This is a genomic window from Arthrobacter sp. MYb221 (assembly GCF_002979835.1).
GTDB lineage: Bacteria > Actinomycetota > Actinomycetes > Actinomycetales > Micrococcaceae > Glutamicibacter.
Window position 1 is genome coordinate 112,898 of sequence record NZ_PCPW01000001.1, and the last position, 57,671, is coordinate 170,568.

The window sequence follows — 57,671 nt, forward strand, 5'->3', positions numbered from 1 at the left end:
TGGCCGAGGTGGTCCAGGCGCGTTCGGCGGACGCCACCCTGCCCGGGTTGATCGTTGGCTTCGCCGCCGAGACGGGCGATGAGCACGGCAGCGTGCTGGACTACGGCCGTTCCAAGCTCGAACGCAAGGGCTGCGAAATGCTGGTGGTCAACGAGGTCGGCGCGCAGCTGACCTTCGGGGAGGACACCAATAGCGTTCAGGTGCTTTTCGCCTCGCAGGCGCCCAGCGTGCAGGCCCAGGGAAGCAAGCTGGACGTGGCACGGGTCGTCATAGAGCAGATCGCCGACGCAATAATCGGACATTCACGCGTCACAAAGTGAGCCGCGCCATATAGCGCTTGGTCACGTAACGTCGCAACTAAAAGCAATCGGTCGGTCAGACCAGATAGAGTAAAAAGGTGACTTCAACTAGCCCCGAACTTCGTCTTTTCACCTCGGAATCCGTCACCGAGGGACACCCGGACAAGATTTGCGACCAGATCTCGGATGCAATCCTCGACGCCATGCTGGCGCAGGATCCGAACTCCAAGGTTGCGGTCGAAACGCTGACCACCACCGGACTGGTGCATGTGGCCGGTGAGGTAACCACCAACGGTTATGTCGAGATCCCCGAGATCGTGCGCAGCACCATCCTGGATATCGGCTATGACTCCTCGGCCAACGGCTTCGACGGCGCCCGCTGCGGCGTGTCGGTCTCCATCGGCCAGCAGTCCCAGGAAATCCACGACGGCGTGTTCAACTCGCTGGAATCCCGCGAGGGTACCGCCGAGGGGCCGCGCGACCTGCAGGGCGCCGGCGACCAGGGCCTGATGTTCGGCTACGCCTCGGATGAAACCGATTCGCTGATGCCCACCCCGATCTTCCTCGCTCACCGCCTCTCCGAGCGGTTGACCCAGGTGCGCAAGAACGGACGCATGCCGTTGCTGCGCCCGGACGGCAAAACCCAGGTGACCATCGGCTACGACGGGGACACCCCGGTCTCGGTGGATACCGTGGTGGTTTCCAGCCAGCACGCCGCCGAGTACGAGCTGGAGACGCTGAAGGCCGATCTCGCCGAAGAGGTGGTTGCGCCGATTCTGGAGCGCGTGGACCTGGATACCTCGAACGTGAAAATCATTCTGAACCCTTCGGGCCCGTTCGTCATCGGCGGTCCGGTGGGTGATGCCGGGTTGACCGGCCGCAAGATCATCGTGGACACCTACGGTGGTTTCGCCCGCCACGGCGGTGGCGCGTTCTCCGGCAAGGACCCTTCGAAGGTTGACCGTTCGGCGGCCTACGCGATGCGCTGGGTAGCCAAGAACGTCGTCGCAGCAGGCCTGGCCCGCCGCGCCGAGGTGCAGGTGGCCTACGCCATCGGCGTGGCGCGTCCGGTGGGACTCTATGTGGAGACCTTCGGCAGCGAAACGGTTGACCCGGCCAAGATAACCCACGCCATCAACGAGATCTTCGACCTGCGCCCGCTGGGCATTATCGAAGACCTGGACCTCTTGCGTCCGATCTACCGCAAGACCGCCGCGCACGGCCACTTCGGCCGCGACGACAACGATTTCACCTGGGAGCGTCTGGACCGCGTGGACGCGTTGCGCAACTGGTTCAACGCCTAGGAACCAGGTGCAGCAGGATGCCCTGATCTCAGCACCCGAGCCGGCCCGTATCAAACGGGTTGCCCGGGTGCTGATTGATTCTTCGGTCCCGCACCTGGACCGGCTCTTCGACTATGAGGTGCCGCCCTCGATGGTTCAAGGCGCGAGAGTGGGTGCGCGCGTCAAGGTGCCCTTCGGCCCGCAGCAGCTGCCTGGGTTCATCACCGAAATCCTCGAAGACCATCCCTCGCCGATCAAGCTGAAGGCGCTGGCGAAACTAGTCAGCGACCAGGTTGTATTGCACCGTCCGGTCTTCGAGGTCGCCGAGCTGGTGGCCAACCGCTATGCCGGCACCGTGTGGGATGTGGTGCGCCTTGCGGTGCCGCCGCGCGCGGCGAAGGTGGAGAAAGAAGAGCTGCTCGACCAGCTGCCCACCCTGCCCGAATCACCGAATCAGCTAGAGCACTACGAGCAGGGCGCCCAAGCGCTGCAAGCCTGGGCCAATGGGGACACGTTGCGGGCGGTGGCCACCTGGGTGCCGAACTTCTTTGGCTCCTGGCCAGGATTCCTGCTGGATGCCTGCCGCCCGGTGCTGTCGCGCAAGGAACGGGTCCTGCTCCTGGTGCCCGATGCCAGCGATCTGGAACGCCTAGCCGAGCATCTGGACGAGCACTATGGCAAGGATTGCTATGCGCGCTTGCAGGCCGATGACGGGCCGACTCCGCGCTACCGGAATTTCTTGCGCGCCATCGGCGGCCACGTGCACATCGTGATCGGCACGCGTTCGGCGGCCCAATGCCACGTGCCGGATCTTGGGCTGATCGTGCTGTGGCAGGATTCGGACCAATCCCATCGCGAGCAACGCGCGCCCTACCAGCATGCGCGCGAGGTGGCGCTGCTGCGCAGCACACACGGAAACTGCTCGTTGCTGATCGCCTCGCCATCACGTTCGGTGGAGGCCCAACGCCTGGTCGCTACCGGCTGGGCCATCGAGTTGAAGACGCCGCGTGAGATTTTACGCGCACACACCGCCCGCGTGGTGGCGACCACCAACGATTTTGAACTGGAACGAGATCCGGTGCTGGCCCGGGCCCGAATCCCGTCCCTTGCCTGGCGGGAGGCCACCAAGGCCCTGGAAACCGGCCCGGTGCTGGTCCAGGTGGCCCGCACCGGGTTCATGCCCGCCCTGGCCTGCCAGGACTGCCGCACGCTCGCGCGCTGCCCGCAATGCCAAGGTCCGCTGCAGCTGGGCGGCTCCGGTCATCATGTGGCCTGCAAATGGTGCGGAGAGCAGTATCGCGAGTACCGGTGCGCAGAGTGCAGCTCTCCGCGCATCCGCGCCGCCAGCATCGGCGCCGACCGCACCGCCGACGAGTTGGGCCTCGCCTTCCCGAAGGTGCCGGTGATTTCCTCCACCGGTGCGAAGCCGGTGCGCCGGCTCAGCGGCAAGCCGGCGCTTGTCGTCGCCACTCCGGGGGTCGAACCCTTCGCGGAAGCCGGATACCGTGCGGTGCTCCTCTTGGACGCCGACAAGATGATGGCCCATGACTCCTTGCGCAACACCGAAGAGGTGCTCAGCCGGTGGTTCACCGCAGCCTCTCTGGCCAGCAGCTCCGGGGTCGTGGTGCTCACCGGAACGCCCAGCCCGGCCGGGGCCGCGCTGGTCAGGTACGACCCGGCGAGCTTTGCCGAACGGGAGCTGGGGGAGCGGCGTGAACTTGGCCTGCCCCCAGCGGTGCGCAGCGCCGTGATCTCCGGCCCCGGGGCCGAACGGTTGATCGCCGCACTGGACCCGGCAATGCGCGAACGGCTTCAAATCCATGGGCCGACCATTATCGACGGGCCACCGATCGAACACCGTTATGTGGTCTTCTACTCCTACGCCGAGGGAGCGGCAGTGACCTCGGCGCTGCGCGCCCTGCGCGCGCGGATGTCCGCGGCCAAGGACCCGGTGGTCAATATCGCTGTGGATCCCGACGAGGTGCTCTGATCCCCGTTTAGGCGTCGATCCGATCCAGGAATGTGGTGATCGCCGCGGCGGTCTCGGGTGCTTTTTCGTAGTGGATCAGGTGGCCGACGTCTTCGAGCATCACCAGTTCGGCGTGCGCGAAGCTCGCCCGCAGGGTTTCCTGGGTTTGCGCGGTGCCCAGCTCATCGAGCATGCCGCCAACCAGCAAGGCCGGGATGCCGATTGTCCCGGCGTACCCGCCCACCGTGCAGCTGATCGATGCTTGGTAGGACTGGGCCAGGGTGTCGCGTGAATGGAAACCGCCGAAGTAGGCGCGGTGTTGCTCGCGCACGTACGCACGCATTGCCGGATCCTTGCTTTTGGTCATGACCAGGCTCATCGCGTCGGAGAAGAGCTTCGAGCGGAGCACCGCCTCGCCAAGGGCCGCGGGGAGTTTGGCGCACAGCGTGTAGTAGCAGCCGGTGAGCTTGGCGATGAAGGCTTGGGAGGATTCGAGGGCCAACTCGGAAATGGGATTGAGCAGCAGCAGGGCGGAGAAGCCGCGCTGCGTGGCGAGTTTGGCGGCGACCAGCGAGCCGAAGGAATGCCCGAGCAAGATGCTGTGCGCCGGCAGGTGAAGTTCGTCGGCCAGGTCGTTGAGCGCCAGGGCATAGCCGTCGACGTCGTGAGCCAGCTGCATCGAGGTGGATGCGCCGAACCCCGGCAGGTCCGGCACGATGATCGTATATTGCGGCAGCTGCTCGATGATCCGGGTCAGTCCGTGATGATCCCCGCGGAATCCATGGATCGCAAAGATGACCCCGGCGCTGCTTGCGGTGCTGGCCGGATAGCTGAAGACCCTGGTGCTCGAGCCGTGCAGGGCGTGGGTGGTAACCAATTCGGTGCGTGGGCTCATAGCTTAAAGCCTACCCGTCCAAGAGGGCCATCGCGGTGCCCTCGTCTATGACCAGTTCGGTGATCAGCCCGCCATTGAGTGCGCCGCGAACGGCGTTGATCTTGCCTCGGCCGGCCACCACGCAGAAGCGCCGTGGCACCTGGCGCAGCGCGGCGAGGGTGGGGCCGGTAGCGCGGGCATTGATCTCGATTTTTGCGTCATTTCCATGCTTGTCGAAGAACACGGTGGCCACGTCGCCCACCACACCCTTCTCTCGCAATTGCCGTGTTTCGGCCTCGCTCAGGTAGCCACCGCGGTACACCTGGGAGGCGAGTTTTGAGTCGGCCGCGCCGAGCGAGAAGACCGCCAGGTTCATTTCCTCCTGAATATTCAGCACGCGTCGCACGGAAGTTTCCTGCCACATCGCTTCCCGCGTGCTGGCCTTGTCGAAGAAGGCCGGGACCGGGAACTGTTCGGTGCGCGCGGTGAAGGCCTGGCCGAAGCGGGTGAGGATTTCGCTTGCATAGCGCACACCGCTGGATACCGGGTTGGCGGCCCCATTCAATTGGACGACCACCGAATCATGGGTGGGATGGCTGTTCAAGGCGGCGGAAACCGCTTGCATGGTTTGCCCCCATGCCACGCCAATGGTCATCGATGAGGAGACCATGGTGCCCAAGTGGTAGGCGGCATGCGCCGACACGCGTTGGAGGAGTTCGGTATCGTCCATCGAGCCGTCGGTAGGCACCAAATGCACGCTGATCCCGTATTGCTCGGCGAGCTGGTTGCCGAGCAGCGCGGACATATTTGCGGAAGGGTTGATCTTCACCGACACCATACCGGTGCGTTTGGCATGAGCGAGCAGGCGGGAGACCGTGGAGCGTGAAACCCCGAGTTCACGGGCGATTACCTCCATCTTGATGTCCTGCAGGTAATACAGCTGGGCCGCCCGCAACGCATCCTTCGCTTTGGGGCTGGCTTGCACGGATGTGCCAGGATTTGGCAGTTTGTACGGACCGGAGCTGGGGGATATCTGCATCAATGGGACCTTTTCTGCACGTTTGTGCATTTCGTTTGACCGTTTCGTTCCATGGTGACCAGACTAACTGTTGACACGTACCAATCGTCAATAAAGGGGCATGTAATCGTGAATCGGGACCAGCTAGAGCAACTTCGTGCACGGCCAAAGGCGCGCGTGCTCGTTGTCGGCGGCGGCATCAATGGCGTAGCAACTTTCCGCTACCTGGCGATGCAGGGAATCGATGTGGCGCTGGTGGAACGCGGGGACTACTGCCAAGGCGCCTCGGGTGCCAGCTCGCATATGATCCACGGTGGCATCCGCTACCTGGAGAACGGAGAGTTCCGTCTGGTCCACGAATCGGTCCAGGAACGCAACTCCCTGTTGGAGATCGCCCCGCACTATGTGAAACCGCTGCAGACCACGATTCCGATCTTCTCCACCTTCTCCGGCATGCTCAGCGCTCCAATGCGCTTCTTGAGCCACAAGTCGGGAAAGCCCACCGAACGAGGTGCGGCGCTGATCAAGGCCGGCCTGATCATGTATGACGTCTTCGCCGGCATCGGCGGACGCAATACCCCATGGCATAACTTCAAGGGAGCCAAGGCCGCCCGCAAGGACCTGCCCGCATTGCGCGACGATGTGAAGTACACCGCCACCTACTTCGACGCCTCGGTGCATAACCCCGAGCGGCTCACCCTGGACGTCTTGCGCGACGGACTGAAGGCCAGCGACCAAGCGCGCGCCTCGAACTACGTGGAGCTTGCCGGCGTTGAATCGGGAACCGCGAAATTGCGCGATGTGCTCAGCGGCGCGGAATTTGATTTCGACGCCGAGGTCATCATCAATGCCACCGGCGCCTGGGTTGACCTGACCAACGCGGAGCTTGGCAAGGAAACCAAATGGACCGGCGGCACCAAGGGCTCGCACATCGTGCTGGACCACCCGGAACTGCTTGCCGCCACCGGCGGGCGTGAGATCTTCTTCGAAAACGAAGACGGCCGCATCGTGCTGATTTACCCGATGCTCGGCCGCGTCCTGGTGGGCACCACCGACCTGGAACACGATATGCGTGATCCTGCGGTGTGCACCGAGGCGGAAGTGGACTACTTCTTCGACCTGATCCAACAGGTCTTCCCGCGGATCGAGGTGGCCAAGGAAGATATCGTCTACAAGTTCTCCGGCGTGCGTCCGCTGCCAAACCACGACGATACCGCTCCGGGCTTCGTTTCGCGCGATTACCAGGTGAAGGAAACCCGCCTGACCGATAGCACTACGATGCTTTCGCTGATCGGCGGCAAATGGACCACCTTCCGCGCGCTGGCCGAGAACCTCGGGGGCAAGGCGTTGGATTTCCTGGGCGAAAGCGCGAAGGTCAGCACCGAAGGTGTGGCCATCGGCGGAGGCAAGAACTTCCCGAAGAACGACGGCGAACTTGCCGCCTGGTATGCCGCCCGCGAGCAGCGTGCGCCGCATTCACGCCTGCGCGTGTTGCTCGAGCGCTACGGCACCGGGGCCGACAGCGTGCTGGAGCAGCTCGGCCAGCACGAGCAGCTCCTGGAGCACAGCAGCGAACTGTCCGTTGAAGAACTTGCCTACTTAGCCGAGCATGAGCAGGTCGGTCGCCTGATTGACGTGTTCATCCGGCGCACCAACCTCGCCTTCCGCGGGCTGGTCACCAAAAGTTTGGTCATCGAGGTCGCCTCGCACCTCGTGACGCCAATGGGCTGGGATCAGTCCCAGACCGAAGCCGAGATCGACCATTCGCTCTCGGTACTTGCAGATAGCCATGGGGTCATCCTCGCGTAACCTGCACCGGCCGGCGGCAGGTTGCCGTCGGCCTACGAAATCACTAAGAGGTCAATGTTGTCCACTCACGTGTTTCTTGCCGAATTAGCCGGCACATTCATTCTCCTACTCATGGGCGGCGGTGTCTGCGCCAACGTCGCGTTGAAAGGCACCCTCGGTAGCGCCGCCGGATGGCTTGCCATCAGCTTCGGCTGGGGTCTAGGCGTCTATTGCGGTGTCTGGATCGCCGGTATTTCAGGTGCTCACCTGAACCCTGCGGTGACCCTGGGCTTGATGATCAACCCAGATATCACCGAATACGCACCGGGCGTCGCCATCACCTTCGCCAACACCATGCTCTATTTCCTGGCGCAGCTCGTTGGTGCCTTCCTTGGCGCCGTTGGCGTCTGGCTGGCCTACAAAAAGCACCTCGATGACAAGCAGAACGCCGGCAGCCAGCTTGGCGTCTTCGCCACCGGTCCGGCGATCCGCTCCTATGGCTGGAACGTCGTCACCGAGGTATTCGGCACGTTTGTGCTCGTCTTCGTCATCGCCGGTCTGGGAAAGACCCCGCACCAGCTCGGCCCGCTAGCGGTCGCACTGCTCGTGGTGGCCATCGGCCTGTCCCTCGGCGGAGCTACCGGCTACGCCATCAACCCGACCCGTGACCTCGGTCCGCGACTGGCACACGCTATCCTTCCTATCAAGGGCAAGGGTTCTTCCGACTGGGCCTACTCCTGGGTGCCCATCACCGGTCCGGTCATTGGTGGTCTACTTGGCGGCGTCGCTGCCGGCTTCCTGTTCTAGAAAGAGAGATGTGAATCATGAGTGAAAAATATGTCATCGCCATTGACCAGGGAACGACCAGTTCCCGAGCCATCGTCTTCGATCATGCAGGCGAGGTTGTCTCGGTAGGCCAGCTGGAGCACGAACAGATTTTCCCGGCCGCTGGTTGGGTTGAGCACGACGCAGCGGAAATCTGGAACAACACCCGAGAAGTCATCGGCCAAGCCCTGTCCAAGCAAAACCTGACCCGCCACGACATCGAAGTTGTCGGCATCACCAACCAGCGCGAAACCGCCGTGGTCTGGGACAAGAACACCGGCAAGCCGGTGTACAACGCGATCGTCTGGCAAGACACCCGCACCCAGGACATCGTCGACGAGTTGGCCAAGGACGGGGGAGTCGACCGCTACAAGGACCGCGTCGGCCTGCCACTGGCCACGTATTTCTCCGGAACCAAGATCAAGTGGATCCTGGACAACGTCGAAGGCGCTCGGGAGCGTGCCGAAGCCGGCGACCTGATCTTCGGCACCACTGATACGTGGGTGCTGTGGAACCTGACCGGCGGCGTGGACGGCGGCGTGCACGTCACCGACGTGACCAACGCTTCGCGCACCCTGTTCATGGATCTGAAGACGCTGACCTGGGATGAGCAGATCCTGGCGGACTTCGGTGTGCCAGCTTCGATGATGCCCGAGATTCGCTCTTCCTCAGAGGTGTATGGCACCGTGGCCGGCAATCAGCTGCTGCGCGAAGTACCCGTGGCCGGCATCCTGGGCGACCAGCAGGCAGCCACCTTCGGCCAGGCCGCTTTCACCGCCGGTACCGCGAAGAACACTTACGGCACCGGTTGCTTCTTGATCTTCAACACCGGCACCGAGATCGTGCATTCCTCTAACGGTTTGCTCACCACCATGGCCTACAAGCTGGGCGATGCCGCTCCGGTCTATGCCTTGGAAGGCTCGATCGCCGTGGCCGGTTCGCTGGTGCAGTGGTTGCGTGACAATATCGGCATGATCGCCACGGCTCCCGAGATTGAAGAGCTGGCGGCCAAGGTGGAGGACAACGGCGGGGTCTACATCGTCCCGGCGTTCTCGGGCCTGTTCGCCCCGTATTGGCGTGCCGAGGCTCGTGGCGCCATTGTGGGCCTGACCCGCTTCGCGAACAAGAACCATATTGCCCGCGCGGCGCTGGAGGCCACCGCCTTCCAGACCCGCGAGGTGCTTGATGCGGTCAACGCCGACGCCGAGGTGCCTCTGACCGAGCTGAAGGTTGACGGTGGCATGGTTGCCAACGAGAGCCTGATGCAGTTCCAGGCGGACATCCTAGGTGTCCCGGTGGTCCGTCCAAAGGTTACCGAAACCACTGCATTGGGCGCCGCATATGCCGCAGGCCTGGCCGTGGGCTTCTGGAAGGGCCTGGGCGAGCTGGAAACCAACTGGTCCGAGGACAAGCGTTGGGAACCGGCCATGGGTGAAGAAGAGCGCGAGCGCAGCCTGCGCCTTTGGAAGAAGGCAGTGACTCGCACCTTCGATTGGGTGGATGAGGACACGAAGGCCTAACTCGGCCTCGCCGCCCTCGACCTTGTCGATGAGCCGATAGCAGCGGACCCCGAATCAACTGATAATCGTTGATTCGGGGTCCCGCTGTCGTTAACCCTCAACGCCGGGACATCACTCGTCGTTCTCCGGTGGCTCCGGACCAGCTACATCGGGGTCGGGAGCATCACCGAGCTGCAGCGCATCCCAATAGGTGTTGCGCCGCGGTTTCTGCTCCGGGTCCAGATGCGGAGGCAGGATGACGTGCGGCAGGCCGTTGACGTCCACGATCTTAAGCTGTCCGAGATGGCGGCTATGGTGGCCATCGGGGCAGACCGCCGCCCCGGATTTAACACTTGTGGTGCCACCCTCGGCCCAGGGCAGCTTATAGTGATCGATCTCCACGTGATCGGGAGCCGTGGTGCAGCCGGGCACAATGCATCCGCGATCACGCGCCAGCACACCCGCCCGCACGTAGCCCTCGTGGTAGCGTCTGGATCTTCCCATGTCCAGGGGTTGGCTGTTGCCGCCGAGCACCACGGGGATCACATTGGCTTTGGCAAGAGCCCGTCTGAGCTCGCCGGGCGGGAGCCGAACGCCGTTGGAAGTAGTCCCATAAGCGCGGTCCAGATTCTGCAGATCGCTGAGCCACATGTAGACAATGAATCGCGGGATGACCGCCTTGGCCTTGCCTCCTGCGGGGGTGGCGAGAATCGCCATGAGCGCGTTGAGCCTGCGCAGTGCGACGCTGACCTCCTCGCGGTCCGAGGCAACTTCTGCGTTGGCCGGGATGCTCTTCCCGGGCGTTGCTTCAGCATCGTCCGCTGGCAGCTCGGGTTTGGCTCCGGAGGGTTCTTCCGCTGCGCGGGCCCAGTCGGGCATGGGATTTTCGGTGCGCAGCCATGTTGGTGCTCCGGCTGTTGGTTCCTCGGCGGTGCCGGACCGGTCGATAGATTCGGCGGATTCCGCCGCCCGGGCAGCCGTTGGCTCGGTGGCGGGCTGATCGGCTGCTTCGGTGCTGCCATCGGGCTGCACGGGGGTCCGGGCTGCCTGGCCGGCCTTGGTGCGCGGGGCGCTGGCCTGCACGGCGATCGAACGGATCAGCTGGGCCTGCGTGGCTAGGGTGCGAAGGGTGAATTCGTGCACGCCTTGGACCACCGGGCCGATGAACAGCCCGAGCTTCGGTGGGAGCTTGTCGCCTTTGAGCTGCTTGTAGAGACTGATCCGGGAGCTGATGTCTTTGCGTGCTTCATCTGGCCCCAGGCTCCGCAGTGACTCGGCGGCATGCTCCTCCAGGAAGCGGCCGTCGGTGTCGCGCGCCTTCAGCTCGGTGGGCACGCCGTCGAAGGTGGTGTCGGTGGCTTCGAGCTTCTCCAGGCGACGTGCGGTGGCTGCGATGCTGCGGCGGTCGGCGCCGCCCTTGGCATAGACCTCGGCCAGCTGGGCGAAGCGCGGCTCGCAGATCGTGCCTTGCGGCGTACGGCGGCCGATGAGCAGGTGGGCATCGTCGATACGGCGTTGGGCCTCGAAGTAATTCAGTCCAAGCCAGGCGGCGAGCAGATCGCCGGTGCTCTGATAGCAGGTGCGGCCGGCGGCTAGTTCGGGCTGCGCCTCGAAGCTGCAGGTGCCGTCGCGCAGCCCGTCGTAGGTTTCCAGACTGAGCGCGTGCGCGCCGCTGGCCTCTGCATCCAGTGCGGTGGTGAGCTGGGCGAGGTGGACCTGTTGGGAGAACTTCTCGACCAGATCCGCATGGGCCAGGACCAGGCGCGGGTCGCGGGTCTGGTGGACCAGCTGGCCGATGGCGGTGAACAAGGCCAGACAGAGGATCCCCAGGCGCACGAGCATGGCACCGGTGAGGTGCGCCCCGAGCTGAAGCGGGGCCCTGCACAGGGTGTGCAGCGCTGAGATGAGTGCTGGCGTGTTCATGCCTCCATGATTACGCCGGGGCGGCCCTGCGCCGCGGCTTCGTCCGCGGGTTGTGGATAGCGTGGCGGAATATTTCTTGCGCCGGCCTTGGGCGCGATGGAAACCCCCGGCATTTCGTATCCAGCGGGGAGCCCCTGGGCTGGATGCATGCGGCAGAATGGTCCGCGTTGGGCGAGGACTTCGACAGCCCGATCTGGCCCCGTGGAATCTGGCCAGGGGAGCGCTGGGTGTTCATCGACTGGGATGCTAGCGAGCCGAGTACCAGATTGGGGGACTTGGCCTATGCCGCGCAGGCTTTTCGGGCAATGACCCGGCGGATCTCAGCGCGTTCCTCGACGGCTACCAGGCCGCTGCCCGCCATGATCGAACGGATCGGCCCCATGCACGGGCTGCTGGATTCGCCGAGTATCCGCGGCGTCGAAGCGTAGGGATCCATGTTTGCCGACGGGTAGGGGGTTCATTGGGCTGCGGTGCCAGCCGGCGGCCGGGGAAGCGATCGTGGGCATGCCGTTTTTGCCGTGGCGCAGCGCGCACTTCATCGATGCACCTCTGCGGCGGGAACTGCGATAGAATCGCTGTATGCATTTTCAGCGCGACCTAGTCTAAGAGCGGCCTGCGGCCGTACCCCCGAGTGGATATTTGGGGGCTTTTGTTGTGTCTGGAGACAATACCAAGTTTTTCCGTCAGGAAATTTTTCCGCAAGTTTGTGAGACGAGCTCAGTGACATCATCGACGAACGAGACCAGAACCTACGACTTCAAGGACCTCGAGTCCAAGTGGCTACCGGTTTGGGATGAACTAGAAGTGTTCAAGCCGGCCGACGATGGCACCCGTGAACGTCGCTACGTGCTGGATATGTTCCCCTACCCCTCCGGTGACCTGCACATGGGCCACGCGGAGGCCTTTGCCATGGGCGATGTCGTCGCACGCTACTGGCGCCTGCGTGGCTTTGACGTCATGCACCCCATCGGCTGGGATTCCTTCGGCCTGCCGGCGGAGAACGCCGCGATCAAGCGCAATGCGCACCCGGCCGAGTGGACCTATAAGAACATCGACACCCAGGCCGAGAGCTTCAAGCGCTACGCCATCTCCGCGGATTGGGATCGCCGGCTGCACACCTCGGATCCGGAGTACTACCGCTGGACGCAGTGGCTGTTCAACAAGTTCTACGAAAAGGGCCTGGCCTACCGCAAGGACCACCCGGTCAACTGGTGCCCGAAGGACCAGACCGTGCTGGCCAACGAGCAGGTAGTCAACGGCGCCTGCGAACGCTGCGGCACCGCCGTGACCAAGAAGTCGCTGAACCAGTGGTACTTCAAGATCACCGAGTACGCCGACCGCCTGCTCGAGGACATGGATGCGCTCAAGGGCCACTGGCCCGAGCGCGTGCTGCTGATGCAGAAGAACTGGATCGGCCGTTCCGAAGGCGCCCAGGTCACCTTCCAGATCGAAGCCCACGAGCAACTGGCCGAGGTGCAGATCCCGGTCTTCACCACCCGCCCGGACACCCTCTACGGGGCGACCTTCATGGTGGTCGCCGCGGATGCCGCGCTGGCCAACGAGCTGGTCACCGAGCAGCACCGCGAAGCGCTGGAAGCCTACCAGGAGCAGGTCAAGACGCTCTCGGAAATCGAACGCCAGTCCAGCGAGCGCGAGAAGACCGGCGTGTTCACCGGCCGCTACGCGATCAACCCGCTCTCGGGCGAGAAGCTCCCGGTCTGGGCGGCGGACTACGTGCTGGCCGACTACGGCACCGGCGCGATCATGGCCGTGCCCGCGCACGACCAGCGCGACCTGGACTTCGCCCGCACCTTCGACCTGCCGGTGCGCGTGGTCGTGGAGACCGGCGAAGAGGACCCGGCCGTGTCGGGAACCGCCACCGCCGGCGAGGGCAAGCTGGTCAACTCCGGTGAGCTGACCGGGCTGGACAAGACCGAAGCGGTCGCCAAGGCGATCGAAATCGTGGAAGCCGCCGGCACCGGCGAACACACGGTCAACTACCGGCTGCGCGACTGGCTGCTGAGCCGCCAGCGCTTCTGGGGCACCCCGATCCCGATCATCCACTGTGCCGAATGCGGCGAGGTCCCGGTACCCGATGACCAGCTGCCGGTGCGCCTGCCCGATAACCTGCGCGGTGAGCAGCTGGCGCCGAAGGGCACCAGCCCGCTGGCCGCCGTGGCGGAGTGGGTCAACGTGCCCTGCCCGAAGTGCGGGGCGGACGCCAAGCGCGACACCGACACCATGGACACCTTTGTGGACTCCTCCTGGTACTTCCTGCGCTTCGTCTCCCCGAACTACACCGAGGGCCCCTTCGACCCGCAGGCGGTCCGCGACTGGATGCCGGTAGGCCAGTATGTCGGCGGCGTCGAGCACGCGATCCTGCACCTGCTCTACTCGCGCTTCTTCACCAAGGTCATCCACGACCTGGGCCTGATCGACGCGACCGAGCCGTTCAGCGCGCTGCTGAACCAGGGCCAGGTGCTCAACGGCGGCAAGGCCATGAGCAAGTCCCTGGGCAACGGCGTGGACCTCGGCGAGCAGCTGGACAAGTTCGGCGTCGACGCGGTGCGGCTGACCATGATCTTCGCCTCCCCTCCGGAGGACGACGTGGACTGGGCCGATGTGTCCCCAAGCGGTTCGCAGAAGTTCCTGGCCCGCGCCTGGCGCATCGCCCAGGACGTCACCAGCGCACAGGACGTGAACTACACCACCGGTGAGAAGGCGCTGCGCCAGGTCACCCACCGCACCGTGCACGAGGCAGCCCAGCTGCTGGATTCGGGCAAGTTCAACGTGGTGATCGCCAAGACCATGGAATTGGTCAACGCGGCCCGCAAGACCATCGATTCGGGAGCCGGCGCCGCCGACCCGGCCGTCCGCGAGGCGGCCACCGTCACCGCCCAGCTGCTGAGCATGTTCGCCCCCTACACCGCCGAGGACATGTGGGCCGAGCTCGGCTACGCCCCGAGCGTCGTGAACAGCGCCTGGCCGGAGGTCGATGAGTCGCTGCTGGTTGACGATACCGTCACCGCCGTGGTCCAGATCAAGGGCAAGGTCCGCGCACGCCTGGAAGTTCCGATCGACATTTCCGAGGATGACCTGCGCGAGCAGGCCTTGGCCCATGAGACGGTGATTCGCATGCTCGACGGCAAGGAGCCGTTGAAGGTCATCGTCCGTGCGCCGAAGCTCGTGAATGTGGTTCCGGCACCGTAAGCTCAAGGCATGAACGAACGCACCAAGGGCCCACGCGCGGGCTGGCTGCCTAAATGGCTGGCCCCGCGTGGGCTTGCGCGTACCCGAATCGGCGTGGTCACCGACTCCGCCGCCTGCCTGCCAGCACAATTGCTGGACAGCGAAGACTTCGCCTGCCTGGGAATCCCGATCATCGTGGACAACCACGTGCACGGCGAAGATCTGAACGCCCTGATGATGGGCCTGGCCATGGGAAAATCAGTCAAGACCTCGCGTCCGGCGCCCGGAGAATTCGCCCGGGCCTACCGGGAGCTGGCCGCCGCCGGTTGCGAGTCGATCATCTCCATTCACCTCTCCGGGCAGCTTTCCGGGACGGTGGAGGCCGCGCGCCTGGCCGCCGCCGACATCAAAATCCCGGTGCAGGTCATCGATTCGCGCACCGTCGCGATGCCCCAGGGCTTTGCGGTCACCGACGTGCTGGCCGCGCGCGATGCCGGAGCCCCGCTGGAAATGCTCGAGCAGATCGCCCGCGGCGCGGCGCGGAATTCCGTCTACTTCGCCGTGCCGAGCCTGGAGCAGCTGCGCCGCGGGGGACGGATCAGCACCATCTCTTCGGTGCTGGGCAACCTGCTGAACGTCAAACCGATCCTGAGCATCGACGCGGGTGTGATCCAGCCCATCGAAAAGCCGCGCTCCTTCGCCCGGGCCCAGGCGCGGCTGGTGGCGCTTGGCGCCCAGGCTGCTACCGCGGCCCAAGGGCCGGTACGCATCGGCGTCATGCACTTCGGCGCGGCCGAACTTGCCACCGAGATCGCCAACGAGCTCGCGCCGCTCAGCGCGCAGCAGGTGCTGATCGAATCCCTGCCGGCGGTGCTCGCGGCGCATACCGGCATCGGGGTGCTCGCCGTGGCCGTGGGACCGCTGAATCCACAATCCGAGCCGGAGGACACCCTCCCTTCGTAGTAGTGGCGCAAACTATCGGCCATGGGGCGCCACGACTTCTTCAGTAAATTTGCGCCACGGCCGACCAGGTTGCGCTTCGCCGTGTCGCGGGTCGCTGCCCTCGTGCTGGTCCTCGTGGTCCTGGCCTGGGTGGCCTTCTCGATCATCTTCTCGCCTCCGCCGGCGGCCGAAGAGCTGGATTCCATTCCGCTGGTGGCCGACCCCGAACACCCGGCCGCCACCGAACCGCTGGCTACGCTCACCGTGCATGTGGTCGGGGCCGTGAAAAAGCCCGGCGTCTACGAGCTTCCCGATGGTTCGCGGATCACCGATGCGATCGAAGCAGCCGGCGGGATGAGCAAAAAAGCCCGCCCGGAGCTATTGAATTTGGCGGCCAAACTCGCCGACGGGCAGCAGATCATCCTGCCCGGAACTAGTGATGCCTCGGCAACTCCGGGCGCACCGCAAGCCCAAGGACCAAACGCGAAGATCTCGCTGAACCAGGCCGATGCGCAGACCCTGCAGACCCTGCCGGGCATCGGCCCAGCACTAGCCAAACGCATTATCGACTTCCGGGACAAAAATGGCCCGTTCACCAGCGTCGCGGAACTCGACGCTGTCTCTGGAATAGGCCCGGTGCTCTTGGGGGAGCTCTCGGAATTGGTGATCCCATGAAGACGGACTTCCGCGGGCTTTGGATCTTGGCCGGGGCCTGGGTGACCGCATACCTGCAACCGCCGCTGCTGGGCACCATCATCGTGCTGCTGCTCTTCCTCGGGGGCTTCGCGCTGCTGCTGCGCCGGCGCCACGATGCTCCCTCCTCGGCTCCCTGGTTCAGCGGACCGCTGCTGCTGCTCCTGGCCTCGATCAGCATCAGCTTCGCCGCCCTGGGGCAGAACGACTGCCAGCTGCCCGAGGGAGCAGAACAGCAGCGGCGGGTCATCGTGGCCTTTAACGATCCGCCGCGCCTCGGCGAAGACGGAACGAACAAGGGCATTGCGCAGATCGGAGAATATTGGCACCAGGAGCAGTGGGTTGCTTGCCCCATTCCGATATATCTGAGCATGCCCTACCCGCTGGAAACCGGCGCGGATAGTTTCGAAACAATTCTGGACCTGCAATCTACCGGGGCAAAAGGTGCATTCCACTGGTGGGCTCGGGCACAGAGCGAACCGGTGGTGAAGACCTGGCAGGAACCGACACCGGCAGATCACTTGAAAACCAGATTCGCGTCGAGCCTGAAAGAACTACCCGACGAGGCCCGCGGGCTCCTTCCGGGCATGCTCTACGGGGACCGCTCGGGGCAGGGCGAAGAACTCTCCGCGGCAATGAAAGACAGCGGGCTGAGCCACCTCACCGCCGTCAGCGGGTCAAACGTGGCGTTGCTCGGTGCCATGGTGCTGGTGATCCTCAGGCTTTGCGCCGTGCCCAGGGTGCTGGCCGCGCTGCTGGGCATCGGCTTCCTGGCCTTATTCATCTGGTTCGTGGGCCCTGACCCGAGTGTGCTCCGCGCCGGATTAATGGGAATCATCGCAACAATCTCGCTCATGCTGGGCCGCGGGCGCGGGTCCTTGGGCATCTTGAGCCTGTCGGGGACCATTTTGCTGCTGATCGATCCGTCGCTAGCAGTGGAACCGGCCTTCGCCTTATCCGTACTGGCCACCTTGGGCATCATCGTACTGACACCGGCCCTCACCGACATCCTTTCACGCCTCTTCCCGTCGTGGTTTGCGCAATTGACGGCAATTTGCTGCGCCGCGCAATTCACCTGTCTGCCGGTGATCATCGCCTTGAACTCAAATTTCAGCCTGTACTCGCTGCCGGCCAACCTCTTGGTCGCACCATTGCTGCCCCTGATCACCAGCATGGGGGTGATCAGCCTGCTGTGCTGTACTCCATTGCCGGCGGTCACCGACATCTTGTTATGGGTGCCTGGCCTTCCGGCGGGATGGATTGGAAAGCTCGCGCTCTGGGTAGTCGAGCTGCCCGGTGCCGCACGTTCATGGCCTCCTGGGATTGCCGGCATCTCTCTCGCAGTGGGATTCTCGGTGGTGTTCGCCGTCCTGCTGCTGAGCACCTATGAAAGCGAGCACGCGAGTATTCATCGGCTGGCCGGCGCCGGATTGGCGGTGCTCGTGGTGCTCCTCGTGTCGCTGGTGCTCCCGGCGACCCTGTTCTACCGTCCGGCGATCCCGGTGACCTGGAATATCGCGATGTGCGATGTCGGACAGGGTGACGCGTTCGTGATTCGTAGTGGTCCCGCTGAGGGGTGGCTCTTGGACGCCGGACCCACGGATGGGGGCGTGGCTGACTGCGTGAATCAGCTGGGAATCAAAAAGTTATCCAAGGTTTTCATCACGCATGAACACGCCGATCATCTTGGCGGGATCGCCGCGGTGGAAGGGACGGGATTACAAATCGATCAGCGTCTGGTTTCGACCGGCTTCGACCCTAGCCGCTGGGCCGAGACCACAGTGCTCAAACCGGGGGATAGCGGTGGCACGGACGCCGTGCACTACCGGGTGATCGGGCCAAATGACATCCGTGCGCGTTATGCCGAACCCAATGACACCTCCTTGGTGATCGTTTTCGACTTTCTTGTCCAAGGGCAGGTGCTGAGCTTCTTTACCGCCGGAGACCTGGAGGAAGCAGCGATGCATCAGCTGCTGGTCGAGCTGCCGCAACCTCCGGTCCAGGTGCTCAAGGCTTCGCATCACGGCGCGCGCAATGGCGGCACGGAAATCATTGAAACCCTGCGGCCGCAGGTCCTTTTGATATCTGCCGGAAAAGACAATTCCTATGGTCATCCGCATCAAGAAATACTCGATGCCGCGCGAGCCACCGGCGCGCGCGTGATCAGATCCGACCTCGAGGGTACGGTTCTGCTCACATTCGAACCGGACAAGGTGCTCGCCACAGCGATCGGGCCTGCAGTTCGGTAGGATCGAGTTAACGCACGACGCATGAAGGAGCTCGATGGCACGCGCGCAAGCATCTCCGGGAATTTCTTGGCGGGATTTAACACCCCAACCCTTGATTCTGCTGACCGGATCCGAACAATATCTGGCTTCGCGCGCCTTCGAGCTGTTGCGCAGCCAAGCTGCTACGCGCGAGGACATCCAGCATACTCGGCTCAACGCGGCCAGCTACGAGCCAGGCGAACTGTTGCTGGCCACGAGCTCCTCGTTGTTTTCCAGCGCGAACCTCGTCGAGGTACACGACCTGGCATCAATGAACGAGTACTTCCTCAAAGATGCCTTGAATTATCTGAAGGATCAGGCACCGGAGAATGTGCTGATCATGCACCACTCCGGGGGTACCCGCGGCAAGAAATTACTGGATGCCATAAAGGCCGCCGGCGCGTTGCTCGTCAATTGCCAGCCGATTAAACGCGACGCCGAGAAAATCGACTTTGTGCAGGCCGAATTCAAGTCAGCCAAGCGCCGGATCACCAATGACGCGGTGAAGTCACTAGTCGCCGCGGTTGGCAATTCCTTGGCAGAGCTTGGATCCAGCTGTCACCAGCTGATTCAGGACACCACCGGAACCATCGATCAAGAGGTGGTCGATCGGTACTATGGTGGCCGTATCGAAGCGACGGCCTTCAAAGTGGCGGACGCCGCCTTGGCCGGAAATGCGCAATTGGCCTTGACCACGTTGCGCCACTCCCTGGATACCGGAACAGATCCAATTCCCATCGTCGCGACCTTGGCGATGAAGATCCGTCAGTTGGCGAAGGTGCTCGGAGTCAACGAGCCGGCGGCGTCCTTGGCCTCCGAGCTGGGCATGGCGCCGTGGCAGGTTCAGGCAGCGCAGCAGCAAGCACGCGGTTGGAAACGCGCTGATGTCGCGCAATGCATTGAGAACATCGCCCAAACAGATCGCATGGTCAAAGGCGGCGGGCGGTCACCAGGCTATGCCTTGGAACGTGCGATCTTATTTATTGCTTCCAAAGCACCGCAGCGATAGCTCGGCTTGCCTGGCACCTAGCTTTCGTTCCGCTTGGGATCGGTGGAACGGGCCAGTTCTTCGTAGAGCGTCCAAAAATCCACCATGGCGCGCGGCTTGCCGGCGAGCAGATCTTCCAGATACCGCAGATGAGTATGCCAACCGATCAGGTAGTCGGCGGCCTTATCCGCTAACCCCCGGTGTTCGAGGTGCAACCCGGTGCTGGATTCTCGCCCGGTAAGTTCGATCCGCAACTCCGAGGGCTCTTCGTCGGGGAACTTCCAGGACATGGCCAAGAGCTTGAGCGGATCAATTCCTCGCACCTGTGAGGTGCAGGGGTAATTCGGTGCGTGTTCGACCGTGACTACTTCACCGGAGCGAAAGGTCCCAGAGACCAGCGTCCCGAGCCACCCCGATAACGGCGCGGACTCGGTCAGCGCGTGCCACACCTGGTCTGCCGTGGCTGGCATTTCCCAATGGTGCAGGACACGTCCTGCGAAAATATTTACTGATCTACCGACTAATGGCATAGCTGAACACTAGCGCAGTGCCGCAGGGCAGAGAAGCGGTGCTTAAAGCACAAGATCCCCGAAACCCAAGGGCTTCGAGGATCTTGCTGAAGTTTAGCGTTGCTTAGAGGGCGTTAACCTTCTTGGCAATGGCCGACTTACGGTTAGCAGCATTCTTCTTGTGAAGAACACCCTTGCTAACAGCCTTGTCGAGCTTCTTGCCAGCCAGACGCAATGCGTCAGTTGCCTTATCCTTGTCACCGGCGGCAATTGCGTCGTTGACGTTACGGACCACGGTCTTAACTTCCGAGCGGACTGCTACGTTACGCAGACGAGCCTTTTCGTTGGTAAGGTTACGCTTCTTCTGGGACTTGATGTTTGCCACTTTAATAAACTCTCTCGTTTATTGCGAAATACGGTCGGTAGAGGGTTCATCCTTCGGGCCATCGACTGAGCGGTGTGGGGCACCTATGGCGACCCAAAGGGGGCGTGTCACCCAACCTGCGTGACACACAAGAATTAACTCTAGCAGAACGCCGCGGCAACGACCAACGCCTAGCGGCCGTTATTTAGGGCGTTCACCACATTGCCGAAACGCTGCTCGTCGAGAATGGCCCCTTCGCGACGTACTGCACTTTGCGACAGGCGGATGATTCGGTCGAGCTTGACCTCGCTGGGACGGCGCTCGCGGTCCCAGGCGCCGGTTCCGATGTCCATGTAGTCCGGATTGCTGTGACCGCCATTGTTCTTGTCTTTGCTCGTCAGCATCAGGCCAAGCAACCAGCTGTCATCGCGGCCGATAATCAGCACCGGGCGGTCCTTTCCCTGGCTGTGGTCTTCCTCGTAGGGAACCCAGCCCCAAACCACTTCGCCGGGATCGGCCTCGCCGTCGAGGCTCGGGTTGTATTCATAGTGGACGGTGCCGCGGAAATCGCCCGGGTAGGCCGATTCGCGGAGGTTATTCCCGCCATTGCTGCTGCCATGCCGCTGCTGAGCCCGGCTCGGAGCATTGCTCGGCCGGCGGGTAGTGGGGGAGGTGTTTGACCCATTGGCGCGAGTGGAGTTGAAAACCTTAACTGCACGCACAACGAGGGAAAGAATCTTCTGCACATTCAAAGCCATGATCGACAAACTATCAGGGCGCGCGGTACCAAATAGGTAGTGACGCGTAAATCATGACAGAATGGAGCCTAATTCCGCGTCTATTCTTAGTTTGCAAATGAGGTCTGTTTAGGTGTCTCCATTGGCCCGCACCGCCCAGGTGCCAGCCGCGACCGATCCGTCGCTCATCCGTAACTTCTGCATCATTGCCCATATCGACCACGGTAAATCCACCTTGGCCGACCGCATGCTGCAATCCACCGGCGTGGTCTCCGCACGCGACATGAAGGCCCAGTACCTGGACCGCATGGATATCGAACGTGAACGCGGTATCACCATCAAGTCCCAGGCTGTCCGTATGCCTTGGGAAGTCGATGGCGTGACCTACGCGCTGAACATGATCGACACGCCTGGCCACGTCGACTTCACCTATGAGGTTTCCCGTTCCCTGGCGGCCTGTGAAGGCGCGGTCCTGCTCGTTGACGCAGCACAGGGCATCGAAGCACAGACCCTGGCGAACCTCTACCTGGCCATCGAGAGCGATCTGAACATCATTCCGGTGCTCAACAAGATCGATCTGCCAAACGCGCAGCCGGAGAAGTATGCCGAAGAGCTGGCAAACCTCATCGGTTGCGATCCCGATGACGTCTTGAAGGTTTCAGGTAAGACCGGCCAGGGCGTTGAGGCTCTCCTGGATGAGGTCATCAAGCAGCTTCCGCCGCCCGTTGGCGTGGCCGATGCTCCTGCACGGGCCATGATCTTCGACTCCGTCTATGACACCTACCGCGGTGTGGTCACCTACGTTCGTGTCGTCGACGGCATGTTGCGTCCGCGCGAACGCGTCCAGATGATGTCCACCGGCAGCACGCACGAACTGCTCGAAATTGGCGTCTCCGCCCCTAACCCGGTTCCAAGCAAGGGACTGGGCGTGGGTGAGGTCGGCTACCTGATCACCGGTGTGAAGGATGTACGCCAGTCCAAGGTCGGAGACACTGTCACCAATAGCCTGAAGCCTGCCGCTGAGTCCCTCGGCGGATACGAAGATCCGAAGCCTATGGTGTTCTCGGGACTTTACCCGATGGACGGTACTGATTACCCGGCGCTGCGCGATGCTTTGGATAAGCTTCAGCTCAACGACGCCGCCCTGGTGTACGAGCCGGAGACTTCCGTCGCTTTGGGCTTCGGATTCCGCGTTGGCTTCTTGGGGCTCTTGCACCTGGAAATCACCCGTGAGCGTTTGGAGGCCGAGTTCAACCTCGACCTGATTTCTACCGCGCCGAACGTGGTCTATGAGGTCATGGGCGAAGACAAGCAGTTGACCACCGTGACCAACCCCTCGGAGTTCCCCGAAGGCAAGATCCTCGAGGTTCACGAACCACTGGTCTCGGCAACTATTCTCGCTCCATCCGAATTCATCGGATCGGTCATGGAATTGTGCCAGGGACGTCGCGGCACCTTGCGCGGTATGGATTACCTCAGCGAAGAACGCGTAGAAATGCGCTACACGCTGCCGCTGGCCGAGATCGTTTTCGATTTCTTCGACCATCTGAAGTCACGTACGCGTGGTTACGCATCCTTGGACTGGAAGGCCGACGGAAGCCAGATTGCAGACCTGGTCAAGGTCGATATTCTTCTGCAGGGGGAGCAGGTGGACGCGTTTAGCGCGATCACCCACCGCGACAAGGCGTACTCATACGGCGTGATGATGACCGGCAAGCTGCGTGAACTGATTCCACGCCAGCAGTTCGAGGTGCCGATTCAGGCTGCCATCGGTTCGCGCATCATCGCCCGCGAGTCCATTCGCGCCATCCGCAAGGATGTGCTGGCCAAGTGCTATGGCGGCGATATCAGCCGCAAGCGCAAGCTGCTGGAAAAGCAGAAGGCCGGTAAGAAGCGAATGAAGATGGTCGGCCGCGTGGAGGTTCCCCAGGAAGCCTTCATCGCCGCGTTGTCCACCGGCGAAGAGAAAAAGAAGTAAATGCCCTCAGTTTTGCCTGATGGCGATCCGGCTCCGGCCGATGGTCTGCTCCCCGCATTGTGTTCACACAATGCGCAGGAGCGGACCATGTCCTTTTATGTACATATTCCGTTCTGCACGGTGCGCTGCGGATACTGCGACTTCAACACCTACACCGCAAAGGAACTTGGTTCCGGGGCGAGCCAAGCCAGCTATGCGGCCACCGTCAGCCAGGAAATCAGCTTCGCTCGGCAAGTGATGGACAAATCTGGCTTGCCGCATCGTGAAATCGAGACCGTGTTCTTCGGTGGCGGCACCCCGACCCTACTGCCAGCCAGCGACCTGGTGTCGGTTTTGGCACGCATCAACAGCGAATTCGGGCTGAAGCCCGGCGCCGAGGTCACTACCGAGGCGAACCCGGATTCGGTGACCCGTGAAAGCCTGCAAGAGCTCAAGGACGGCGGGTTCACCCGCGTGTCCTTTGGCATGCAGTCGGCGGTGCCACATGTGCTGGCGGTGCTGGAGCGAACCCACGATCCCAAGGGCGTGCCGCAGGTGGTCCGCTGGGCTCGCGAAGTGGGTCTCCAGGTGAGCGTCGATCTGATCTATGGGACTCCGGGGGAGTCCTTGGAGGATTGGCGCACCAGCGTGGAAGCGGCTTTGAGCTATGAACCGGATCACATTTCGGCCTACGCGCTGATTATTGAAGAGGGCACCAAGCTTGCGGCGCAGATTCGCCGCGGACAGGTACCGAACATCGACGATGACGATCATGCCGAAAAGTATCAGCTGGCCGATGAAATGTTCGCGGCCGCGGGCTTCCGCTGGTATGAAGTTAGCAACTGGGCCAAGGGCGAAGGGCATGCTTGCCGGCATAACGTTGCCTACTGGCAAGGCGGAGACTGGTGGGGCGCCGGACCGGGTGCCCATTCGCATGTTGGTGGCCTGCGCTGGTGGAATGTGAAGCATCCTTCGGCCTACCAGCAGCGGATCGACGGCGGGATTTCCCCGGGCCACGGCCGCGAGTTCCCCGATGCCGAGGCAGTCAAACTGGAGCGCACGATGCTGCTGACCCGGTTGGGCAGCGGCATGCCGATCGCCGAATTGGATGAGCATGGCCGTCGGGCAGTTGCCGGACTCATTGCCGACGAGCTGATCGAACCGCAGTCGGCCTTTGCCGGAACGATCGTGTTAACGCAACGAGGTCGGCTCCTGGCCGACCTTGTAGTGCGGGAACTGTTGGACTTCTAAAGTTTCAGCAAGGATTGTTACTTCATTAGCCGCAGGTTGAATGCGTAGCGGTATGGGCGTCCCTTGTTAGCCTGGATGGCTGCACGGGCGCCCATCAGCGTCATATAGACCCAAAGCGCCACGGTGGCTACCGCGAACGCCCAGCCAAACCCGGGAACCAGGGTGAGCACGTTCAGCACGATGGCCAAAATGGTCAGCGGAAACGTGAAGTTGAAGGCTTCTTTCGACTCCTGCGAGGTAAAAGGTCCACGGTCGCGGTACACGGCGAAGATGATGGCCGCGGGAATGCATCCCAGTACCGCGCCGAAATGCGACATCATGGCCCATTGGCGATCCTCGGAAGGAGTCAAGGGCAAAGCCGAGACCTTGGAACCTTCGAAACGTGAATTTTCCGGCGGTACGGTCTTGCGTGCAGTCACGTGGCGCTTCCTTGTTTAGCAGTGGGTGGTCGATCTGATTCTATCGAGGATCTAGCGACGCAGAGTACAACCCGCCCTAAAAATCCAACTATTAGTCAATCGTTAGGAAACCGTAATCTTCGCTGGTTAGAAAATCGATGAGCTCCTCGACCTTACCCAGCAGCTGCGGTTCAAGCTGTGCGTAGTGGTCAACTCGGGAAAGGATGCGCTGCCAACCCAGCCCGATGTCCTCGGCAGTTGAATGCGGCCAGCCGAACGCGCGTAATATTCCGGTTTTCCAATCCGTTCCACGGGGGATCACCGGCCACTTCTCAATATTAAGTGCTGCCGGTTTCACCGCCTGCCACACGTCGACATACGGATGACCAAGAATCAGGACATGATTCGCCGCACCGGGAACCGCCATCGCTTCCTTCACGATACGTTCTTCCTTGGTGCCCGCAATCAGGTGGTCAACCAAGATCCCCAGACGCCGTTCGGGCGAGGGATTGAAAGCGCGAATGGCGCCGGCAAGATCGTCGACGCCATGCAGAGGCTCAACGACGATGCCTTCCACGCGCAGGTCATGGCCCCAGACTTTCTCCACTAGTTCGGCATCGTGCTTGCCTTCGACCCAGATCCGGCTGGCGCGTGCCTCGCGGGCCTTCAAACCGGTGACCGCCCGGGAACCGGAAGCTGAAACCATGGTCTTTGGCGCCAATGCCTTGGCTTGTGGCTCAACGATCTCCACCGGCTCGCCTTCGAGCAGGAAGCCGAAGCCCGCTTGGAAAGAGCGGGTCTTGCCCCGCCGGTCTTCTAAAACGATCACCCGCATTCCTCCGGACTTCTCGGTACGCACCACTTCGCCGACCCAACCGCTGTCCACGTCTTCGAGTAGTAGGCCCATTGATATCGGAACTTGACGCAGTTTTTTCGGTGCAGGTGCACTGAGGTCGTGGGCTCCCCAGGAGTAATTGGTCACGTACTGCCTTTCGCTGTGATCGAATACGCTCGAAATCCAATGCTAGCAACCGATGTAGGTATTAGACTTGGCACTTGATAGGTTAGAGTGCCAAATCCTTGCCGGAGTTCATAGGAGGTGTTGACGTGAGCGAGTTTCGACGTCTGGACGTTTTACGCGCCATTGTGGAGGACTACGTCCAGTCGCATGAACCGGTAGGTTCAAAGGCTTTGCTTGATCGGCATAACCTGGGAGTTTCTGCTGCCACGATTCGCAATGATATGGCCTTGCTGGAAGAGGAGGGGCTCATCGCTGCCCCGCACACCTCCTCGGGGAGAATACCCACGGAAAAGGGCTATCGCCGATTCGTTGACCAAATCGGCGAGCTTAAGCCGTTGTCTCGGGCGGAGCGCGAGGCCATCAACAAAATCTTGGATAATTCCCAGGATTTAGATGAGGTCTTGCATAGCACCGTGCGCTTGCTGGCACGTTTGACGAATCAGGTGGCGTTGATCCAGGTGCCGCACTATGACACCGCATCGCTGCGCAATCTGGACCTAGTCGGACTTGGCTCATCCCAGGTATTGATGGTCATGATTGCCTCCAATGGCACCGTCGACCAGCGGATGATCGGCACTTCCAGGGCGTATAGCGACGACGAACTGCAGGGTATGAAGCAAGGCGTGCTCAAGGCCTTTGGCGGTCGGCAGTTGGCAGATCTCGTAGGTTCGCTGGCCACCGAATCAATTCCGCTCCAGCTTCTGGAAGATACGCTGTTCATGACGGTGCTCGGTTCCTTGCAGGAGATGGCACGTGCGGCCAACACCCAGCGCATCGTGATGGCGGGGACCGCGAACCTTGCCCGTTCGGTGGGAGATTTCCCGCTGACGCTCACCCCGGTGCTCGAAGCGCTTGAAGAGCAGGTGGTGCTGCTGAAGCTGTTCTCCGAGTTGGAAGCGGACTCTCGGGGCGTGGCGGTAGCCATTGGCACCGAGCACCATTACGGGCAGCTTTCCGACGCAACGGTCATCGCGACAACCTATGGCTCGGACACCAGGAACAAGCTTGGAGTGCTCGGTCCGACGCGGATGAATTATCCAACCTCCATGTCTTCGGTCCGGGCGGTTGCCCGTTACCTGTCAAAGATTTTGACGAACTAGTTTCGTCAGCAACAACGTTTTATATTTTTACGAAAGGACACGGCGAATATCGTGAGCTCGCATTACGAGACGCTGGGTGTTGCCCAGGACGCGACCCCGCAGGAAATCAAGAGCGCCTACCGCAAGCTGGCGCGCAAGCTGCACCCCGATGTCAACCCAGGCGAGGGGGCAGCCGAGCAGTTCAAGCTCGTCACACGAGCCTATGAAGTCCTTTCCGACGAAAAGAAGCGCGCCAACTTCGACGCCACCGGCGACCTGAACGGCAACGGCCAGCAGGGATTCGGCGGCGGAGGCCAGAACTTCGGTGGCTTCGGCGACATCTTCGAACAGTTCTTCGGCGGCGGGCAAGCCCAAGGGCCGGCCTCGCGCACGCAGGCCGGCCGCGACGCGCTGATCACCATCACCATCGATTTGGTCGACGCGGTCAAGGGCACCGTATACCCGCTCGAGATGGAAACGGCCGTCACCTGCAAGGTCTGTGAAGGCTCTTGCTGCCGGCCCGGCACCAGCCCGGTTACCTGCGAAACCTGCCGCGGTGCGGGCCAGATCCAGCGTCCGGTGCGTTCCTTCCTCGGCCAGATGATGACCGTGGAAACTTGCCCGGCCTGCCGTGGCTTTGGCACGACCATTCCGGATCCATGCAATGAATGCAATGGCGAGGGACGCGTGCGCGAGCACGTCTCGAAGTCGCTGAACATTCCGGCCGGTGTCGACGCCGGCACTCGTATCCAGCTGCGCGGACAGGGCGAAGCCGGTCCCGGCGGCGGCCCGAACGGAAACCTCTTCGTCGAAATCGACGTACGCCGCCACAAGGTCTTCGAACGCGCGCAGACCGACTTGCACGCGAAGATGGCCATCCCAATGACCGGCGCCGCCCTCGGTTGCGAGCTGAAGCTGGAAACCTTCGATGGTGAACAGCAGATCACCGTGGAATCGGGCGCCCAGGACGGGGACACCATCACTCTGCCAGGGCTGGGTGTGCCGCGCCTGCGCGGTGGCAAGCGTGGCGACATCGTGGTGCACCTGCAGGTGGAGACTCCGACGAAGCTGGACGCCGCACAGCGTGAGCTGCTCGAGCAGCTGGCGGCATTGCGTGGCGAAGAGATGACCGCCGGCCGCGTCGAACAGTCCGGTGGAATGTTCTCGCGACTGCGTGACAAGTTGAACCAACGCTGAGCATGAGCAATCACAGCTTCGTGATCGACGCTCAGCAAGCAGCTGAGGCCATGGTGGGGGACAGTTTGGAGCTCACCGGGCCCGAGGCCCACCATGCGGTTGCGGTCAAGCGTGTGGCTCCCGGCGAAGAGCTGGACTTGCTCGACGGCACCGGGCTCCGGTTGCGAGTCAAGGTCAGTGCCGCGGCCAAGGACCTGCTCAGCGTGACCGTGGTGGAACGCATCGAAGAAGCGCCGCCGGTCCACCCGGTCGGCCTAGTGCAGGCGCTGGCCAAGGGCGACCGGGATCTACAGGCCGTGGAATCGGCGGTGGAACTGGGAATTTTCACGGTCCGCCCCTGGCAGGCCGATCGATCGATTGTGCGTTGGAATGGGCCGAAGACCGAAAAGGCCTTAGCTAAATGGCGTTCGCAGGTGCGTTCGGCACAGAAGCAGTCACGCCGCGCCTTCGAACCAAGGGTCTTGGAACCGCTCGGGTCCAAGGCTCTGGCCGGACAGATCGCGCAGCTTGCTGCCCAGGGCGAGCTGGTTCTGATCCTGCATGAATCAGCTAAATGCTCGGTGGCCGAGGAAACCCGGTCGTGGCTCGATTCGGCCCCGGCACATGCGGGGGTGACGTTGGTAGTGGGCCCCGAAGGCGGGATCAGCGACGCGGAGCTCGATCAGTTTGTCGGCGCTGGAGCCAAGGCCGCGCTCTTAGGCGAGCACGTGCTACGCGCTTCGACGGCCGGGCCGGCAGCCCTCGTTCTGGTTCGGCATCTGCTCGGAGAACTGTAGCCGCCGAAAGGTTCAGAAATTAAGAAGTTCCGCAGGCCGACGGCCTGCGGAACTTTTTAATTGGTAGCGAATATTCGCAGCCTATTTAATGGTGAACTCGCTGGATACCGAGGCGATCTTTTCTTCTGATCCGGATTCCCTGCCCCAGAAGGTGAGTTTGTAGGCGCCTACGCTCAGCTGCTTGGTGAAATCAAAGGAGCCATCGGGATTGACCGTATCTTCCGGGATTGGCTCCTCGGCGGTGAGCACGGTGAGCTTTCCCGACTTGTCCTTGCTCTCCAAGCTGTAATAGATACCGTCGCTGAACTTCGAGGCGCGAGCATTGAACTGGATCTGACCGGCCTTGCGGGTCGACCCGTATTGCGGATCGATAATCCAAATCGGGGCCATGAATGTGGCATCGCGGTCGTAGGAGTCCGCCAGTCGCAAGTCGCCGAAGACCGTGGCGTTGGCCCGGCCGTCAACCAGAATTCTCACTTTCGGTGGCAGCGAGCCAACGAGGAGGCCTGCATTGGACGCGGCGGCGGTGGCGGTGAACACCAGCTGCTGAATTGTGCGTTCGGAAAGGCCACGATCAAGCTTTGCACCGAAGACCTTCTCCGGTAGGTCCAGGGTGATCACATTGTCCTGGTTCATGGACACGCCAACTTCACCCGAAGGCTTCAGATGCGTGTACCACTCGGCATTGGCCGGCTTTTCGTTGAGCAGGTAGGAGATTGAATCGCCGATCGGCTCGCCAGTGGCGTTTTTTGTGGCGTACTCGCGGTAGAGGAAAACCCCGAGGTCCATATTTTCAAGCCAGTAGATCGGGAGCCTGTCGATCGGGGAATGGTGCTCCACCGAATCGTTGGCAGGAGGCAGTCCCACGGTACCCGCGGCAGTACTGATCGGCATTTCGTGGGATTCTTCGCGCGAGGCAAGACCGCAGCCAGCTGCTACGACGAGAGTTAAACAGACTCCGGTGACGGTTACCCGCTTGGAGATCAACCTCGTAATTCTTCCTTGCACTACTTACCAATCCGTTGATTATTCACTTGACACCTTGCTGTAAACCAGCTCTGGCGCTCAAATAGTTTGGCACATGATGGCGCCCGGGATCGCCAAAAAGGAGTCTAACGAAGGATTCGTAACCAAATCTATACCTTTACCACCACAGATGCTTTAGAATCACTTCAGATTTTTGTGCTCTAGCTACCTGCGAAATTATCCCCTAAGCGTGCTGAACTAGATAGACTGTAGGGGACAAGAACAATAATCATTGCCAAGCTCAGCAAAGGGGCACTAAGCACTGCATGCAGGTTGAACAGAACAAGATGCCGGTCGAATCCGGCCCCGCGTCATTGACGATCACCTTCGACACTCCCGAACTCATGGTTGCCACGCTGGGTCCAAGCGATGAATTGTTGCGCATTCTGACCGGCGCCTACCCGCTGGTGCAGTTTCGCCCCAATGGCGCTTCCTTGACCCTGGTTGGCGAGCCCGTGCAGGTGCGCAAGGCTCAGCGTGTGACCGAAGAGGCCCGTGCACTTGCCAGCCGCGGCTCCCGGATGAGCGCAGACACCATTGAGCAGATCATCAAGATGCTCTCCGCCGGTGGTGCCGATGCGCCCACCGACGTCCTCGGGCTGAAGATTCTCTCCGGACGGGGACGCGCGATCCGGCCGAAAACGCTGAATCAGAAAAGCTATGTCGACGCCATCGAAGACAACACGGTGACCTTCGGCGTGGGTCCTGCCGGTACCGGCAAAACTTTCCTGGCCATGGCTATGGCCGTGGCAGCCTTGCAGGCGAAAGAAGTCAGCCGCATCATCTTGACTCGTCCCGCCGTAGAAGCCGGGGAGAAACTGGGCTTTTTGCCCGGAAGCCTCACGGAGAAAATCGATCCCTATCTGCGTCCGCTCTATGATGCGCTGCACGACATGATCGACCCGGAGACCATTCCACGGTTGCTGGAGGCAGGCACCATCGAGGTCGCTCCCTTGGCGTACATGCGCGGGCGCACCTTGAACGATGCCTTCGTGATTCTCGACGAAGCGCAGAACACCACCAGCGAACAAATGAAAATGTTCCTCACTCGTTTGGGCTTCGGCTCCAAGATGGTCATCACCGGCGATGTCACTCAGGTGGATCTGCCCGGTAACTCGGTCTCCGGGCTTCGCATGGTGATCGACGTGTTGGCGGGTATCGACGACATCGCCCTGTGCCGGCTGGATGCCGGCGACGTGGTGCGCCACCGCCTCATTGCAGATATCGTCACGGCGTACGATCGCTGGGACACCCAACAGCGCAAAGCACAATCCCGGGGACGGCACAAGTCATGAGCGTCGAAGTAAATAACGAAACAGACTACGAAGTGGATCTGCAGGACGTGCAGAAACTCGCTGACTCGATCACCCAGGCGATGTTCATTCACCCGGAAACGGAAGTTTCCGTCGTCTTCATCGACGAAGAGGCCATGAGCGAATTGCATGTGGAGTGGATGGACCTGGAAGGTCCCACCGATGTGATGAGCTTCCCGATGGACGAGTTGCGTCCGGGGTCGGAGAAGGCCCCGTCGGAAAGCGGCATCCTCGGGGATATCGTGATCTGCCCCACCGTCGCCGAGGCCCAGGCCAAGGCCGGTGGGCACCCGGTCCACGATGAGATCTTGCTGCTCACCACCCACGGCATGCTGCATTTGATGGGCTTCGACCACGATGAGCCTGCCGAAAAGGCCGAAATGTTCGGTCTGCAGCGCCGTCTGCTCGAGAGCTACACCGGGCGCCCGGCGCCGAAGGAAACGGTGGAATAGCCGGTGGGCATAGTCCTATTAGTCGTGGCGTTGGCCTTCATGGCCAGTGCCGCAATTCTCACCGCCGCCGATTCCGCCTTTTACGCCTTGTCCCGCAATGCGGCCGAACGGTTGCGGATCGAGTCGAATTCCAAAGCGATAAGCCATATCCTGGACGACAGCGAATCGCACGCCCAGGCGATCCGCTTCTGGCGTATCTGGTTCGAGACGGCCTCCGCGGTGGCCGTCGCGCTGCTGGTGGCCCGTTGGATTGATAATATCTGGATGGTCGGCTTGGTGGCGACCATGGTTATGGCGGCCCTCGGATTCGTCCTGGTCAGTGTCTCCCCGCGGCGCTATGGCCGCTCCAATGCGCGCAATGTCGTGCGCGCAACCGCACCGATGGTCCGGCTCTTGCGGGTGCTGCTCGGCCCGATCACCAACTGGCTGGCGAGCATCGGCACCGCGATGAGCCCGGGGCCCGGAAACGATGAAGACGGCTACCTCGGCAAGGAGCGCCTGCGCGACATAGTGGACCGTGCCAGCGAGGGAGAGGACCTGGACGAAGAGTCCGCGGAATTGATCTCCTCGGTGATGGATCTGGAGGAAACCAACGTCCGTGCGGTCATGGTGCCGCGCACAGACATGGTGGTGCTCACCGGCGAACATACGATCAACGGCGCGCTGGAACTGTTCATGGCTTCGGGCTATTCGAGGATCCCGCTGATCGGCGAAGACACCGATGACATCCAGGGCATCATCTACCTCAAGGATGTGATCTCCGAGATCCACGGCCTGCAGCAGGCCGAGCGCCTCGAGGATCTCTCCCGTCCGGTGCGTTTCGTCCCCGAGTCGAAAAACGCTGCAGAACTCCTGCAGGAACTGCAGCAAGAGGCAATTCACCTGGCGGTGGTCATCGACGAGTACGGTGGCACCGCGGGCCTGATCACCCTGGAGGACCTGCTCGAGGAGATCGTCGGCGAGATCGACGACGAGTATGACCGCTCGCGCACCGAGCTGATCGAAAACCCCGATGGCTCGCTCTTCGCAATGGCCTCGGTATCCATCGATGACGTCGCAGATCATTTTGATGTGTTCATCGATGATGAAGATGTAGACACCGTTGGTGGCCTGCTCTCCAAGGCGTTGGAATCCGTGCCCGTGCTCGGATCCACCGCCGATGTCTACGGTCTGCGCCTGACCGTGGTGGCCCTGGCCGGCCGCCGCAACCGCATCGGCAAAATCCATGTAGAGCGTCTGGAAACGGACGCATCCGATCATAAAGAGAACGACGAGGAATCCTCAGATGAGCGATAAAGACAAATTGCTGGCCACCAGCGGCTGGCCCGAGAACTACCGTTCGGGTTTCACTTCCTTCGTGGGGCGCCCGAATGCTGGCAAATCCACGCTGACCAACGCGCTGGTGGGCCAGAAGGTGGCCATCACCTCGGCCAAGCCGCAGACCACCCGGCACACCATCCGCGGGATCGTGCACCGTGATGACGCGCAGCTGATCCTGGTCGACACCCCGGGCCTGCACCGCCCGCGCACCCTCTTGGGGCAGCGGTTGAACGACCTCGTCGCGCAGACCCTTTCCGAGGTCGATGCCATCGGTTTCTGCTTGCCGGCCAATGAGAAGATCGGCCCCGGCGACCGTTTCATCGCCTCCCAGCTGGCCCAGCTGCAGCGCAAGCCGATCGTCGCCCTGGTGACCAAGGCCGATCTGGTCGACCGCGAACAGCTCGCCGCGCAATTGATGTCCGTCGCTGAACTGGGTGTGGAGAGCTTCGGCGAAGACGGCTTCGCAGCGATCATTCCGGTGTCCGCGGTGAAGGAATTCCAGGTCGAAGAGGTTGCCAACGTACTGGTCCAGCACCTGCCCAAGGGGCCGCCGCTCTACCCGGATGGCGAGCTCACCGACGAACCCGAGCTGAAGATGGTCGCCGAACTGATCCGCGAGGCCGCCTTGGAAGGCGTGCACGATGAGCTGCCGCACTCCCTGGCGGTGGTCGTCGAGGAGATGATCCCACGCGAGGGCCGCAGCGAAGGCAACCAGCTGGTGGACATCCACGTCTCGCTCTTCGTGGAGCGCTCGAGCCAGAAGGCCATCATCATCGGCAAGGGCGGCTCACGCCTGCGCGAGGTAGGGTCCAATGCCCGTCAGGGCATCGAGAAGCTGCTGGGCACCAAGGTCTTCCTGGACCTGCACGTGAAGGTTGCCAAGGACTGGCAGCGTGACCCGAAGCAGCTCGGCCGCTTGGGCTTCTAAGCTCAGCCCGGTAGATTACCCAACCCCCGGATTGCCTCTCCTCGAGAGGCGGTCCGGGGGTTGGCTTTTAACCGGCCCCAGTGATCTGACCCTGCGGGATAGCGGGTTCGGCGCTCCGCGACACGAGTTGGATGCACCGGGTCGAGACCCGAGCTCGAAATGAGGCACATGGCCCGGCTTCATATTCCGTAGTTCTCGGCACGGCGCGAAAATGAACGGGGGAGGAAAGATTACTCGATGGTAATGTCCAGATAATCAATGGCGCAGCAATCGATAGGGAACGCATATGGACGGCACACAGCAGGAGCACACCCCCGCCGGAGTGAACATGAACAACTGGCGGCTTCCCAAGAACTTGCGCTGGTCCTTCCAACATATGGCCGACTTCTTGCCCACGGCACTGATCTCCCGGGGCGAAGGAACGGTGGCGCCGCTTCCCGCGGCACACCGTGACTTGGACTCGGTGAGGCTGGCCCCGGCATTCCCTTCAGAAGCGCCGCTGAGCGTGGGCTCGGTGATGGCCGCCACCGAAACCGACGGGTGGATGTTCATGCACCGCGGCACGGTGCTGGCCGAGCAGTACTTTGGCCAGATGAAGGCCGACACCCCGCACCTGCTGATGTCCATGAGCAAGTCGCTGATCGGCGCGGTGGCCGGAGCGCTGATCGATTCCGGAGTGCTTGACTCCGACGCGCGCTTGACCGATTACCTGCCGGAGGTAGCCGAGAACGGCTATGCCGGGGCCAGGGTGCGCCAGTTGCTGGATATGCGTTCCGGCATCGATTTCTCCGAGAACTACCTGGACCCCAGCGCCGGGGTGCGGATGCTCGGACAGGCCATCGGATGGTCTGCGCTCAAGGCCCCGGGGCCCACCGGCATGTACCCGTACCTGAGAACCCTGGTGCGCAAGACCGCCCACGGCGGGGTCTTCGAGTACCGATCTTGCGAGACCGACATGCTCGGCTGGATCTGCGAGTCCGCGGCCAAGAAGCCCATGGCCACCTTGCTGAGCGAGCTGCTCTGGAGCAAACTCGGCGCCGAATCGGATGCCACCATCGGCGTCGACCAGTTCGGCACCGGAATATTCGACGGCGGGATCAACGCCACGATGCGCGATATGGCCCGTTTCGGCTCGCTCTTCCTGAACGACGGACTCGCGCCGAGCGGCGAACGGGTGCTCTCAAAAGAATGGATCGCCCAAACGCTGGCCGGCGCCCCGGACTCCCGCGACGCCTTTGCCGACGGCCCGGTGGACAACCTCATGCCCGGCGGGATGTACCGGAACCAGATGTGGTTCCCGTACCCCGGCAATGATGTGGTGCTCTGCCTGGGCATACACGGGCAGATGGTCTACATCAACCGGCCCGCCGAGGTGGTGGCGGTGAAGCTCTCCAGCTGGCCGACCCCGCAGGGACCTGCCAAGCTCTCCCGCACGCTGCGCGCCTTCGACGCTATCTCCGCGGCGCTATTGGTGGAGGCCAACACCGCACCACCTGCCTCGGCGGCACCAGCCGGCAACTAGCTGCCCGGGATACGGGATCCCAGGTTGGCCAGCGATTCGGCCGCGATGCCGCAGTGCAGCGCTCATGCGCGGATCGGGCAATTGGCCGAAGGCGGCCATCAGCCAAAGACGAGGGCACGGATTATGGCCGGCCCGCTGCCCTGAAACTGCACGTGCGCCCCGGAACCTAGTAGAAGAAAATCGGCAGCCAGTCACGGTTGTGCGCGTGCACCAGCGCGAGGAACAGTACGAAGTCGAAGATCAAATGCACCGAGACGACGTAGGTCAGCGACTTGGTCAGCTTGAAGGTATAGCCCTGCAGCAGGGCGAAGGGGAACGTGAGAAGCGGACCCCAAGCCTGGTAGCCGATCTCCCAGAGGAAGGAAGAGAAGATCACCGCCTGCAGGATATTGGCGAGCCAGTCGGGGAAGTGGCGTCGCAGCAGCGTGAAGGTGGTGCAGATGAAGAACAGCTCATCCCAGATGCCCACGGCGTTCACTCCGAGGAAGAGCCGCCAGAAGATGGTGGGATCCGAGGCGTCCGGCCAGTTCTGGAAGACCCCCGTGCTGATCAGGTACACCGGTAAAATGAGGAAGCCCAGCGCTACCACGCCGAGCAGATACAGTTTGGCGGCCAACGGCCATTTACGTCCGGTGTTCACCGGAAATTTGATGATCTGCTCGCGGTAGGCAAACCGTGAGACCAGCCAGGGCACCAGCACGGCCATGCCGAGCGCACCACCCATCTGGAGCATGTGCCCGATGCTCAAATCGGCATTGAGCGGAACGAAGCTGATGATCGCCAGCCCCGCCGCGATCAGTCCCAGGTGGCGGGCGAGCTGGCGATCGATAAATGCTGCCGTGAGCACGCTGAGCACGAGCGTGGTGTAGCCCGCCGGGTCATTTCCTACGGCGAAGAGCAGCACGCCGGAGAGCGAGAGCAGTACCGCCGGCAGCAATTTCCAGCTGAGCGCGGTGCGGGGCGGATCATCTAGGGTGAGCTTCACACCACCAGCATGCCACCTCCGCCCGCGGCGCAAAAGGGTTCAGTGCAGCAGCGTGCCGAGCGAGGCGACGAAGCCGCCGAGCAGAAAAGCGCCGACGCCGATGGCCAGCGGCCGGTTGTCCATGCCCGCGCCTCCGCCCAGTGCCTGGTGGGTTACCGCGTGTCCTTTGCCGCGGCGCAGCTGGGCCCGGTTCACCGGCCAGGCGACGAAGAAGGCGACGGTCAGGGCGAGGGCCATGGCAACCCAGAAAACGGGGTTGAGGACCCCGGAGTCCATGGCTCCGGGAATGAGCAGCATGACGAGGTTGTCCACGATCTCCATCGTCAGGATGGACAGGGTGTCGGCGGCGAGCACCAGGCCCAGGGCGGCGGACAGGGCGATGCCGCCGCGCACCAGCGGGATGGCCGACAGTGCGTAGCCGAAGAGGAAGGCCAACGAGATGGACAGCGCCACCGTCGGCAGGTTTGCCCATCCGGCCGCGGTGCCCACCAGCAGCCCGATGATTTCCCCGATGGCGCAACCGGTCAGGCAGTGCAGCGTTGCGCCCACCGCCATCGACGACATGTCATGCCCGGCGCCGTGCCCGGCGTGCCCACCGTTCGTATCGTGTTCCATGGATCTCCTTCCGGGTGCTTTCAGGAATCGGCTAGCCTTCCGCGGTTGTTCAGCATCATACCGCCTGCGCCGTGGCCGGCTACGTGCCCACGCTATGTGGCGATGCGCTTGAGGATCTGCTTGGCCACCAGCCGGTCTGCTCCGGGCAGATGGGTTGCCCGAACGATCCAACGGCGCACCAGCAGCTGCAGCTTGTTCTTCGGCAGGAAGGTATTCGCCGCACGCCGCCCCGAGGCCTGCGCGGTGGCGATGACCGGACGCATGGCCCGTTCATAGCCGGCCAGCGCGTTCGGCAGCTGCGCCGGCTCGGTGACTGCGGCCAAGGCCTCGCCGAGGGCTGCGGCGCCGGCAATGGCCATGGAGCCGCCCTGGCCGGCAAGCAGCGATACCGCGGCCGCCGCATCTCCGAGCAGCACCACCGGACCGCGGTGCCAGCCGGGCATGACCACCTGCGCTACGGCATCGTCGTAGGGATGCTCCGGGCATAGCCGAAGCAGCCGATCCACCCGTCCATCAACTCCGGCGAAGGCCTTGCGCAGCCGCTGCCGGGGATCGCTGGGCGTCGTGTCTTCCGGTTGGCGATACACCAGGAAGGCGGCAACCTCGGTGGAACGCAGACCATAGATCCCGGCGGTGCGGTTGACCGTATCGCTGAGCACCAAACGGTTCTTGAACTCCCGATTCAGCTGTGGCTCTTCAACGATGAAGGCCGCCGCCCGCATCCCCAAGGGCCGCAGGTAGTCTTCTTCGGGTCCGAAGACCGCGGCCCGGACCATTGAATGGATCCCGTCGGCGCCCACCAAGAGCTCCCCGATTTCCGGATGCTCCTGGCCCGCTAGCTGCACCTGTACCCGAGCATCCGTCGTTTCGATCCGCTCAACCCGCGCGCCGTAGCGGATGCCAACTCGGCCCGGGGGAACATCCTGCAAGGCCTTGCGCGCCGCACCTTCCATATCCGGGCGCAAGAGCGTAAGCACTCGCCCGCCTGCCAGGTCCGAGAACTTCTGGTAATCCAGGCTTGCGGTGCGCCGGCCCTTCGCGTCAACGTATTCGGCGGCCTGCACCCGGTAGGCAACCTCTGCCAGATAGGGGTAGAGCCCGATGCGTTCGGCGGCGCGCAGGCCGGGGCCGAAGAAGTCCATCATGTAGCCATCTGGGCGCGGCTTCTTAGAGCGTTCAAGCACCAGCACCTGCCAGCCGGCCAACCCGAGCTGGCGCGCCGCCACAAGCCCGGCAATTCCCGCTCCGATGATGATCGCCTTCATCCGTAGCCCTTCCCTCAGCTCCACCGCCCGGGCCCGCGTGCAACCGGGCCAGAAATCCCATTGTTCGCACGTTTGCCCCGAGCTGTCCATGGCCATCGAGCCGATCCCGAAGATCGCTTCCCCGGCCGATGTCCACTATTTGACACAATTGAGTAGCAAATCCCGTCGCAGTTCAAAGCGGTGTTATGCTCAAAAAGTGCATTTCGAGCTTCTACTTCTAATCTGCCGCTGCGAGGATCCAAGAGACCGTTAGTGGTCTATTCGGCCGACCTTCTCGCCGCGGAGTAGCTCTTGTCTGGCCCCACACAACTAAGCACCAACATTGTCTAGGGGATACACCGAAATGCAGAACATGCAAAAATCTTCGAACATGCCAATCCACAAGTATGTTCCCTTCCAGGACCAGATCGAAGTCAACCTGCCCGATCGCACCTGGCCAGATAAGTACATCACCACCGCCCCGCGCTGGTGCGCGGTTGACCTGCGTGATGGCAACCAGGCACTGATCGACCCGATGAGCCCCGAGCGCAAGCACAAGATGTTCGACCTGCTGGTGGAAATGGGCTTCAAGGAAATCGAGGTGGGCTTCCCTTCCGCCTCGCAGACCGACTTCGACTTCGTCCGCCAGCTCATCGAGCGCGGCATCCCCGATGACGTGACCATCCAGGTGCTCACGCAGTCCCGCGAGCACCTGATCGAGCGCACCTATGAAGCGCTGGAAGGCGCCAAGCAGGCCATCGTCCACCTGTACAACTCCACCTCGGTGCTGCAGCGCGAAGTCGTCTTCCGCCAGGACGAGGACGGCATCGTGGACATCGCGGTGCAGGGCGCGCGGATGTGCAAGAAGTACGAAGAACAGCTGACCGGCACCAAGATCACCTACGAGTACTCGCCAGAGTCCTACACCGGCACCGAGCTGGCCTTCGCCAAGCGCATTTCCGAGGCCGTGGCCGAGGTGCTGGAGGCGACTCCGGAAAACAAGATGATCTTGAACCTGCCGGCCACCGTCGAAATGGCCACCCCCAACGTCTATGCGGACTCCATCGAGTGGATGCACCGCAACCTGGCAAACCGCGATTCGATCATCCTCTCGCTGCACCCGCACAACGACCGCGGCACCGGAGTAGCCGCTGCCGAGCTGGGCTACCTGGCCGGCGCGGACCGCATCGAAGGCTGCCTGTTCGGCAATGGCGAACGCACCGGCAACGTCGACCTGGTGACCTTGGGCATGAACATGTTCGGCCAGGGCATCGACCCGCAGATCGACTTCTCGGACATGGACCACATCCGCCGCACCGTCGAGTACTGCAACCAGCTGCCAGTGGCAGAACGCAGCCCGTACGGCGGCGACCTGGTCTTCACCGCCTTCTCCGGATCGCACCAGGACGCGATCAAGAAGGGCCTGGAAGCCATGGAGGTCAAGGCCTCGGCTGCCGGCAAGGAACTGAACGATATGGTTTGGGCGGTTCCGTACCTGCCGATCGATCCGAAGGACATCGGCCGCTCCTACGAAGCGGTGATCCGCGTGAATTCGCAGTCCGGCAAGGGCGGAGTGGCCTACCTGCTGAAGAACGACTACAACTTGGATCTGCCACGCCGTGCGCAGATCGAGTTCTCCGGGGTTATCCAGAAGAAGACCGAAACCGAAGGCGGCGAGGTTTCCTCGTCCACCATCTGGAACGTATTCCAGGATGAGTACCTGCCGGTCAGCGAGGACTCCGGGCTGAATGCCTGGGGCTACTACGAGATCGCCTCGGCGACCGCGGCCTCCGCCGAAGACGGCAGCTTCCAGCTGGACGTCAAGCTGATCGTCGACGGCGTGGCCCACGAGCGCAGCGCCCAGGGCAACGGTCCGCTGTCGGCCTTGGTGAAGCTGCTCAACGACGACGGAGTGGACCTGCGCGTGCTGGACTACAGCGAACACGCCATGAGCGAAGGCGGCAACGCCCGCGCCGCGGCATTCGTCGAATGCGCGGTGGGAGATCGCATCCTCTGGGGGATCGGTTTGGACACCAACACCAACATCGCCGCGCTGAAGGCGGTCATTTCGGCAGTCAACCGGGCAATCCGCGACGCCGCCTAACCGCTGGAAGATGCTGAACGCCACGGGGCACAACTTCGGTTGCGCCCCGTGGCGTTTTTAGTCTTGCGCGGTTGAGGTGGGAGAATTGGGGATGTGTCACGTTCCGGATTCGCCTCGCGCAGCTACCGCACCCGCGGTCTGGTGTTGCGCACCCATAAACTTGGCGAAGCGGACCGCATCATTACGCTGATCACCCCCACGGGCTTGGCCCGCGCCGTCGCCAAAGGCGTACGGCGCACCTCTTCGCGCCTCGGCGCCACGCTCGAGCCGTTTATGGAGGTTGATGCGCTGATCGTGATGGGACGAAATCTCGACGTCGTCTCCCAGGCACAGCTGCGCACCCCCTACGGCCAGCAGCTGGTCACCGACTATGCGAGCTACACGGTAGCCACCGCCATGGTTGAAATTGCCGAGAAGCTGCTTGAAGCAGATGCCGATTCGACCAATAAGCAGTATCTGTTATTGCATGGTGCGATCGCGTTGCTCTCCAAGCATCGGGTTGATGACGGAGCCGTGCTGGATTCCTATATTCTTCGCGCTCTGTCCATTGCCGGCTGGGCCCCCTCGTTCACCGATTGCGTGCGCTGCGGTGCAGCGGGGCCGCATGAGGCACTGAATGTGCACCTGGGCGGGGTGGTTTGCCCCGCCTGCCGGCCAGCGGGATCGCTCGCCCCGCATCCGATCACCATCGGGTACCTGCAAGCCCTGCTGACCGGCGACTGGGACACGGTCGCCCAGGGGGGACCTCGAGCGAAAAAGCAGGCAGCGGACATCGTTGCCAGTTACCTGCAATGGCACCTGGAACGTGCCGTGAAGTCATTAAGACACGTGGAGAGAACATGAGCAAGCTTCGCCCCATCACCGGCCGTCCAGGTCCGGTCACGCCATACCCGCACCCGGATAACCCGGTGATGCCCAGCATTCCGGCGGCGCTGATCCCCGAGCATATCGCGATCGTCATGGACGGCAACGGGCGCTGGGCGAACCAGCGCGGCCTGCCGCGTACCGAAGGGCACCGGGCCGGGGAGGCCGCGTTGCTCGATGTCATGGCCGGCGCCGTGCAGCTGGGCATCAAGCACGTCTCCGTCTACGCGTTCTCCACGGAAAACTGGAAACGCAGCCCGGAAGAGGTGCGCTTCCTCATGGGGTTCTCCCGCGATGTGCTGCGCCGCCAGCGCGATACCTTGAATTCTTGGGGTGTGCGGATCCGCTGGTCCGGACGTGAACCGCGCCTGTGGAAGTCTGTGGTCAACGAGCTTCGTGCGGCCGAGGAGCTAACCGAAGCTAATCTCGGTTGCCAGCTGACCATGTGCGTGAACTACGGCGGCCGCGCCGAAATTGGCGACGCGCTGTCCGCGATTGCCAAGGACGTCGCAGCCGGGAAGCTGAAGGCCTCGGCGGTGGGGGAGAAAACTCTCGGCAAATACCTCTACGCCCCAGAGCTTCCGGACGTTGATCTTTTCCTGCGTACCAGCGGCGAGCAGCGCACCAGCAACTTCCTGTTGTGGCAGTCGGCCTACGCGGAAATGGTCTTCCTCGATCAGCTTTGGCCAGATGTGGACCGCAGGACGTTATTCACCGCCGTCGAGCAATTTGCGCAACGCGATCGACGTTACGGCGGGGCAGTGGATAAGCCGAAGAATTAGCGCGGCCGGTCGAGGAGCCGAAGCCACAGCGCCAGATCCCGGTAGGCGGCGGCCCTGGCAGGTTCTGCTGAGGTGAAGACGTCATGCATGGCCCCGTGGATTTGCGCGAGCGTCACGAAACTTCCCAACTTCAAGGCACGCAATCGGATCTGGTGTATGTCAATCACCGAGTCGGTGCTCTGCATTGCCGGCGAATAGCTGGTGCTGAAATGCGAAGCGTCAGAACTGATCACAAAAATAGGTTGCGTCAGGTTCAGTCCCTTGGCGACGGTGGCGTGTCCGTCGAGAATGGTTTTCATCCAAGCGGTAGTCGGCTGGAATGCCAGCCGCGGCCGCCATAGCCGATGGATGTCCCATTCCCCGACGCCTTGATCGCTCAAAGAATTCCAATAGTGGTCAAATTCCGGCAGTGCCAATTTACGCCGGCCATTGGTGCGGCCGATCGCTTCGAGAATTCCATGCATCGGAACGCGCAAAAATGCGGTGCCTTGAAATTCGAGCCACGGCGCATTGAGCACCAGGGCCTGGATGCGCGGGCCGGTGCGTGCCACCCACAGGCTAAGGATCAGTCCGCCTTGCGAGTGCCCCTGCCCGATGATCGGCAGGTCGGGATGGGCCGTGCCGAGCAGGTCCATGGCGGCTTCTAGTTCCTGGTCATATACCGCGAGGTCATCGACGTAGCCTGGAATTTCGTGTTCTGCCCGAAGACTGCGCCCGTAGCGCCGCAGATCCAAAGCGTAGAAATGGTATCCACGCTGATGCCAGAATTCGGCAAGTTCGCGGTTGAAGAAGTAGTCGCTCCACCCGTGGACGCTGAGCACCACCCCGTTGAACTTTCTCAGTAGGCGGTTGCGCCAACCGGCGGGCTTGTAGCGCACGAGCGTGCCCACTGCCGGCCCCTCGGAATCGGTACCGAAGTCCAAGGTCGTATATTCGAAGCCTTCGCCTAGCGGATCTGCCACCCATTGCCCTGGGTTGGTCGTGGTGGTGAAGTCCGGCCACTGCCCGCTAGGTAAATTCGATGAGACCTTCATATGTTGAAGCATACCGACCGCAAGTTGTCGGAATCGGGAACTTCACGAGAAACTAGTAACCATGCGCATTTATCCCCTGGTCTTCAAGCATGTTTTCACCAAGATGGATCCTGAAAAGGCCCATTACTTCGCCTTTGACGCCATCAAGCTCATGCAACGTGTGGGATTGACCAAGGCAGCCCGAAAGTTTTTTGCCCCCGATCCGAAACTCCAGCGAACCGTGATGGGGATAGATTTTCCATCACCATTCGGCCTGGCAGCCGGGTTTGATAAGGGGGCCACCGGTATTTTGGCGTTGAGCGACATCGGTTTCGGCCATGTCGAAATCGGTACCGTGACCGGTCAGGCGCAGCCGGGCAACCCCTTGCCACGGCTTTTCCGTCTTGTTGATGACCGTGCGGTGATCAACCGCATGGGCTTCAACAATGAAGGAGCCGAGGTCGTCGCCGCCCGCGTCGCCACCGCACGCCAGCGGCTCAAGTCCGACTATGCCGGCACCCGCCCGGTCATCGGAGTGAACATTGGCAAGACCAAGTTGGTCGAACTAGACGATGCGGTGGGCGATTACCTGCAGTCCACGCGTCAGCTGGCCAACCATGCGGATTATTTGGTGGTCAATGTTTCCAGCCCGAACACTCCGGGCCTGCGCCTGTTGCAAAGCGTTGAGTCGCTGCGACCGCTGCTCAGCGAAGTCGGGCAGTTGGCCGATCAGGTCTCCGGCCGCCACATCCCGCTATTGGTGAAGATCGCACCGGATTTGAGCGATGAAGATCTCGCCGATGTCGCGACGTTGGCTACCGAGCTAGGCCTGGATGGGATTATCGCCACCAATACGACGATTGGACGCGAAGACTTGTCCAGCGATGCCGCCAAGGTCGAAGAAATCGGCGCCGGCGGTTTGTCCGGTGCTCCGTTGAAAGAACGCTCGCTGGAAGTGCTTCGCCAGCTACGTGAATTGGTCCCCTCGAAGATGGCCATCATTTCCGTCGGCGGCGTGGAGAACGTCGCCGACGTCGAGACACGGCTCGCTGCGGGCGCCGATCTCGTTCAGGGGTACACCGCGTTCCTCTATGAGGGTCCGTTCTGGGCACGCGCCATCAACAAGGAACTAGCTAGCCGCCGGTAATCTGCTGTCGAAGGATCGGTCTGAAGCTCCCGAAATACCGTTTCGGGAGCTTCGCTGTCTCTGGGTGCCATTTCCCGCGTGAAAAACCGCCCAACGCTGGGGGAGAAGCTGGCCAGCCCAATGCGGCCGTGCTCATCGGCACCATCTGTTACCAAATCCAAACCTTGTGGATACTCGCAAAGAGCTGGTAAACCCGTTTACAAGGGCAAATGTGATGCAGCAGTGGCGGCACAGGCTTTTGAGTTTTATAACCTTGTAAAGCGATTCACAAGGTTTCTACGTTGTGAATGGCCTCGCTTTATGCGGGGCTGAACGACATAAAAGAAGGGCGGATTCCATAAGGAATCCGCCCTAGAAGATTTGGACAATGAAACTAGTCGATGTCGGCGCCGCGCTTAATCTGCGGCTTCGGCAGGCGCAGCTTGCGGAACTGCATGCCGCGCATCGCCGCGTACATGCGGATTCCACGATCCATGGAGCCGAATTTAGCGACCAAGCGGCGCTTGAGCAGCACCGTAGTGACGATCAATTCGATGATCACCAGGGCGATGACAACCCACAGGGCACCCTGCACGTACATCTGTACCGAGAGGTTCTGATTGAACGTCAACGACAAGATCAGGAATGCGAAGATTACGAACATCATGAATTCGCTGAACATCCAGCGCGAGTCGATGAAGTTACGGGCATAGCGCTTCTGCGGACCCTTGTCGCGAGGCATCAGGTAGCGTTCGTCACCGGTCTCATTGGCGATGCGCAAGCGGTTCTGGGCTTCGATGCGTCGTTGACGATCGGCTTCCTTGGCTGCCTTGCGATCGGTAGGCACTAGTGGGCGCTGGCGGCTGGCTTGCTGCGCGCTGCGCTTAGGGGTCGGGCCAGTCTTGCGGCCGTCAGTTGATTCGGGAGCCAGTGCAGTCGGCTCCTCATTTGCGGGGGATTGAGAGTCATCTTTTTTACGTCCAAACACGCCCCTATCCTACCGGGTTGTTTGCGGCACAGTGACATTAGCAACCTAGGTCATTGCTAGGCTGAAGTCATGACAAATAATTCTTCAGTCGTCGCCTCGAACCATGGCGTCGATGTCACTGCCCTGAAAAGTCATATCGAGAAGAACTTTGAGAAGATCCTCAAAGAGCTCGGTTCGCTGGTAGCCATCCCTGGCGTCGCTTGGGAATCCTTCGATCCGGCCAATCTGGAAGAAAGCGCTCAGGCCGTGGCCGCGCTGGCGCGTGACGCTGGCATGGAGAGCGTTGAGATTCTGCGCGAGCCAGCCGAGGATGGCGTCATGGGCGCACCGGCGGTGGTGGCTCGCCGCATGGCCCAGCCTGGCAAGCCAACCGTCCTGCTCTACGCGCATCACGATGTCCAGCCTCCTGGCAACGAAGAAGACTGGAACACTCCGGCCTTTGAAGCCACGAAGGTGGGGGAGCGGCTCTATGGCCGCGGTGCCGCGGACGATAAAGCGGGCATCATGGTGCACATTGCTTCCCTGTGCGCGGTGCTGGATTCCGTGGCGGATTTTGGTGTCGGCGTCACCTACTTCTTCGAGGGTGAAGAAGAGGCTGGTTCGCCATCCTTCAGGAACTTCCTGGAGGCGCATCAGGACAAGCTCGCGGCCGACGTTATCGTAGTGGCCGACTCCTCTAACTGGGCCGTGGGAACTCCCGCCCTGACCAGCTCGCTGCGCGGCATGGCGGCCGCGGAAATCACCGTGCGCTCGCTGGGGCACGCAGTTCACTCGGGCATGTTTGGCGGCCCGGTGCTCGACGCACCGGTTCTTGCAGCGAAACTCATTGCGTCATTCCATGATGAAAATGGTTCGGTTGCCGTGCCCGGTTTGGTGGCGAACGATATCGCCGAGGTTGACTTCGATGAGTCCGAGTTCCGCCGCGACAGCTCGGTGCTTGAATCCGTTCAACTGGCAGGCACGGGCAAGATCACGGACCGCTTGTGGAATAAACCAGCGCTCAGTGTCATTGGAATGGATATGCCCAGTGTTGATCGCTCGTCCAATACCCTGATCCCGCAAACGCGCTTCAAGGTATCGATGCGTTTGGCTCCAGGACAGGAACCAAGCCAGGCCTTGGCCTCGCTGGAAGCTCATGTGAACTCCGTGGACCTGCGTGGTGCCGAGGTGCAGTTTGTGGCTACCGAAGCAGGTAGCGCCTATCAGGCGGATCTTGAAGCTTCGGCTAATGGCACCGCACGCTGGGCCCTGGAGCAGTCGTGGGGAGTTGAGCCGGTCAGCATGGGCCTGGGTGGATCGATTCCGTTCATTGCAGATCTGCTCGACGTATTCCCGCAGGCCCAGATCCTGGTGACCGGCGTGGAAGACCCCGACTCGCGGGCGCACTCGGCTAATGAGTCGCTTCACATTGGGGACTTCCAGAAGGCGATTGTCGCAGAAGCCCTGCTGTTGGCGCGGATTAATTCCGAAGGCCTGTGAACCGCGTCATACAAGGAGAAGTTCTGAGAGCATTTTCAGCGACCGCGACGTAGTATTGAATCAAGAAAAGGCGCCATATAACCTGAAGATATTCGGGCCGACGGTGTCACACCAAGCAGTATGGGAGGAAAATCATGACTGCAGCAGTTGACCAGACCAAGGGTGACTCAACCGAGCTACCAACCCACGAGGTAGAAATTTCCGACGTGGCTGCGCAGAAGGTGCGTTCACTTCTGGAGCAGGAAGGCCGTGACGACCTTCGTTTGCGTATCGCCGTTCAGCCTGGCGGCTGCTCGGGCCTGATTTACCAGCTCTACTTTGACGAGCGCATGCTCGAAGGTGACGCACTGCGTGACTTCGACGGCGTAGAGGTCATCGTCGACAAGATGAGCGTGCCGTATCTCTCCGGCGCTTCGATCGATTTCGAAGACACAATTTCAAAGCAGGGCTTCACCATTGATAACCCTGCAGCCTCCGGCTCCTGCGCCTGTGGAGATTCCTTCCACTAGGCCTTAGGGAACTAACGCCGCCGTTCAAACGTTGAAGAAATTTCTCGTTAGAACGGCGGCGTTTTTCGGTATTCTGGGGTCGAAGAGGGTAAGCTCTACATTAAGTAGTAAAACTATGTTTCCCTTCGTGAGCCACCTCACCGTGCAACTCGTTTAGCCGCGAGGTGACTTATGAAGACCACATTCTGCACCAACAAAGAGGAAGGGCCGTCTGTGAGTTCGCAACACCGAACCGGCAGTCTCGGATCCGCCAAGGCAAAAGTTATTGCCTTGGTTGGCGCCGGCGCATTGCTGCTGACGGGATGTACAGCGGAGGCTAAACGCGGTTGGCTCCCAAATGTGGAGCGCGATACCACGAACCACACTGGAGCAATCCAGGATCTATGGGTTCACTCTTGGATCGCCGTGATCATTATCGGAATTCTGACCTGGGGTCTGATGCTTTGGTGCGTCGTGGCTTACCGTCGCCGTAAGACCGATACTGGTTACCCACGTCAGCTGAGCTACAACCTGCCATTGGAGATCTTCTACACGGCCATTCCTTTGGTCCTTGTTTTGGTCTTCTTTAGCTTCAATAACACTGTTGAGAAGTCAATCAACGCACCTGTGGATTCCGAGGTCGTCGTAGACGTCCGCGCGAAGCAGTGGTCGTGGGACTTCAACTACAGCTACCAGGGCCAGGAGAAGTACTTCGCTGGCGAACAGGCTCACCTGAACAAGGACGGCTCGGCTGGCGTGAAGGAATCACTGCCTACCTTGTACCTGCCTGCAGGTAAGTCGGTAACGCTCGAGCTTAACAGCCGCGATGTTATCCACTCGTTCTGGGTTCCAGCATTCCTTCAGAAGCTGGACATGATTCCAGGCAAGACCAACTACATCTACCTGACCCCACAGGTTGAGGGTAACTTCGATGGCAAGTGCGCCGAGCTTTGCGGCGAGTACCACTCGGAGATGCTCTTCAACGTTGCGGTCGTTAGCGACGCAGAGTTCAAGGCTGAACTTGCCAAGCTGGAAGATGGCCACATTGGTGAGGAATACGACCGTCAGCCTAACAAGGTCAACTCCATCGTTGTGGAGCACGGTCACGCAGAGGAAGGAGAGTAATCGCTATGACTACGTTTGAGTATGCTACCGACGACGTCAAGTCGATTGCCCCATCCGTCGTGCCGAAGTCAAAGGGTCGACTCTTTGTCGACTACATTACTTCGACCGACCACAAGAAGATCGGGTACATGTACCTGATCACCTCGTTCATCATGTTCTGCATCGGTGGCGTCATGGCGCTGCTGATTCGTGCGGAACTGTTCGAGCCAGGTATGCAGATCCTGCAGACCAAGGAACAGTACAACCAGCTGTTCACCATGCACGGCACCGTCATGCTTCTGATGTTCGCAACCCCGCTCTTCGCAGGTTTTGCCAACGTGATGATGCCACTGCAGATCGGTTCCCCGGATGTGGCCTTCCCACGTCTGAACGCATTGGCCTTCTGGTTCTTCTCCTTGGGCTCGACTATCGCCCTGGCTGGCTACCTCACCCCTCAGGGTGCCGCTAGCTTCGGTTGGTTCGCTTACGCACCATTGTCGAACACCACCTTCTCGCCAGGCATCGGTGGAGACCTTTGGGTCTTCGGCCTTGCACTGTCGGGCTTCGGTACCATCCTTGGCGCCGTCAACTTCATCACCACCATCATCTGCTTGCGTGCTCCTGGCATGACCATGTGGCGCATGTCGATCTTCGCGTGGAATACCTTGATCACCTCGATCTTGGTCCTGATGGCCTTCCCACCGCTGGCAGCTGCGCTGTTCGCCTTGGGTGCAGATCGCCGCTTCGGGGCACATATCTTCGACCCGGATAATGGTGGAGCCGTTCTCTGGCAGCACCTGTTCTGGTTCTTCGGTCACCCAGAGGTTTACATTATTGCGTTGCCGTTCTTCGGTATCGTTTCGGAGATCTTCCCGGTCTTCAGCCGCAAGCCGATCTTCGGCTACAAGGGCCTGGTTTTCGCGACCATCTCCATTGCAGCTCTTTCGGTCTCCGTTTGGGCTCACCACATGTACGTGACCGGTTCCGTGATGCTGCCGTTCTTCGGCTTCATGACGATGCTGATCGCGGTGCCGACCGGCGTGAAGTTCTTCAACTGGATCGGCACCCTGTGGCGAGGTTCGATTACCTTCGAAACTCCAATGCTGTGGAGCATCGGCTTCCTGATCACCTTCTTGTTCGGTGGACTGACCGGTATCATCCTTTCCGCTCCATCGCTGGACTTCCACGTTTCGGATACCTACTTCGTGGTGGCACACTTCCACTACGTGGTCTTCGGCACCGTGGTGTTCGCAATGTTCGCCGGCTTCTACTTCTGGTGGCCAAAGTGGACCGGCAAGATGCTCAACGAGCGCCTTGGCAAGATCCACTTCTGGCTGCTGTTCATCGGCTTCCACGGCACCTTCCTGATCCAGCACTGGCTGGGCGTTATGGGTATGCCACGTCGTTACGCTGACTACATGCCAGAAGATGGCTTCACCGCCATGAACCAGGTTTCGACCGTGTTCGCCTTCATCCTGGGCATGTCGATGATTCCGTTCTTCTGGAATGTGTGGGTCACTCACCGCAATGGCAAGAAGGTTGAAGTTGACGATCCATGGGGCTTCGGCGCATCGCTGGAGTGGGCAACCTCTTGCCCTCCACCACGTCACAACTTCCACTCGATCCCACGAATCCGCTCCGAGCGCCCTGCGCTGGATCTGCACCACCCAGAACTGAGTGGTCGTTCCACTCCTACTGCTGGTGCCGCAAAGATCTTCGGACCGGCTGACCAGAAGGACCTGTAAAGATGAAAGTTGAATCCTGGCTTTTCCTGGGTGGAATCTTCTTCTTCACCCCAGTGGCAATTGTCTATGGCTACATGACCAACTGGAACGAATGGGTAGGCCTGCTGGCTCTGCTCATGCTCACCGGTTTGTCGGCCATGGTCGGCGGTTACCTGTTCTTCACCGCCAAGCGTGTTGGTGCTCGTCCAGAGGACCGCATTGATGGCGAAATCCACGAGAACGCCGGAGACCTCGGTCTGTTCTCGCCATGGAGCTGGTGGCCACTGGTACTTGCCGGTGCCGCAGCAATTGGCTTCCTCGGCTTGGCCGTTGGGTGGTGGGTCTTCTACATTGGAGCAGGCCTATCGGTAGTCGCACTTGTTGGCTGGGTTTACGAATACAGCCGCGGCGATCACGCCCACTAAGTAGTTCTCTTAACGGGGTGACAAGTTTTTACTTGTCACCCCGTTAGTATTTTAAGCAGCACCGCCTTGTCAAAGGAGATCCTCGTGCGTTACTCGCCGACGCCAGCCGTTACCGCCACACTCGATGCACAGAGCAAGACGAGCAAGTATCGCCAGATCCGTGACATTCTGAAGACGCATGCCCGGGAGGCCTGCAAGCCAGGTTATAAGCTTCCACCTGAGCGTGAGCTGGCCGCTCACTTTGGCGTGGCGCGAAAGACCATCCGCCAGGCAATTGATGCCTTGGTCGATGAGCAGGTACTCAAACGCGTGGTCGGCATCGGCACCTTCGTGGTCCCGGAAAAAATGGATCTCCGCGTACGGCTGCACTCGTACTCCGAAGATATGATGCGCCGCGGCATGGTGCCCGACGCACGCGTGCTGGAGTTCGACGAACTCAAGGCCTCGGCCTACCTCAGCGCGCAGCTCATGGTTGACGAGGGCACGGCGGTGATCCGCTTCAAGCGTCTGCTGCTTGCGGACGGCACCCCCATGAGCCTGGATGAGAACTACATGCCCGCGGACCTGGTGCCAGGCTTCACCGACGGACCGCCGCCATCCAAGCTCTATCAGGCGCTCCACGAGCGCTACGGGATCTTGCTGGAGTGGGGCGAAGACCAGGTTGAAAGCACCGCCGCAAGCAGCGCGCAAGCGCTACTGCTCGGTGTTGAACCTGGCTTCCCACTTCTGCAGATCACCCGATATGCCTACATTGGCGAGCGGCTTGCCGACTATTCGGTCTCGCTGTATCGCTCAGACCGGTACAAGCTCTTTGTGCCGCTGCAACGGCTCGGAACGCGCACACCTCGCTATACGGAGAATTTCTAGGCTTAGAATCGCGTACAGCGGCTCTGGCGAGTGTTCCACCATTGCCTAATTGCTTCCGACCGCCCTCAGCGCCGTAGCTCTCCTGCGCTGACTACCGAATCAAAAATCATGCATTCGCTCCTGCTTTATTGTTCTGCGAGATTGGGGTCTGAGGAAGATCGGTACGGAAATTCACGCTAAAGAGTCTGAGGCCTGTTGAATGGGTTCCATGGCGGTCGATTTTCTAAGTGATGAGCAGGCAGCAGGGTTCGGCGGATTCCCCGACGAGGTATCGGCGGAGGACCTGGAACGTTTCTGTTGGTTGGACGATGCAGACCTGTCGGTAGTTGGTCGCCGTCGGGGAATGCACAATCGCCTGGGATTTGCTGTCCAACTGATCACGGTGCGGGTGGCAGGACGGTTCCTGACGGATCCATTGGCTGTTCCGTGGCCGGTGGTGGAATTCCTGGCCGGGCAGTTGGATATTGCGGATGCTTCCGTGCTCAAGCTGTATGCGCAGCGGGGACAGACCGGGTATGAGCATGCCGCGGAAATTTCCATCGTGTACGGGTATGCGGATTTCTCCGATTCGGCCAGCCACGCGGAGCTGAGGCTGTTCCTGGAGGCCCGGGCCTGGACGTCGTCGGAGGGACCGGTGCGTCTGTTTGAACGGACGGTGCTCTGGCTGCGTGAACGCAAGGTCCTTCTCCCCGGCGTCTCTACGTTGACACGACTGGTTATAGAGGTCCGTGCCGGAGCAAATGACCGCCTCCATTCCATGCTGGTTGACGCGGCCGGCCCCGCCTTGATCCTGGAATTGGAAGGCCTGCTTCGCGTTGGGGAGGGATCACGGCTGACCGCGTGGGAAAGATTGCGGACCGGGCCCTCGAGGGTATCGGTGCCAGAGTTGTTGCGGCAGTTGGAGCGGCTGGGTCGCTTGCGGGCACTGGGTGCCGGGTCCATCGATGTGGAGATGATCCCCGAGGGTCGGATGAATGCCCTAGCCCGCTACGGGTTGGCGGGCAAGACCTCATCGCTTCGAGAACTATCAGACCAGCGGCGGGGTGCGACACTGCTCTGTGCCGTGCGCGCCTTGACGTCAGAAGTTGCCGATGATTTGTGTGATGCCTTGGACGCCATTGTCACCGAACGCGTTCTTCGCAAGGCAGCCAGGGAATCCAGTGCCGCCCGGTTGAAATCCCTGCCACGCTTGTCCAAGGCCTCACTGCAATTGGCGAAGGCCGCGAAAACACTGGTCGAGGTGTTGGACAACACGGAGTATTCCGGCGCAGAGGCCGCCTCGGTGCTGGCCGATCAGGTTTCCTTGCCCGAGATACGCGCCGCGCTGGAGGTGGTGAACGAAGTGGTGAATCCCGACGGAACCGGGGCGGACACTGCAACCGAGATGATGCGCCGGTTCGCCACCGTGCGCTCGTTCCTGCCGGCGTTGGCCGCGGCGGCACCCTTCGGGGCCACCGCGGGCGGGACGCCAACGTTGGCGGCGCTGACGGCGCTGCCGGAAGTTCTGGACGGCCGCAAAAAGGACCCGGCCGAGGTTGATCTGTCCGTGCTCTCGCCGGCTTGGCAGCGTCTTGTCACGGTTGCGGAGGAGATCGACCGCAAGGCCTATACGGTGGCGGTGATGGAGGCCGTCCATAAGGCGCTGCGGCGTAGGGACATTTTCGTGGTGGGTGGGCGTCGCTGGGGAGATCCCCGGGCGCGGTTGCTCACCGATCCGGCGTGGCAGAAAACCAAGACTGAGACCTTGAGGGCGCTCCAGCTGCCGGAAGAGCCAGCGGACCACCTGGCCGATGTTCGCCACCGCCTTGATGCCCGTTATCTTGCGGCGGCCGAGCAACTGGCCGACAATCCCGCGATACGCATTGATGATTCCGGCAAAGTCCACCTCTCACCTTTGGAGGCCAAGACGATACCGGAGTCACTGACGCAGTTGCGGAGTTTGGTCTCCGGGATGCTGCCGCGGGTGGACCTGCCCGATGTGCTGCTGGAAGTGCATTCCTGGACGGGGTTCCTCTCGGAATTCAGCCACGTCTCGGAGGCCTCCGCAAGGATGGGCCAGCTCAGCGTTTCGGTCGCCGCCATCCTGGTTGCCGAGGCATGCAACGTCGGCCTGACACCGGTGGTCAAGGAAGGCCACCCCGCACTGACTCGGGGACGCCTGACGCACGTAGATCAAAACTATGTACGCGCCGATACGCTTCGCGCGGCCAACGCCCGTCTAATCCAGGCCCAGTCCGGTCTGGGACTCGCGCAACGCTGGGGCACAGGCTTGTTGGCGTCAGTCGACGGAATGCGGTTCGTGGTGCCGGTGGCCACCGTCAATTCCGGGGCAAATCCCCGGTACTTTGGCCACGGTCGTGGATTGACTTGGCTGAACTATCTCAACGACCAGGTCTCCGGGCTGGGTGCCGTCGTGGTCCCGGGAACGGTCCGCGATTCCCTGCATATTTTGGATGGGCTGCTCGATCTTGATGGCGGCCAACGCCCCGAAATGGTCGCCACCGATACGGCCTCCTACTCGGACCAGGTTTTCGGGCTCTTCACCCTGCTCGGATACCGGTTCTCACCCCGCCTGGCAGGGTTACCGGACCAACGGTTCTGGCGCGTCGACGCCACGGCGGACTATGGGAAGCTGAACGCGGTGGCCGGCCGCAACCGAATCAACATGGAGCTCATTACGGCGAACTGGCCGGACATGCTTCGCCTTGCCGGGTCCTTGACCGCCGGGACGGTGCGCGCCTCGGAAATCCTGCGGGTCACCCAGGGCGGTGGGACACCAACTCTGCTCGGAAAGGCGTTGGCGGAGTACGGCAGAATAGCCAAGACCGAGCATCTGCTGGACTTCATCGATGCCGACGAGGGTTATCGTCGGCAAATCCACACCCAGTTGACTGTGCAGGAATCCAGACATGCGCTGGCCAGACTCGTCTTTCATGGCAGGAGAGGCCAGATACGCCAGTCCTACCGGGAGGGCCAGGAAGACCAACTTGGCGCACTCGGTCTGGTGCTGAACGCGGTCATCTTGTGGAACACCCGCTACCTGGACGCCGCGCTCACCGAACTCCGCGACCGCGGCGTCCCCGTTGCCGACGAGGACGTACAACGACTGTCGCCGCTGGTCTCGGAACACATCAACATGCTGGGTCGCTACTCTTTCGCCGCGGACTCCACCGGCACGCAACTTCGACCTTTCAGGAACCCCGACGAGGACCGGGAAGCCTGAACGAAGCAATACAGCGCTGACATCTACCGGCCCGCGAGGGGAACGCTCTACGGGACATCAAGCGCGGGTTCGAATCGGGGCGATCTGCATTTGATCCAACCGTTGCTTTGGGAACCATTCTCGACGAGGATAAGACAGACCTAGAACAGGGGGACGCATGCGCTCGAGCAAACCGACACATAAGAATCCGTGGCCACGCGACATGATAATCACTGTCGAAGATCGACCTAGCTTGCTCCTAGAGTTGCTCTGGTTACGGGAAGCTTACGAGCTGACACCTCATGGCGACAATCTCCCACCGCTACTGTCAGATACCCCAACACCCCTACGAGATGCCATGATCAGCACCTCTACTCAAGCCGAATGGGAATCTGCCTGGCCACGCATATGGCAGGCTGCTATCCATACAGGTATCGAAAGACCAGGCTGGCGCGAAGAATTCGGAGACAGCGCCTTCGACAACGACTCTTACCGCACATGGTCTCAACGGGGATGGAACGCTTATCTTGCTACCTCGCCGGTGAGAGCCGAAGAAAGTCCAGAACGGCGCGATCTCCCAAACCTAATCCCGGCTTGGCGCGCCGGCCTTCGCAAGATCATTACTATTCCTTGTACGGGTGAGTTCACGCAAAAACTTGGTGAGAACACCTTGCTTATGAACTTCGCAACGCGCAATAACAGCGACAGTTACCGGCAGGCGCTGGACACATTTGCGTGACCAGCAATAACGTGTTTGCACCCGCTACTTGGCAGTTAGTGCTGTCCCGTGAGCCGAACCCTAAACGGACCCACTGGCTAGCATTCAAATGACGCCATATGAGTTCGTGACTACTGGACACTGGTGAACGCCTGACTTTTCTCCTAATGTTGGATAAAGATGTTGTTTCGACATTCATCTAACGTTTCCGAGAAAGGCTCGTCATGAATCCTCTAACACCGCGGCTCGCTCTGGCTGTATTAACCATGTTGGCGCTAAGTGCGTGTTCTCCCAATGCTGATGGGAACCAAACACCTTCGGACACCGGCGCGGCGGTCGAAGCAGCAGTATCAGAAACGTGTGTTGCGGGGTCGGACCCGAAGTGTGTTTTGGTCAAGGGCGAGAATGTTGTACTCCCCTCTGATTTCGAACGAGTCGGAGTCAAAAACGTTTCAGCCGCCGGTGATCAGAGTCCGAATACCGTGGACGTGACGTTCACCAAAGATGGCACAAAGGTCTTCCGTGCCCTCACGGAAAAGGCCGCCCAAACTGGAAGTTCGGAACGTCTGCTCCTGAAGATCGGCGGAGAAGTACAAGCTGTCGTCACGGTAATGCAAGCAATAGATAATGGCCGGGTACAGATTGACTTCTCGCCAGACCACAGCGCTCAGGAAGCTATAGACCTAATTCAGGCAGGTTAGGAAGCGTGGCCGGCGGCCTGCCAAGGCCTTGATATCGGTGGTTTTATCGTCGATTGCGGAACCGTTCGGGTAATCAGGTAAATCACTTCTTTTGACTACAAAATCAGAGCCATCGTCCCGTTAGGGGTCTGTCCGGATTGACATTTTGGACCGTACCGTAAGGAGGTCCGCAAGAGGAACGCTCAATGGGTCATCCCCGCTCATAATCGATTACTGAATCACCGGTGCGAACAAGCCTCTGATCTTTCCAACAATTCTGTAAACACTATTCAAATGGATTTGCGCTGACCGGTTGCTTACGACTGACTAACCACCGGACTAGGCCTGAGGACAAGACTCCAGCCAAAAGCGCCATGAGCAATCGCCACGGGGCGGTTGGCCATTCGACCAGGATCAGGATCAAATTCGTAGAAATAGCAACAACGACCCAAGCCACAAACGAAGCCCAAACCTGAATCGGCGTACGCCGCCAATCCTCGACTCGGAAGATCTCAGCAATAATTCCCATGAGCCAATCCTCCCAGTCCTTATGGCATTTCCAAAACACAAACATATGACATCCGCTAACCTGGTTGGTTACTTAATAGGATCACTCTTGCCTCCGAAATCGAAAGATCGTCCCAAAAGGATCTGCCCGGGCTGATATTTTCACATGTCCCATAAGCCGGTCCTCCACCGGACACGCCAACCGCTGACCTGCTGCTTTGCTAATGGTGACCTATGAAGTGTCCGTATAGGGTGTACGGTGAACTGTCCGGTGAAGGATCCCTATGTGACACACTGATCTACATGTCTAAGATCATGGTCGGTTACGCACGCGTGTCCACGGAGGAGCAAGACCTCACCGCCCAGCGTGATGCCCTGGCATCCCTCGGCGTTGAACCCGAACGCGTCTATGTTGATCATGGCTTTACCGGCAGGAACAAGAATCGCGCAGGACTTCACGAAGCCCTCGCCGCCTGCCGGGCCGGAGATACCTTCGTCGTTACCAAACTCGACCGCCTGGCCCGGTCCGTCCGAGACGCCCACGAGATAGCCGACGACCTCGCCAGACGCGAAATTAGACTCAGCATCGGTGGTTCCGTCCACGACCCCACCGACCCAATGGGCAAACTGCTGTTCAACGTCCTGGCGATGATCGCTGAGTTCGAAGCCGACCTCATCAGCATGCGCACCCGCGAAGGAATGAAGGTTGCCAAGGCCAACGGCCGACTCCGGGGAAAACAGCCAAAACTCACCGTGAAACAAGAAACACACCTCCTCGAACTGCACGATGCCGGCAAACACACCATGACCGAAATGGCAGAACTATTCTCCATCAGCCGATCCACCATCTACCGGGCCGTTGAACGCGACCAACGCAAGAAAACCGGCACAATCACTCCGTGACCTCTTCCTGCCACCACCGAAAGATGACGTGCGGCTCTCATCCGTTGCCCCACACTGCGAAAGCTTTGCGTCGGGCATTTCGCTTTTTCGCGAGCCCTATCCACGCCAGGATCGACACCGGGATGTCGTTAGCGTGAATTTCCGTACCGATCTTCCTCAGACCCCGACTTCAGGGAAAAAGAGTCTGAGGTCGTGCTCTATAAGCTGTCCCTCTACATTTATCCCGCGATGGTCTCGGCAATGCTGGTCAGACCGCTTGTGCAGGCAACCGTGGGCTCGGTGTACCGGGTTCCTTATTACTCAAAAAAGCTGATGGCGATCGGCTTTGCCTTCGGCGTGATCTCGCCTATGGGACATTTGGTGGAGCTATCGAACCGGCAGCTGGACTGGCTCACTGATTTGATTGTCTATCCGGCGATGCTGTTCGTGTTGGCAGGTGTGACATT

51 protein-coding genes (2 of these 51 running past the window's edge) are annotated in these 57,671 nt (G+C 61.2%); 37 read left to right on the forward strand and 14 right to left on the reverse strand.

The features are described from left to right. The 3 genes from coaBC to CQ015_RS00580 all read left to right on the forward strand — a co-directional run. Positions 1 to 320, forward strand: partial view of a bifunctional phosphopantothenoylcysteine decarboxylase/phosphopantothenate--cysteine ligase CoaBC gene (coaBC, locus tag CQ015_RS00570; RefSeq protein WP_105649115.1) — the 3' end only. It extends 916 nt beyond the left edge of the window; 320 of the gene's 1,236 nt are visible here — the last part of the coding sequence; its start codon lies off the left edge, out of view; its stop codon occupies positions 318 to 320. Positions 321 to 397: 77 nt separating this feature from the next. Continuing rightward, complete coding sequence (metK, locus tag CQ015_RS00575; RefSeq protein ID WP_096284766.1) at positions 398 to 1,603, forward strand: methionine adenosyltransferase; 1,206 nt, start codon at positions 398 to 400, stop codon at positions 1,601 to 1,603. A 7-nt stretch (positions 1,604 to 1,610) separates the two neighbouring features. Next, complete coding sequence (locus CQ015_RS00580; RefSeq protein ID WP_105649116.1) at positions 1,611 to 3,572, forward strand: primosomal protein PriA; 1,962 nt, start codon at positions 1,611 to 1,613, stop codon at positions 3,570 to 3,572. Positions 3,573 to 3,579: 7 nt separating this feature from the next. Here the strand turns inward: CQ015_RS00580 and CQ015_RS00585 are convergent, their stop codons facing one another. Then, positions 3,580 to 4,446: an alpha/beta fold hydrolase gene (locus CQ015_RS00585; protein WP_105649117.1), complete on the reverse strand. Its 867-nt coding sequence runs from the start codon at positions 4,444 to 4,446 to the stop codon at positions 3,580 to 3,582. A 10-nt stretch (positions 4,447 to 4,456) separates the two neighbouring features. After that, the gene (locus CQ015_RS00590) at positions 4,457 to 5,494 is read right to left on the reverse strand and encodes a sugar-binding transcriptional regulator (protein WP_255248381.1); all 1,038 of its coding nucleotides are present in this window, start codon (positions 5,492 to 5,494) and stop codon (positions 4,457 to 4,459) included. A 78-nt stretch (positions 5,495 to 5,572) separates the two neighbouring features. Here CQ015_RS00590 and CQ015_RS00595 point away from each other — a divergent pair, with 78 nt between their 5' ends. The 3 genes from CQ015_RS00595 to glpK are packed head-to-tail and all read left to right on the forward strand — an operon-like array spanning position 5,573 to position 9,576. Continuing rightward, positions 5,573 to 7,252: a glycerol-3-phosphate dehydrogenase/oxidase gene (locus tag CQ015_RS00595; protein ID WP_255248380.1), complete on the forward strand. Its 1,680-nt coding sequence runs from the start codon at positions 5,573 to 5,575 to the stop codon at positions 7,250 to 7,252. A gap of 54 nt (positions 7,253 to 7,306) precedes the next feature. After that, positions 7,307 to 8,038 carry an MIP/aquaporin family protein gene (locus CQ015_RS00600; protein WP_096284758.1) on the forward strand — a complete coding sequence of 244 codons (732 nt, stop codon included), beginning with the start codon at positions 7,307 to 7,309 and terminating at the stop codon, positions 8,036 to 8,038. A 17-nt stretch (positions 8,039 to 8,055) separates the two neighbouring features. Further along, entirely contained in the window at positions 8,056 to 9,576 is a 1,521-nt protein-coding gene (gene glpK / locus CQ015_RS00605; protein ID WP_096284756.1) for a glycerol kinase GlpK, read from the forward strand. A gap of 111 nt (positions 9,577 to 9,687) precedes the next feature. Here glpK and CQ015_RS00610 read toward each other — a convergent pair whose 3' ends face one another. Further along, positions 9,688 to 11,478: an HNH endonuclease signature motif containing protein gene (locus tag CQ015_RS00610; protein WP_105649118.1), complete on the reverse strand. Its 1,791-nt coding sequence runs from the start codon at positions 11,476 to 11,478 to the stop codon at positions 9,688 to 9,690. Positions 11,479 to 11,621: 143 nt separating this feature from the next. Between CQ015_RS00610 and CQ015_RS19175 the strand changes: the two genes are divergently transcribed. From CQ015_RS19175 to holA, 6 genes are all read left to right on the forward strand, one after another. Continuing rightward, positions 11,622 to 11,906 carry a hypothetical protein gene (locus CQ015_RS19175; protein WP_255248379.1) on the forward strand — a complete coding sequence of 95 codons (285 nt, stop codon included), beginning with the start codon at positions 11,622 to 11,624 and terminating at the stop codon, positions 11,904 to 11,906. Positions 11,907 to 12,168: 262 nt separating this feature from the next. Further along, positions 12,169 to 14,688: a leucine--tRNA ligase gene (leuS, locus tag CQ015_RS00620; RefSeq protein WP_105649256.1), complete on the forward strand. Its 2,520-nt coding sequence runs from the start codon at positions 12,169 to 12,171 to the stop codon at positions 14,686 to 14,688. Positions 14,689 to 14,697: 9 nt separating this feature from the next. After that, positions 14,698 to 15,630, forward strand: coding sequence for a DegV family protein (locus CQ015_RS00625; RefSeq protein WP_096284752.1), 933 nt, complete (start codon positions 14,698 to 14,700; stop codon positions 15,628 to 15,630). A 21-nt stretch (positions 15,631 to 15,651) separates the two neighbouring features. Continuing rightward, on the forward strand, positions 15,652 to 16,284 hold the full coding sequence (locus CQ015_RS00630; RefSeq protein ID WP_105569045.1) for a ComEA family DNA-binding protein: 633 nt from the start codon (positions 15,652 to 15,654) through the stop codon (positions 16,282 to 16,284). After that, positions 16,281 to 18,551 carry a ComEC/Rec2 family competence protein gene (locus CQ015_RS00635; RefSeq protein WP_105649119.1) on the forward strand — a complete coding sequence of 757 codons (2,271 nt, stop codon included), beginning with the start codon at positions 16,281 to 16,283 and terminating at the stop codon, positions 18,549 to 18,551. Before CQ015_RS00630 ends, CQ015_RS00635 begins: the two co-directional genes overlap by 4 nt. 34 nt (positions 18,552 to 18,585) lie before the next feature. Beyond that, on the forward strand, positions 18,586 to 19,578 hold the full coding sequence (holA, locus tag CQ015_RS00640; RefSeq protein WP_105552138.1) for a DNA polymerase III subunit delta: 993 nt from the start codon (positions 18,586 to 18,588) through the stop codon (positions 19,576 to 19,578). A gap of 17 nt (positions 19,579 to 19,595) precedes the next feature. Here holA and CQ015_RS00645 read toward each other — a convergent pair whose 3' ends face one another. The 3 genes from CQ015_RS00645 to CQ015_RS00655 all read right to left on the reverse strand — a co-directional run bounded on the left by CQ015_RS00645 (position 19,596) and on the right by CQ015_RS00655 (position 21,188). Next, a complete protein-coding gene (locus CQ015_RS00645) occupies positions 19,596 to 20,027 on the reverse strand; it encodes an SRPBCC domain-containing protein (protein ID WP_181148245.1) in 432 nt (143 codons plus the stop codon). A 163-nt stretch (positions 20,028 to 20,190) separates the two neighbouring features. Beyond that, complete coding sequence (gene rpsT / locus CQ015_RS00650) at positions 20,191 to 20,451, reverse strand: 30S ribosomal protein S20 (protein WP_096284742.1); 261 nt, start codon at positions 20,449 to 20,451, stop codon at positions 20,191 to 20,193. Positions 20,452 to 20,621: 170 nt separating this feature from the next. Then, positions 20,622 to 21,188 (reverse strand): type II toxin-antitoxin system PemK/MazF family toxin, encoded by a 567-nt coding sequence (locus CQ015_RS00655; protein ID WP_096284740.1) that lies wholly within the window; start codon positions 21,186 to 21,188, stop codon positions 20,622 to 20,624. A gap of 112 nt (positions 21,189 to 21,300) precedes the next feature. Between CQ015_RS00655 and lepA the strand changes: the two genes are divergently transcribed. Together lepA and hemW are read left to right on the forward strand one after the other, a co-directional pair. Next, positions 21,301 to 23,145 (forward strand): translation elongation factor 4, encoded by a 1,845-nt coding sequence (gene lepA / locus CQ015_RS00660; protein WP_105552136.1) that lies wholly within the window; start codon positions 21,301 to 21,303, stop codon positions 23,143 to 23,145. Further along, positions 23,146 to 24,375: a radical SAM family heme chaperone HemW gene (hemW, locus tag CQ015_RS00665; protein ID WP_096284736.1), complete on the forward strand. Its 1,230-nt coding sequence runs from the start codon at positions 23,146 to 23,148 to the stop codon at positions 24,373 to 24,375. 17 nt (positions 24,376 to 24,392) lie between these two features. Here hemW and CQ015_RS00670 read toward each other — a convergent pair whose 3' ends face one another. Both CQ015_RS00670 and CQ015_RS00675 read right to left on the reverse strand, forming a co-directional pair. Beyond that, complete coding sequence (locus CQ015_RS00670; protein WP_096284734.1) at positions 24,393 to 24,794, reverse strand: DUF4870 domain-containing protein; 402 nt, start codon at positions 24,792 to 24,794, stop codon at positions 24,393 to 24,395. A gap of 91 nt (positions 24,795 to 24,885) precedes the next feature. After that, positions 24,886 to 25,755 (reverse strand): DUF3097 domain-containing protein, encoded by an 870-nt coding sequence (locus tag CQ015_RS00675; RefSeq protein ID WP_105552135.1) that lies wholly within the window; start codon positions 25,753 to 25,755, stop codon positions 24,886 to 24,888. 125 nt (positions 25,756 to 25,880) lie between these two features. Here CQ015_RS00675 and hrcA point away from each other — a divergent pair, with 125 nt between their 5' ends. Genes hrcA through CQ015_RS00690 form a run of 3 tightly spaced genes read left to right on the forward strand, consistent with a single transcriptional unit; the run spans position 25,881 to position 28,846 of the window. Beyond that, on the forward strand, positions 25,881 to 26,894 hold the full coding sequence (hrcA, locus tag CQ015_RS00680; RefSeq protein ID WP_105552134.1) for a heat-inducible transcriptional repressor HrcA: 1,014 nt from the start codon (positions 25,881 to 25,883) through the stop codon (positions 26,892 to 26,894). Positions 26,895 to 26,945: 51 nt separating this feature from the next. Then, positions 26,946 to 28,070, forward strand: coding sequence for a molecular chaperone DnaJ (gene dnaJ, locus CQ015_RS00685; RefSeq protein ID WP_096284728.1), 1,125 nt, complete (start codon positions 26,946 to 26,948; stop codon positions 28,068 to 28,070). Positions 28,071 to 28,072: 2 nt separating this feature from the next. After that, the gene (locus CQ015_RS00690) at positions 28,073 to 28,846 is read left to right on the forward strand and encodes a 16S rRNA (uracil(1498)-N(3))-methyltransferase (protein ID WP_105552133.1); all 774 of its coding nucleotides are present in this window, start codon (positions 28,073 to 28,075) and stop codon (positions 28,844 to 28,846) included. Between the two features lie 81 nt (positions 28,847 to 28,927). Here CQ015_RS00690 and CQ015_RS00695 read toward each other — a convergent pair whose 3' ends face one another. Continuing rightward, a complete protein-coding gene (locus CQ015_RS00695; protein WP_105552132.1) occupies positions 28,928 to 29,740 on the reverse strand; it encodes a GerMN domain-containing protein in 813 nt (270 codons plus the stop codon). 398 nt (positions 29,741 to 30,138) lie between these two features. Here CQ015_RS00695 and CQ015_RS00700 point away from each other — a divergent pair, with 398 nt between their 5' ends. The 5 genes from CQ015_RS00700 to CQ015_RS00720 all read left to right on the forward strand — a co-directional run bounded on the left by CQ015_RS00700 (position 30,139) and on the right by CQ015_RS00720 (position 35,407). Then, positions 30,139 to 31,167, forward strand: coding sequence for a PhoH family protein (locus CQ015_RS00700; protein WP_096284722.1), 1,029 nt, complete (start codon positions 30,139 to 30,141; stop codon positions 31,165 to 31,167). After that, positions 31,164 to 31,637: an rRNA maturation RNase YbeY gene (ybeY, locus tag CQ015_RS00705; protein WP_096284720.1), complete on the forward strand. Its 474-nt coding sequence runs from the start codon at positions 31,164 to 31,166 to the stop codon at positions 31,635 to 31,637. The genes CQ015_RS00700 and ybeY overlap by 4 nt, the downstream gene beginning before the upstream one ends. A gap of 3 nt (positions 31,638 to 31,640) precedes the next feature. Beyond that, complete coding sequence (locus tag CQ015_RS00710) at positions 31,641 to 32,933, forward strand: hemolysin family protein (protein ID WP_096284718.1); 1,293 nt, start codon at positions 31,641 to 31,643, stop codon at positions 32,931 to 32,933. Further along, positions 32,923 to 33,885, forward strand: a complete 963-nt coding sequence (gene era, locus CQ015_RS00715) for a GTPase Era (protein WP_096284716.1) — start codon at positions 32,923 to 32,925, stop codon at positions 33,883 to 33,885. The genes CQ015_RS00710 and era overlap by 11 nt, the downstream gene beginning before the upstream one ends. 286 nt (positions 33,886 to 34,171) lie before the next feature. After that, complete coding sequence (locus CQ015_RS00720) at positions 34,172 to 35,407, forward strand: serine hydrolase (RefSeq protein WP_096284714.1); 1,236 nt, start codon at positions 34,172 to 34,174, stop codon at positions 35,405 to 35,407. Positions 35,408 to 35,573: 166 nt separating this feature from the next. On the opposite strand, the gene CQ015_RS00725 is transcribed toward CQ015_RS00720, so the two are convergent. From CQ015_RS00725 to CQ015_RS00735, 3 genes are all read right to left on the reverse strand, one after another. Then, a complete protein-coding gene (locus CQ015_RS00725; RefSeq protein WP_105552131.1) occupies positions 35,574 to 36,392 on the reverse strand; it encodes a type II CAAX endopeptidase family protein in 819 nt (272 codons plus the stop codon). A 39-nt stretch (positions 36,393 to 36,431) separates the two neighbouring features. Further along, positions 36,432 to 37,007, reverse strand: a complete 576-nt coding sequence (locus CQ015_RS00730; RefSeq protein ID WP_258133443.1) for a DUF4396 domain-containing protein — start codon at positions 37,005 to 37,007, stop codon at positions 36,432 to 36,434. Between the two features lie 92 nt (positions 37,008 to 37,099). Continuing rightward, positions 37,100 to 38,272, reverse strand: coding sequence for an FAD-dependent oxidoreductase (locus CQ015_RS00735; protein ID WP_105552130.1), 1,173 nt, complete (start codon positions 38,270 to 38,272; stop codon positions 37,100 to 37,102). A gap of 343 nt (positions 38,273 to 38,615) precedes the next feature. Between CQ015_RS00735 and leuA the strand changes: the two genes are divergently transcribed. The 3 genes from leuA (at position 38,616) to CQ015_RS00750 (ending at position 42,001) form a co-directional block, all read left to right on the forward strand. After that, entirely contained in the window at positions 38,616 to 40,355 is a 1,740-nt protein-coding gene (gene leuA / locus CQ015_RS00740; RefSeq protein WP_096284708.1) for a 2-isopropylmalate synthase, read from the forward strand. A 93-nt stretch (positions 40,356 to 40,448) separates the two neighbouring features. Continuing rightward, positions 40,449 to 41,198, forward strand: coding sequence for a DNA repair protein RecO (gene recO / locus CQ015_RS00745; protein WP_105649120.1), 750 nt, complete (start codon positions 40,449 to 40,451; stop codon positions 41,196 to 41,198). Beyond that, the gene (locus tag CQ015_RS00750; RefSeq protein WP_105552129.1) at positions 41,195 to 42,001 is read left to right on the forward strand and encodes an isoprenyl transferase; all 807 of its coding nucleotides are present in this window, start codon (positions 41,195 to 41,197) and stop codon (positions 41,999 to 42,001) included. The genes recO and CQ015_RS00750 overlap by 4 nt, the downstream gene beginning before the upstream one ends. Here the strand turns inward: CQ015_RS00750 and CQ015_RS00755 are convergent. Next, positions 41,998 to 43,035, reverse strand: coding sequence for an alpha/beta hydrolase (locus CQ015_RS00755; RefSeq protein ID WP_181148247.1), 1,038 nt, complete (start codon positions 43,033 to 43,035; stop codon positions 41,998 to 42,000). The genes CQ015_RS00750 and CQ015_RS00755 overlap by 4 nt on opposite strands. Positions 43,036 to 43,096: 61 nt before the next feature. Between CQ015_RS00755 and CQ015_RS00760 the strand changes: the two genes are divergently transcribed. Further along, on the forward strand, positions 43,097 to 44,161 hold the full coding sequence (locus CQ015_RS00760; protein ID WP_105552127.1) for a quinone-dependent dihydroorotate dehydrogenase: 1,065 nt from the start codon (positions 43,097 to 43,099) through the stop codon (positions 44,159 to 44,161). Between the two features lie 373 nt (positions 44,162 to 44,534). Here the strand turns inward: CQ015_RS00760 and CQ015_RS00765 are convergent, their stop codons facing one another. Next, a complete protein-coding gene (locus CQ015_RS00765; protein WP_096284698.1) occupies positions 44,535 to 45,128 on the reverse strand; it encodes a DUF3043 domain-containing protein in 594 nt (197 codons plus the stop codon). Between the two features lie 69 nt (positions 45,129 to 45,197). Between CQ015_RS00765 and CQ015_RS00770 the strand changes: the two genes are divergently transcribed. The 11 genes from CQ015_RS00770 to CQ015_RS00820 all read left to right on the forward strand — a co-directional run. Beyond that, complete coding sequence (locus CQ015_RS00770; protein ID WP_105552126.1) at positions 45,198 to 46,607, forward strand: dipeptidase; 1,410 nt, start codon at positions 45,198 to 45,200, stop codon at positions 46,605 to 46,607. A gap of 134 nt (positions 46,608 to 46,741) precedes the next feature. Then, positions 46,742 to 47,116: an iron-sulfur cluster assembly accessory protein gene (locus CQ015_RS00775; protein WP_096284694.1), complete on the forward strand. Its 375-nt coding sequence runs from the start codon at positions 46,742 to 46,744 to the stop codon at positions 47,114 to 47,116. A gap of 213 nt (positions 47,117 to 47,329) precedes the next feature. Further along, positions 47,330 to 48,220 carry a cytochrome c oxidase subunit II gene (gene coxB, locus CQ015_RS00780; RefSeq protein WP_096284692.1) on the forward strand — a complete coding sequence of 297 codons (891 nt, stop codon included), beginning with the start codon at positions 47,330 to 47,332 and terminating at the stop codon, positions 48,218 to 48,220. 5 nt (positions 48,221 to 48,225) lie between these two features. Then, positions 48,226 to 49,944: a cytochrome c oxidase subunit I gene (gene ctaD, locus CQ015_RS00785; RefSeq protein ID WP_096284690.1), complete on the forward strand. Its 1,719-nt coding sequence runs from the start codon at positions 48,226 to 48,228 to the stop codon at positions 49,942 to 49,944. A gap of 2 nt (positions 49,945 to 49,946) precedes the next feature. Next, on the forward strand, positions 49,947 to 50,348 hold the full coding sequence (locus CQ015_RS00790) for a cytochrome c oxidase subunit 4 (RefSeq protein WP_105552125.1): 402 nt from the start codon (positions 49,947 to 49,949) through the stop codon (positions 50,346 to 50,348). An 84-nt stretch (positions 50,349 to 50,432) separates the two neighbouring features. After that, positions 50,433 to 51,215 (forward strand): GntR family transcriptional regulator, encoded by a 783-nt coding sequence (locus CQ015_RS00795; protein WP_096284686.1) that lies wholly within the window; start codon positions 50,433 to 50,435, stop codon positions 51,213 to 51,215. 208 nt (positions 51,216 to 51,423) lie between these two features. Next, positions 51,424 to 54,438, forward strand: coding sequence for a Tn3 family transposase (locus CQ015_RS00800; RefSeq protein WP_105649257.1), 3,015 nt, complete (start codon positions 51,424 to 51,426; stop codon positions 54,436 to 54,438). A 337-nt stretch (positions 54,439 to 54,775) separates the two neighbouring features. Continuing rightward, positions 54,776 to 55,156 carry a hypothetical protein gene (locus tag CQ015_RS18630; protein WP_141393431.1) on the forward strand — a complete coding sequence of 127 codons (381 nt, stop codon included), beginning with the start codon at positions 54,776 to 54,778 and terminating at the stop codon, positions 55,154 to 55,156. A 203-nt stretch (positions 55,157 to 55,359) separates the two neighbouring features. Beyond that, positions 55,360 to 55,836: a hypothetical protein gene (locus CQ015_RS00805; protein WP_141393430.1), complete on the forward strand. Its 477-nt coding sequence runs from the start codon at positions 55,360 to 55,362 to the stop codon at positions 55,834 to 55,836. A gap of 789 nt (positions 55,837 to 56,625) precedes the next feature. Further along, the gene (locus CQ015_RS00815; RefSeq protein WP_096253684.1) at positions 56,626 to 57,225 is read left to right on the forward strand and encodes a recombinase family protein; all 600 of its coding nucleotides are present in this window, start codon (positions 56,626 to 56,628) and stop codon (positions 57,223 to 57,225) included. 192 nt (positions 57,226 to 57,417) lie between these two features. Further along, positions 57,418 to 57,671: the 5' portion of a hypothetical protein gene (locus CQ015_RS00820; protein ID WP_096284499.1), read on the forward strand. Its footprint extends 76 nt past the window's final position; the window shows 254 of its 330 coding nt (coding positions 1-254); it begins with the start codon at positions 57,418 to 57,420; the stop codon falls past the right edge of the window.

Bases quoted from the DNA above. Each gene is read 5' to 3' on its own strand.
- CQ015_RS00585 (WP_105649117.1), bottom strand. From the start codon at position 4,446: ATGAGCCCACGCACCGAATTGGTTACCACCCACGCCCTGCACGGCTCG.
- CQ015_RS00590 (WP_255248381.1), bottom strand. From the start codon at position 5,494: ATGCACAAACGTGCAGAAAAGGTCCCATTGATGCAGATATCCCCCAGC.
- CQ015_RS00600 (WP_096284758.1), top strand. From the start codon at position 7,307: ATGTTGTCCACTCACGTGTTTCTTGCCGAATTAGCCGGCACATTCATT.
- glpK (WP_096284756.1), top strand. From the start codon at position 8,056: ATGAGTGAAAAATATGTCATCGCCATTGACCAGGGAACGACCAGTTCC.
- CQ015_RS00610 (WP_105649118.1), bottom strand. From the start codon at position 11,478: ATGAACACGCCAGCACTCATCTCAGCGCTGCACACCCTGTGCAGGGCC.
- CQ015_RS19175 (WP_255248379.1), top strand. From the start codon at position 11,622: ATGCATGCGGCAGAATGGTCCGCGTTGGGCGAGGACTTCGACAGCCCG.
- CQ015_RS00625 (WP_096284752.1), top strand. From the start codon at position 14,698: ATGAACGAACGCACCAAGGGCCCACGCGCGGGCTGGCTGCCTAAATGG.
- CQ015_RS00630 (WP_105569045.1), top strand. From the start codon at position 15,652: ATGGGGCGCCACGACTTCTTCAGTAAATTTGCGCCACGGCCGACCAGG.
- CQ015_RS00635 (WP_105649119.1), top strand. From the start codon at position 16,281: ATGAAGACGGACTTCCGCGGGCTTTGGATCTTGGCCGGGGCCTGGGTG.
- holA (WP_105552138.1), top strand. From the start codon at position 18,586: ATGGCACGCGCGCAAGCATCTCCGGGAATTTCTTGGCGGGATTTAACA.
- CQ015_RS00645 (WP_181148245.1), bottom strand. From the start codon at position 20,027: ATGCCAGCCACGGCAGACCAGGTGTGGCACGCGCTGACCGAGTCCGCG.
- CQ015_RS00655 (WP_096284740.1), bottom strand. From the start codon at position 21,188: ATGGCTTTGAATGTGCAGAAGATTCTTTCCCTCGTTGTGCGTGCAGTT.
- hemW (WP_096284736.1), top strand. From the start codon at position 23,146: ATGCCCTCAGTTTTGCCTGATGGCGATCCGGCTCCGGCCGATGGTCTG.
- CQ015_RS00690 (WP_105552133.1), top strand. From the start codon at position 28,073: ATGAGCAATCACAGCTTCGTGATCGACGCTCAGCAAGCAGCTGAGGCC.
- CQ015_RS00695 (WP_105552132.1), bottom strand. From the start codon at position 29,740: ATGCCGATCAGTACTGCCGCGGGTACCGTGGGACTGCCTCCTGCCAAC.
- CQ015_RS00700 (WP_096284722.1), top strand. From the start codon at position 30,139: ATGCAGGTTGAACAGAACAAGATGCCGGTCGAATCCGGCCCCGCGTCA.
- ybeY (WP_096284720.1), top strand. From the start codon at position 31,164: ATGAGCGTCGAAGTAAATAACGAAACAGACTACGAAGTGGATCTGCAG.
- era (WP_096284716.1), top strand. From the start codon at position 32,923: ATGAGCGATAAAGACAAATTGCTGGCCACCAGCGGCTGGCCCGAGAAC.
- CQ015_RS00720 (WP_096284714.1), top strand. From the start codon at position 34,172: ATGGACGGCACACAGCAGGAGCACACCCCCGCCGGAGTGAACATGAAC.
- CQ015_RS00730 (WP_258133443.1), bottom strand. From the start codon at position 37,007: ATGGAACACGATACGAACGGTGGGCACGCCGGGCACGGCGCCGGGCAT.
- CQ015_RS00735 (WP_105552130.1), bottom strand. From the start codon at position 38,272: ATGAAGGCGATCATCATCGGAGCGGGAATTGCCGGGCTTGTGGCGGCG.
- leuA (WP_096284708.1), top strand. From the start codon at position 38,616: ATGCAGAACATGCAAAAATCTTCGAACATGCCAATCCACAAGTATGTT.
- CQ015_RS00750 (WP_105552129.1), top strand. From the start codon at position 41,195: ATGAGCAAGCTTCGCCCCATCACCGGCCGTCCAGGTCCGGTCACGCCA.
- CQ015_RS00755 (WP_181148247.1), bottom strand. From the start codon at position 43,035: ATGAAGGTCTCATCGAATTTACCTAGCGGGCAGTGGCCGGACTTCACC.
- CQ015_RS00760 (WP_105552127.1), top strand. From the start codon at position 43,097: ATGCGCATTTATCCCCTGGTCTTCAAGCATGTTTTCACCAAGATGGAT.
- CQ015_RS00770 (WP_105552126.1), top strand. From the start codon at position 45,198: ATGACAAATAATTCTTCAGTCGTCGCCTCGAACCATGGCGTCGATGTC.
- CQ015_RS00775 (WP_096284694.1), top strand. From the start codon at position 46,742: ATGACTGCAGCAGTTGACCAGACCAAGGGTGACTCAACCGAGCTACCA.
- ctaD (WP_096284690.1), top strand. From the start codon at position 48,226: ATGACTACGTTTGAGTATGCTACCGACGACGTCAAGTCGATTGCCCCA.
- CQ015_RS00790 (WP_105552125.1), top strand. From the start codon at position 49,947: ATGAAAGTTGAATCCTGGCTTTTCCTGGGTGGAATCTTCTTCTTCACC.
- CQ015_RS00800 (WP_105649257.1), top strand. From the start codon at position 51,424: ATGGCGGTCGATTTTCTAAGTGATGAGCAGGCAGCAGGGTTCGGCGGA.
- CQ015_RS18630 (WP_141393431.1), top strand. From the start codon at position 54,776: ATGATCAGCACCTCTACTCAAGCCGAATGGGAATCTGCCTGGCCACGC.
- CQ015_RS00805 (WP_141393430.1), top strand. From the start codon at position 55,360: ATGAATCCTCTAACACCGCGGCTCGCTCTGGCTGTATTAACCATGTTG.
- CQ015_RS00815 (WP_096253684.1), top strand. From the start codon at position 56,626: ATGTCTAAGATCATGGTCGGTTACGCACGCGTGTCCACGGAGGAGCAA.